Source organism: Acetivibrio sp. (genome assembly GCF_035371925.1).
Taxonomy (GTDB): Bacteria; Bacillota; Clostridia; order Acetivibrionales; family Acetivibrionaceae; genus Hungateiclostridium.
This window is the reverse complement of sequence record NZ_DAORXT010000006.1, coordinates 1-57,671: the sequence shown is the minus strand read 5'-3', so window position 1 is coordinate 57,671 and position 57,671 is coordinate 1. Positions and strand designations below refer to the sequence as shown.

Genomic DNA, 57,671 nt, shown 5'->3' with positions numbered 1-57,671 from the left:
TTCAAATTTGCTTTACACAAAAATATACTAATGATAAATGGTGATAAGATATGAATTTTGTATTAACCTTATGTCTTGGAATTCTGATAGGACTGCTTATCGGAATAGTAGCAGGAATTATCGGAGCTATAGCAGGCTTAAGGGTATTGCATCTTGTGAAGACGAAAAAAAATCAGAATAAAAAGAGTGCGAAAAACAATATTGCTTACAGAGATATCAATCTCCTTCATTCCAAATTTAAAGATGTAGTGTAACCTTTTATGACAACAGAATAATATAACATGATAATAAAATAAGAGGGTGTCAAACCCTCTTGTTTTATTATCCTTCCAATTCAGCCAACCATGAGTCTGCAACAGCATCGCTGGGCATACGCCAATCTCCTCTGGGTGAAAGGCTGATTGAACCGACTTTCGGTCCGTCAGGCAAGCATGACCTTTTAAACTGTTGGCTGAAAAACCGCTTTACAAATACCTTCAACCATTTCTTTATAACATCCTCCGGGTATTTGCCCGCAAAAGCTTTCTTCGCAAGAATCAATATTTTGCCCGGTGCTGCGCCGTACCTCAACATGTGATACATAAAGAAATCATGAAGTTCATAAGGCCCTATAATATCTTCTGTCTTTTGATTTATCTCACCCTTTGCATCGGGTGGAAGAAGCTCGGGAGATATAGGCGTGTCAAGTATTCTGTACAATACTTCCTTTGCTTTGCTTTCCAGCATATTGTCTGCAACCCATCTTACGAGAAAACTCACCAATGTCTTGGGAATGCTGGCGTTTACCGCATACATGGACATATGATCCCCGTTATAGGTGCACCAGCCCAATGCCAACTCCGAAAGGTCACCGGTTCCGATTACAAGTCCGCCTTCCTTATTGGCAATATCCATTAATATCTGGGTACGTTCCCTTGCCTGGACATTCTCATAAGTCACGTCATGTATGGCAGGGTCGTGACCGATATCCTTAAAATGCTGAAGACATGCGTCCTTTATATTAATCTCCCTTATTTCCACGTCCATCGACTTCATGAAATCCATGGCATTGGTATAAGTCACATTAGTAGTTCCAAATCCCGGCATGGTAATTGCCAAAATATTCTTCCTCGGGATATTAAGCAAGTCAAAGGCTTTCGCAGTTACCAAAAGCGCCAAAGTGGAATCAAGGCCTCCCGATATACCTATAACGGCGCGCTTAAGCCCTGTATGCCTCATTCTCTTTGCCAAAGCCGATGTTTGAATTGCAAAAATCTCGCTGCATCTTTGGTCTCGGCTGCTTGCATCAGAAGGTACAAAAGGATGCGGCGTTACATATCTCGTTATGGCTTCTGCTTCAGATTCCTCAATTTCAAATTTCACCTTTCGAAACTTCTTGCCGTTATCCTTCCATAGCTCCATAAAGCTGGTATTTTTCCTTCTGTCGTTCATCAGCTTCATTATATCAATCTCGGAGAAAATAAGTTGTTCGTCAATTAAAAACCTTTCCGATTCGCAAAGAAGACTTCCGTTTTCGAAAATCATTGCATGACCTCCGAAAACCACATCGGTTGTCGATTCATCCACACCGGAAGAGGTGTAAGCATAGCCTGCCATGCACCTTGCCGATTGCTGTCTTACCAATTCCTTCCTATAATCGCACTTACCTACGATTTCATTGCTGGCGGACAGATTAAAAATAATCAGTGCCCCGGCCATTGCCTGAAAAGAGCTTGGGGGGACAGGCACCCATAAGTCTTCACAAATCTCAATTCCAAAGCACATTTCCCCTTTTTCATCCTCAAAAAGCAAATCATCTCCAAAGGGTACTTCCTGTCCGCAAAGCCTGATTGAATCCCTTAAAGCGTTCTTGCCAGAAGCAAACCATCTCTGCTCGTAAAACTCACTATAGTTTGGAACATATGTCTTTGGAACAACTCCAAGTATCCTTCCTTTTTGGATTACGACAGCACAGTTAAAAAGCTGATTGTCAATACTTAATGGTATGCCAATCAAGGATACACAGGAGGAGTTTTTTGTCTCCTCCAGAATCCTTCTCAACTGCACCTTGGCATCCTCAAGCAAAGCCTCTTGGTGGAACAAGTCAGCACATGTATACCCTGTTATAGACAGCTCAGGAAAAACCAATATTTGTATGCCTTCCTTGTCTCCTTTTCTAACAAGGCCGATTATTTCATCGGAATTGTACCTGCAGCCGCCCACTTTCAATTTGGGTACAGCCGCTCCTACTCTATAAAAACCGTTTTTCATAAAATCACCTTGAAAATTTAGATTTTTCGTTTACCTTTATTTTTTCAATCCCTTTAGTCTTTCCGCTACTTTCTCATACATCTGCTGATACTTTTCCCTCTTGCTCTTCTCTTCTTCAACCACTTTTGGCGGAGCTTTTGAGATAAACCCTTCATTTGCAAGCTTACTGTTTACCCTGTCCAATTCTTTTTGGAGATTTGACAGTTCTTTTTCAAGTCTTTCAATTTCTTTATCAATGTCAATGAGGTCTTCCAGCGGAAGGAATATTTCTACCCCTGCCAATATCGAAGCTACGGCATTGGAAGGAATTCCGGACTTATCGGATTGTATCACAACCTCCGAACTTGATGCAAGCCTTTCAAAGAATACTGCCCCTTCCTTCAATGTTTCCTGTTCGGTGCTATTTGGCGCAACAAATATCGTTTTTGCCTTCCTTGAAGGAGGAACATTCATCTCTGCCCTGATATTTCTGATATTCTTTATAGCATCCATGATAAGGCTCATCTTCTTTTCTTCCTCAGAGAAATTATAATCTTCCCTGTAAACCGGCCATTTTGAAATCATGATGCTTTCATCCTCTACAACCAAATGACGGTAGATTTCCTCTGTAATAAACGGCATATACGGATGCAAGAGCTTCATGGAAGTACCCAAAACATAGTTTAAAACATACTGGGCTTCCAGTCTTGTTTCATCATCCTTGTCATAAAGTCTTGGTTTTACAAGCTCAATATACCAGTCACAGAACTCTTCCCAGATGAATTCATAAACTTTCTGCAAAGCGATACCCAGCTCATACTTATCCATGTTTTCGGTAACTTCTTTGGTGAGGCTGTTTACCCTGCTGAGTATCCATTTGTCGGAAGTAGTAAACTTATTGGCATCAACCTTTGAAAAATCAAGGTTGTCATCAAAGTTCATCAGTACAAATCTTGATGCATTCCATATCTTGTTTGCAAAGTTCCTGCTGGATTCAACCTTTTCATCCGAGAATCTCAAATCATTTCCCGGAGAAGTTCCTATCGTAAGAGCAAACCTCAATGCATCGGTACCGTACTTATCAATTATCTCCAGAGGATCAATGCCGTTGCCCAGGGATTTGCTCATCTTTCTTCCCTGTGCATCCCTTACAATACCATGTATAAACACATGTCTGAAGGGCTCTTTACCCATATGCTCCAATCCTGAGAATATCATTCTTGCAACCCAGAAGAATATAATATCGTATCCCGTAACAAGAACATCGGTTGGGTAGAAATACTTCAAATCCTCTGTCTCATCCGGCCATCCGAGGGTTGAGAAAGGCCACAGTGCCGAGCTGAACCATGTATCAAGGGTGTCAGGATCCTGCTCAATCCTTGAGCTTCCGCACTTCGGACAAACATCGGGCATTTCGCTTTCCACCATCATATAACCGCATTCCTGACAGTAGTACGCCGGTATTCTGTGCCCCCACCAAAGCTGTCTTGAAATACACCAATCCTGAATGTTTTCCATCCAGTTGAAATATATTTTTGAGAATCTTTCTGGTACAAATTTGATTGTTCCGTTTTTAACCACTTCTATAGCAGGTTCTGCCAAAGGCTTCATCTTAACAAACCACTGTTTTGAGATTAAAGGCTCAATTACTGTGGAACATCTATAGCAGGTACCTACATTATGAGTATGGTCTTCAATCTTAAATAACAGGCCCAGTTCTTCCAAATCCTTTACAATCTGCTTTCTGGCCTCATATCTGTCCATACCTTTATACTGTCCTGCCAGATCATTCATTGTTGCGTCATCATTCATAACCCTTATTTGAGGAAGGTTGTGCCTAAGCCCTACTTCAAAGTCATTGGGGTCATGAGCAGGGGTTATTTTAACAACTCCCGTTCCGAAATCCTTTTCAACATACTCGTCGGCTATAACCGGTATTTCCCTGTTCATAAGAGGTAGAATAACCGTTTTACCTATAAGATGTTTATACCTTTCGTCATCGGGATGTACGGCAACAGCGGTATCACCCAGCATGGTTTCAGGCCTTGTGGTGGCAACAATAACATACTCATTGCTGTCCTTTACAGAATATTTTATATGCCAGAAATGCCCCGCTTTTTCTTCATATTCAACCTCTGCATCGGATATGGATGTGTTGCACTTCGGGCACCAGTTTATAATTCTTTCACCTCTGTATATGAGGCCTTTGTTGTAAAGCCTTACAAAAACCTCTATTACAGCCCTTGAAAGACCTTCATCCATAGTGAATCTTTCCCTGTCCCAGTCACACGAGCTTCCAAGCTTTTTAAGCTGTTCAACAATCCTTCCTCCATAATGCTTTTTCCAGTCCCAAGCTCTCTCCAAGAACTTTTCTCTTCCAATGTCCTCTTTTGTAATGCCCTCTTTTGCCATAGCCTCAACTATTTTTGCCTCTGTGGCTATGCTGGCATGGTCAGTACCCGGAAGCCAAAGGGTACAAAATCCTTGCATTCTCTTCCATCTTATAAGGATGTCTTGAAGAGTTTCATCTAAAGCATGCCCCATATGAAGCTGCCCTGTAATGTTTGGCGGCGGAATAACAATGGTAAAAGGCTTTTTTTCTTTGTCTATTTCCGCATGAAAATAGCCTTTCTCCATCCACTCCGCATATAACCTGTCTTCAACCTGTTTCGGGTCATATGTTTTGGCAATATTCTTCTTTTCACACATACAAAAACCTCCACTCGCTTATTTAAGGATTAACTTACAAATTTATCTGTAAATAATTAGTAACAATATCAAGCCTGGAAATGCTATCAGCATTCCTGTCATTTTCACACTAAGCACTGCTTTGTCAAATTTGTATTTTTCAGCTTCTTCTTCAGTTATCTCATCTTCAAAATCACATTTTGCTTTTTCATTAAGTTTAAATTTTTCAACAATGGCTTTTGCGGCAAACACAGTTGCAAAACCGGCTACAAGAGATAACAGCATCAATACTTTTAAAAAAATCATTTACCACTCTCTCCTTGGCAAAATTCTCAATACTATACTAAAAAAGCCTTCCATCCAACAATTGGACGGAAGACTCTCTCTCCGCGTTACCACCAAAATTCCCATAATTTACGGGCATCTCAGCCTTCATAAGGACAGAAAAGTCCCTATAAAGCTTCGAAATAACGGCTCTGTACCGCTGAAATCTACTAAGACAAGCTTCAACTATTAAAGCTTTATCCTTTCAACTCCAGAACTCCCAGGCTACCTTCGTCAGCTCGATACTTAAGGGAAACTTTCAGCCGCCGATTTCCCCTCTCTATTAAGCCGTTGCTGCTTACTCCTCCTGATCATCGCTTGTATCTTATTATTGTCTTAAGAAAATAATAATTAAAACCTTCCCCCATGTCAAGGTATTTTAGCAGAAACTTTCATAATTAAAGTTACACAAGAAAGTTATTTCCAGCTATCCGGAATCTCGTCGTAGTTCGATAGTTTAGTACATCCTCTAAAACAGGAAGATGATGTTTTAACATTTGAGTTCATCCACAAAGCCGGTGCAGGGCCCATTAAGTTCTTACAGTTTAAAAAGCAATTACTAAAGTTAGTAACATTAACATTATTCTCAAACAACCTTTCGGGAATTTCCGTTATGCCCTCGCAATGCGCAAAACATCTGCTGAAGCTAGTTGTAAAAGTATTATTTTTAAACAGTGCTTCGGGAATTTCCGTCAGGCTTTCACAACCCGCAAAACAGCCACTGAAGTCAGTTGCATTAATATTATTTTCAAACAGACCTTCGGGGATTTCTACTATTCTTTTACAATTTGAAAAACAGTTACTAAATCCTGCCGCATTAATATTATTCTTAAACAGTCCCTCGGGGATTCTCGTCAAGTTACCACATCCCGAAAAACAACCATTAAACCATTTTGCATTAATATTATTTTTAAACAGCCCCCCTGGAATTTCTGTTACGCCGCCACAATTCAAAAAACAACCTGTAAACGATAATGCTTTAATATTATTCTCAAACAGCCTTTCAGGAATTTCTCTTATGCTTCTGCAGTCCTCAAAACAGTAGGCAAAATTTGTGGCATTAATATTATTTTTAAACAGCCCTTCGGGGATTTCCGTTAAACTCTCACAACCACTAAAGGTACTAGCAAAAAATTTTGCATTAATATTATTTTCAAAAAGTTCCTCAGGAATTTCCGTTAAATTATCACACCCAAAAAAGCAATCACTAAAGTCTTCTGCATTAATATTATTATTAAATAGGCCTTTGGGAATCTCTTTTAATTTGGAGCAAAAACTAAAGCAACCATAAAATTCTTCTGCATTTGTATTATTTTTAAAGAGCCCTTCCGGAATCCTCGTTAAGCTGATGCAACCCTGGAAACAGAGAGCAAAACTTGATGCCTTGATATTTTTAAACAGTCCTTCAGGTATTTCTGTCAAGCTGCTGCAATTCGAAAAGATGCCAATAAAACCATATGCATTCTCATTATTCTCAAAGAGGCGTTCGGGAATTTTTGTTAAGCTGCTGCAATCACTAAAAGTAAAATAGAAGTCGATAGCATTAACATTATTTTCAAACAATCCTTCAGGAATTTCCGTTAGGCTCTCGCAACCACTAAAAGCGTAAGAAAAGTCGATAGCATTAACATTATTTTGGAATAATCCTTCAGGAAGCTTAGTTAAGCTGATGCACTCACTAAAAGTATGAACAAACTCGGTAATTTTATCATTATTTTCAAACAGCCCTTCGGGGATTTCTTTCAAGCTCTTGCATCCGCTAAAACACGAATTAAATATCTCAGTACTATATAGGTTATTATCAAACAGTCCTTCAGGAATTCTTGTTAGGTTGGTACATCCCTGAAAAAAACTTTCAAAGTAGTAGTATTTTTCAGGTAGAGGGGTAATTATTTCAAACAGGTTTGTATCATTTCTAAAATTAAATGGCAAAGTATTATAATCAACTACTTTTATTGTATATATACCTGCCGCGTCGTACTTATGTTCTCTTGTGGAATTATTAGTTATTCGGCTCGTTGTACCGTCTCCCCAATCAACTACTATATTTTCAATACCGATTAAACCATTAAACTCAACTGGAAATCTGTATACTTCGCCATTCTTGGTTGTTTTAATCTTAAATATGAACTTGGCATCATAGATTTTTTCCACCGGAACACTTGGGTAATCTGACGAAACTTTACCGAAATTACTCACTACTATCATAACATCTTCCATATTTATTATGCCGTCTTTGTTTATATCCGAACCAGCCTCATAGCCCGTGCCTTCCGATGTAGTGTTAAAGCAATCTATGAACTGGAGAATGTCCATAATATTGATTACATTGTCTTGAACTCCCTCAATCATCATATCTCCAGCCCACATTTTTATCGGTTCGCTCTCCGAACCCAACTGTGTATCATATGTTACTTTGACATTTTCAATAATCCTGCACAAATAACTGGCCTTGCTTATTTTCACAGTATATCCCGAATAATTTACAGGAACATCTTTAATTTCAAAATAACCCTGTGAATCCGATAAAGCTCTCTTGTCATATCCAACCAATTCCACCACAAAACCCGATTTTAAATCAGAATTCTTATATGCAAAGTCCGGCTCAACATAGCCTGAAATTTTGTAAAAGGCATTTTCATCATCGCTTGCTGCAAATACTTGTCCTCCCAAAATACCAAATAGAGTATCTCCCCAATTCGGAATAGCTCCATTTGCAAGTACAACTAAAAAGCACAAAATACCGCAAAACAGTCTTTTATAGCTTCTTTTCATAAAAACCCCCACTTAGAAAATAATTTGACTCTTTTCATTTCATCTTTTTGCATAATCAGCCGTACTGCTCATTGATTTCCACTATAGGTTATTTAATAAAAATAAACTTACAGCATTAATTATATTTTTGATTCAAAATTTTGTAAAGTCCTATTAAATCTGGAGCCGAATATCGTTTGGGTATTTGATTTTACAAATTAAAAATGGTATGAACAGCAAAAATACTGCCCATACCATTTTTATTGCATTTTTCACGCGCAATTATTATCTCCAGCCACCCGGAATTTCATCGTAGTTGGATAGTTTAGTACATCCATAAAAGCATGAATTGCTGTATTTTACATTTGAACGCATCCATAAATCCGGTGCCAAACCCGTTAAGTTTTTACACCCCCAAAAACAGCTTGCAAAGTCAGTAACACTAAGATTATTATCAAACAGTCCCTCAGGGATTTCAACCAAGTTTTCACAATCTCTAAAACATGAATTAAAATCCGTAACATTAACATTATTATCAAACAGGCCTTTTGGGATTTCCGTTAAGCTACTGCAATTTGCAAAACACCATCTAAAATTAGTGACATAAATATTATTATCAAACAGTCCTTCCGGTATATTTGTCAAGTTACTGCAATCCGAAAAGAATTCATAAAAGTTGTTAGTCCCAATATCGGGTAAAGGTGTAAGCACTTCAATCAGGTTTTTATCTTTTTTGAAGCGAAGCGGCATAAAATCAAAGGAAATTACTTTTATTGTGAATATACCCGCCGATTGATATTTATGCTCTCTTGAGGAATAATCAGTTATTGTGCTTGTTGAGCCATCGCCCCAGTACACTACTATATTATAAGTCTCTGAAAAAGATATGATAGGAAATCCATATACTTCATTATCCTTTGTAGTTCTAATCTTGAACATAAAAGATTCTTCATTGACTTCTGTAGGAGTTGGTGTGACTGCCGGAGTAGGAGTTGGTGTTATCGCCGGTTCCGAGCTTTCAACCGGAAATTGATTTATCATCTTGAGTAAATACCTTTTTAAAAGCATAAAATCGGTCGAACTTACTGCACCGTTACCATCCAAGTCAGCAACCGCAATATCATCAATAGTTAAGCTTTTTAGCAGTGCTCTCTTCATTATCATTAGATCGGTTGATTCAATTGAACCATTTGCATTCAAGTCACCATATAATGATTCAGCGCCTGCAGAGATCATTCCAAAAGCAATAGTAATAATAACAGATAAAAAAATTAGCAGTAATAATCCGTATTTTCTCATTTAAATATCCTCCTGTTATATTTTGCTTTAAACACCTAAAGAATACAAGCAGAACCATTAACCACTTCCTTTGTCAGTTATTTTGTGCCCAAATAGATTACATACATTATATTTTACATTTAAAATTATGTAAAACCTTGTTTAAATGAATTTGAAAAAAACCATAATTATTTGGTACAATACAAATAAAAGAAATTGTTAGGATGAGACATAATGAGAAAAAGAATCAAAATTCCAATAATGACTTTACTGCTAATTGCAGTTTATGCCGGCTGCAACGGCAATACCAACACTCTGCCGCCGGCCAGCAGCCCACGAATAACATCAACCGCATCTCCTTCTCCAACTCCTCTACCATCAGCGGAGGCTTTTGAGAACCAACAGTCAAAAATAGTGGATGATTTGATAAATTCCATGATTTTAGAAGAAAAGGTTGGACAAATTTTCATTGTTGCCTTTAGAAAAAGCAAATTATCGCAGCCCTTAAAGGTAATGAACAATTCTACAAAAAATCAGATTCAGAAATTTAATCCCGGCGGTGTAATACTGTTTAGCGAAAATATAGACACTATACCTCAGACCCAAAAACTTATTCGGGATATGCAGGAAGTAAGCAAGATTCCCATGTTCATTGCCGTTGATGAAGAAGGCGGGCGAATAGCAAGGATTGGAAACAACGCAAAAATGCATTCCACCCAAATACCCTCCGCCTACACAATAGGTCTTGCCAACGATCCGGAGCTTGCGTATCAGGCAGGTAAAATACTCGGTACGGAGTTGTCCTCCCTTGGCTTTAACATGAATTTCGCACCGGTGGCCGATGTAAATACCAATCCGGACAATCCTGTCATCGGAGACAGGTCTTTCGGTTCCGACCCTTACAAGGTTGCCGTAATGGTACAGGAAATGTCCAGGGGTATGCAAGAGCAGAATGTATGTACAGTGTTAAAGCACTTTCCCGGTCACGGCGACACCTCATACGATTCGCATCTTGGGCAAGTGGTAATCACCCATGACATCGAAAGACTACGCCAAATAGAATTGATCCCCTTTGAGAAGGGCATACTGTCCGGAGCCGACGGAGTCATGACGGCCCATATTAAACTTCCCAACATTACCGGTAATGGCCTGCCTGCAACTTTGTCCGAAGAAATCCTTACGGGAGTTTTAAGAAATGAACTCAAGCACGAAAAGCTTATCATAACCGATGCTATGGAAATGAAGGCAATCAGCAGCTACTGGTCTTCTGCAGAAGCTGCAGTCATGGCCTTTAAAGCGGGAGCAGACATTATACTCATGCCCGAATCCCTGGAAGAAGCCTATAACGGCATCCTTGAAGCGGTAAAAAACGGTGAAATAACTGAAGAAAGGCTCAATGAATCTCTGAAAAGAATCTTTACGGTAAAGCTTGAAAGAAACATACTTGGAAATAATGAAAGCTCCGTCGACCCGGAGAATATATTGGGCAAACAGGAGCATCTTGACATAGTGGAAAAAATCAAGCAAAAAGCAGAAGAATAGCTCACTTCTTAATTCATATAACCGAAAAGCCTTAATGTCCTTTCGTTTTCCTCCCCAAGCTTTGCGGCATTCTTCTCCTTGAATTTGAGCATTGTATTTGCAATAACATTATCCATCCATCCCATTTTCACAAGCTTATTGCAGCAGTCAAAAACCGACGGATCGTAAAACGAATTCTGCATGCTCCATTGAATATACCTCCACATCAAGCGGGGAGATATTTTTTTATTGTATTTGCCGGCAGAATCGTAAATATCTGCTATTATACCGCCGTTCCCTTTGTCCAGCGCCGAACTGAAAATCATATCAACATATTCGTCAGAGCAGCTTGCATCGGGAACTGTTGTAAACTTCCTTGCAATGTTGATATCATAATAAAGCTTTTCTCCCTCTTGAGACAATCGGTTAATCAGCGCCCATCTGAAAGTATCCTCCAGCCCGTCCCAGTAAATGCATGTTTTGAACATTTGGATAATGTAGAAGCTCTTTTCTTTGGTATGCAAACAGTACATGCATAGAATAAGCTTTAAAACAATATTGTTTGACTCACTGTCCACCAACTTCTTAACAGAACGCATTGAACGTTTCAAGAAAAATTCGGAGAGGAAGTCTTTTTCTTCGGTTCTAAACAAATCGGTTTTGCTGTAAAAGGAAGTTACTCCCCGTACCAGCTTAACCCTGTAAATATATTTGTCAATAATTTTCTGACGATTCTGGCTGAACAAATAAATAGCTTTGAGAAACTTTCTTCCAAACACATAAGCCTCTATCAACCCTATAATCGAAAGGGTGTAATTGCCGTCAACTTCAAGAGACTTCTTAAAATACTTTTCTGCAAGCTTGTAATTACCGGCCTCCATATGCAAATTACCAATGCAATAATACCCGTAGGCCTTTTTAGGATGCTTTTTAACATACTTTTCATATTTCGATATTCTAATGTCGATTTTATTATCCAACCTTTTTTTCATACTTTATCCATCCTATTCGGCATTCAACATTTTATCCAATCCCTAAACAGTCATCCTCTATCATCTGTTTGCATTCATTCCATTATTCTAATATGAATTGTACCAATCATTCAAATTTTCTAAACAGTCTTTTTACCTCGTCAAGCTGCTTGCTCATCTGTGCCGCGGCAGTTTCGTTGTATGCAGTAACCTGCTCGGGAAGCATAACTATTGTCTTTGCAAAAATCTTTTCATTTTCCTTTAATTCATCTATAATTTCCATAACTTCCTTCATAACATCATCCACGTAATTGACAACCTTATCTGTCACAGCCTGGCTGTTTTCATCAAGAGACTTTGAAAATGCTTCCGCTGTCTTCTGTCCTAAAAGATTAATCTCATTATCAAGTCTTGATGTCAGATTATTGAATTTTTCCTGATACTCCTTTAACTCATCTGTCCTTACAACAAGGTCATTCTTTATGGCCTCACCAAGCTTCCTGATGGATGAAACAGAAGCCTTTACTTCCTCTGCAATATTGCCGATGTCCTCGACTATTTTTCTGTTGTAACCTGCCACTACCTCTGCCGTACTCTCAATGTTCTTTGAAAATCTCTCTACAGAATTATAGTTGTCAGCAACAATCTTCGACGTATCCTTAATTATGTTAGATGTATCCTTAAGCGCCTCTGCAACCTTCGCAAAGCTTTCATCCATTTTCTCAATATTGGCCTTTAAGTTTTCATTAAAACCTGTAAAATCCTTCATACTTTCGGCAAAGTTTTTGAGTGCCTGGTCAAATTTATCCACAGTATTGTCCAAGGTTTTTGAAGTTATCTCCACTTCCATTGCTACAGTGGTAAGCTTTTGACCAAAAGCTTCGGTTGTTTGCTGAAGAGATTTCTCTATTTTCTCACCAAACTCATCAAAGGTTTCTTTAAGTATCTTATTCATCATGGTGTATTCTGTCTCCTTATCCTTTTCAATTTCACAAGACACTGTATTGTCAAGGTATTCTTCAATACTCACCATCAATGTTTTGCGTGCTTCCCCTGCATTTATCACAATATTTATCAAAGCAAACAAAACAGCACAAGCCGTACCGAAAAAGCTTGTAGTAAAGGCAAATCCCATTCCTTGCATCAAAGGCATCAGGTCACTAAGAAAATTGCCGGAAAAAGCAGAATCCGCCAAAGCCCCCGGTTGTGTAATGGCATTAAATCCTTCCGAAAACTCATTAACTGCGAATCTCAGGCCCCAAAATGTACCCAAAAGTCCTAAAGTGACAAGTATTAGAACTGTATATTTGACAAATTTTTCGCACACCAGCAAAGGCTTTAATTGCCTGTTGAAAGAGTTTTCAATTATTGCCCGGGTATTAACATCATTATACTTGCCGATTGATACCTTCTTATATGTTTCAACTACTTCATTCAAAAAACTGGTTTTAAACTTCGCATTTTTCGTATTGCAATTTTTCTCCAAATCATTATATATCTCAAAATACTTTCTGCGAGTAAACAAATTAATGGCCAGGGAGAACAGAAAGATTACTGCAATAATAAACAGAATTGCCAATCCTACCGGGTCCAAGCCAATTACCAAATCACTAAAAAAACGCATACTACCACTCCCAATTTTATTTTTTTAACTGCAAACTTAGCTTCTGACTAATAAACTTCATTTTTGCGTCTTTTTCTCATGTCATCAAGCTCCTTTAGCTTGTTCTTCGGCAAGTCTTTTTCGCCTCCTAAAAGCCGCGACAAAATCAATGTTTTTGCTATATCCTCCGCCGCTTCAAGCTTGAAATATGCATCGAAAACATCTCTTCCGACTGACACTATTCCATGATTTGCAAGAAGGATAACATCGTACTCATTAATATATTCTTTGACACCACTAAATATTTCATCTGTCGATGGGGTACCGTATGCTGCAACAGGTATCTTACCAAAAAAAATTACCATTTCAGCACAAGCTTTTGATTCAATAGGTTTGTTGGCAACTGCATATGCAGTAGTATAAGGAGGATGAGCGTGTACCACGGAGTATACATCCTTCCTTCTCCTGTATGCCTCAAGATGAAGCTTTATTTCTGAAGAAGGCATGTACATCCCTTCCAATACATTTCCGTTCATGTCGGTTTTTACAATCATGTCTTCATTTAAAAAACCTTTGCATATACCGCTGGGTGTAATATAAACATTGTCGCCGTCCCGAACGGACAAGTTACCTGCAAAAGCGTTTACCATTCCTTTCTCATACATTAGCTTTGACACTTTTACTATTTGATCTCTTATGGCATTTGACATATTTTTTCCCCCTGAAAAATTGTATCAAATTGAATTTTATCATTCCTGCCATAAAATATACAACCCGTTTTTCTGCATTTCATATATTTATTTATCGGTTTTTTTAAGCCAAATTATTATAGGCCAAGTAGTATAATCATATAATTTAGCAGTCAGCAAAATACTTGGTGGTTCACTTGAAGAAAAAAGCTCTGCTTTTATCGGCACTGTTAATACTTATATTTGTATTTCATGGTGTATGGACCAATATATTGATTCTGGACGACCATCATCCTTCTGAAAATTTGCTTTATACGAGCATCGACGATATACCAATGGAAGCTGAAGATACTAGTGTGGTCACCAAAGGCTACTACATATATATAAATCTTGATGAGCTCAAACTGTATTTATATAAAGACGGAGCGCTTATAAAAACCTACATGGTGTCGGGCGGAAAACCCGAAACCCCTTCCCCCGAAGGCACTTGGAAAATAATAAGCAAATCCGATTGGGGAGGCAGCTTCGGAGGTTCTTGGATGGGGCTTAACGTCCCCTGCCCTACGTAGTATTTCGGAACATCATCTCATTTCTTCCGGTTTTTTAAATTTATAATACACTGCAACCCTTTTGTTTTCAAAAATCTCAATCTTCTCAATCAATTTTGAAAGAATGGCTCTATTCGGCTCTTTAAAACCAATAAAATCTTTTACCTGTTTTATCAATGCTTCTTTTTCACTTTCCGTTTCGGTATCGGAAACTATTTTTGCATTCAATTGAGAAAGCCGCTCCAAAAGCTTTTCTCTTTCTTTTCCGTATTCTCTTGAAAGCTCCACAAAGTCCTCTTCCGTCAAAACCCCTTTTAACTTGTCTTCATATAGAGACTTTATAGCTCTTTTTATCTCCTTAAGTCTTTTTTCATTACGGTCAATTTCGCTCAGAATATCATTCTTCTTTGTCTTAACGGCCTTGCTGCTTGCCGCCTTTACAAGCTTTTCACAATCGATTGAAAATGCCACTATTTTTCGAAGCTCGTTTAGGATATGAAACTCAAGTTCCGATTCTAAAAAGGAATGTCTGGTGCATCTTTTTAACCTTTTATATTTTGAGCATATTACGTAGACATTTCCCTTTTTGGTTGCCGTGAAAGTCATTCTTTCTCCACAGTCACCGCAGAATATAAATCCTGAAAGCAAGTGCTCCGTTTGCGAAGATAAGCTGTTAACGGCCACCTTCTTTCTCATCATTTCTTGCACAAGCCTGAAAGTGTCAATATCAACAATGGGTTCATGAGTGTTTTCAACAACCACCCATTCCTGACGCGGTACAGTCCTCAACTTTTTTAGCTTGTAGTTAATTTTGCGGTACTTGCTTTGAGCCAAATTGCCGGCGTAAGTAGGATTCAAAAGAATCTTGCTGACGGTTTCGGGAGTCCACAAGCAATGTTTTGATTTTGGATTTTTGTAATTGCTGTTTTTGTATTTATACAATCCGGGCGGCAAAATACCTTCGTCATTTAAAATATTTGCTATTTTAGTATATCCGTACCCTTTTACATAGAGCTCAAATATCTGTCTTATTATTGGCGCCGTCTCCGGATCTATTACCAGTTTGTTTTTATCCTGCAAGCTCTTCATATATCCATACGGTGCAAAAGCTCCTACAAACTTCCCGTTTGCCCTTTTGCTATCCAATGTGGTCCTGACTTTTTTGCTGATATCTTTTGCATACATATCATTCATCACACTTTTAAAAGGTGACATATCGTTGTTGGAGTTGTTGTCTGCGAAGGTGTCAATACCGTCATTTACAGCAATATAGCGTACTCCACGGTCAGGAAAATACTGTTCGAGATAATAGCCGGTTTTTATATAATCACGTCCGAGCCTGCTCAAATCCTTTGTAATTACAAGATTAATTTTTTTGTCTTCAATATCCCTAAGAAGCCTGTTAAATCCAGGCCTGTCAAAGTTGGTACCGGTATAACCGTCATCAACATAAGTATCAACCAGAGTCCACCCTTTTTCAAGCACATAATCAGTAAGGTAATTTTTTTGATTGACTATACTTTCCGATAGGCTGTAGTTGTCATCTTCTCTTGAGAGCCTTAAATAGAGACCAACTTTAAAAGCCCTGTCTTCGCCTTTTTTATAGTTGTCTATTCTAGCCAACATGCCTTTGCCCCCATCCGAGCTCTTTTTATGAATATCTATAAATTTGATGGCATTATTCGAATAAGAAAAACCGTCATCAATAAACCTTAAGTCGGTAACAAAAACCCGATTAATTCCTGCATGAGTTCATTAATTGATTTTCCGTTTTCATCATAATAGGATATCATTTCAATATTTTTATCATTTTTATCTGATTTTTGGGTCCGCAGCTCTTCTTTCATATTTCACCCCATGCTTTAAAAACTATATAAATACTTATGCAGAAAAAATCATGTCCAATTACCGCCGGACAAGTCAGAATTCAAAATTTGCCCCCACAAATGCATGTATAGTCCAATTAATTACTTTATTTTCAACAGCATAAATTTTAAATATAGTAAACTTTTAGATTCATTTGCATATTACCTTGTTATGCATTTTATATTGATAATATGTAAAGTATATTTAGCATATTTATTGACAAAAATGATAAATAGAAATATAATATTAAAAAAATGAGGTGAGAGAATGGCTATTACATCCGTTGAAAATGTTATAAAGCTGCTATATTCATATAATCCCTGGTGGCGGGTCGGAGCAATGCCCCATGATATGGTAAAGCCCATAAAGCGCTTTGCATATTTTGAGTCCATGCGCTGGCTGGAGCATAATTCCGTACGCAGATTTGTGCTGCTTTCCGGTGCAAGACGTGTCGGAAAGACAACCATCATGTATCAGATGATCCAAAGCTTGCTTGACAAAGGTGTTCCGCCAAAGAGTATTTTGTATGTGTCTTTTGACCACCCGATATTAAAGTTCTACACTGTTGAGGAACTGATGGAAATCTACACTACCAATGTTTATCCTGAAGAAAAATGCTGGTTGTTTTTTGACGAAATCCAGTACGCAGATGATTGGGAGCTGTATCTAAAGGTATTTTACGATACCAAACCGCATGTTTACATCACAGCCACAGGGTCAGCCAGTCCGGTTATTGAAAAAGCCGCCGGCGACAGCGGAGTAGGACGTTGGAATATTATTCGCGTACCCACATTGTCGTTTTATGAATATTGCAAATTAGCCGGTATAAAGGATGTTGCGAACATAAACGTTGACGTAACCCCCACATCCCTTGCCTCAATGAGTGAAGGTACACAAAGAGAAATCATGCACCTTTTGGAGCCTTTTCAAAAACACTTTACACGTTACCTTGCCGTTGGCGGTTTTCCCGAACTTGTGCTGTCCGATGATGACTTTGGAGCACAGAGGATACTGCGGGAGGATGTGGTCGACAAGGTGCTGAAAAGAGATATTCCAAGCCTTTTTAGCATAAGGAACTCCGCAATATTGGAGAAAGTGTTTTTGTACCTGTGTTTCAATTCTTCAAATATTATAAATACTTCCGCTATCAGCAGAGAGCTTGACGGTACTCCAAGAGCAACTATAGACAGTTATATTGAGTTTCTTGAAAGGGCCAACCTTATTTACAGAAGCATGCCGGTTGGATTGGCCGGCAAGATGATATTAAAGGCTGCTCCAAAAATTTATATCTCGGACGCAGCAATCAGAAATGCAGTGCTGATGCTGGATATCAACGATTTGGTCTCAAATCCCGAAGAAATGGGACTTGTGGCTGAGACGGCAGTATACAAGCATTTGGCATCGTTCTACTACCCCTTGCATGCAAGTGTAGGCTATTATCGCAAATCCGGCCAAGTACCCAAGGAAATTGATGTTGTAGTGGATTATCCGCCCGGAAGGATTCTTGTTGAAATCAAGTACCGGGAAAATCCAATAATAAAGCATGACGATGCCATTGTGGAATTGGCAAACAGCGAAAAGGATAAAATTCTTGCAGCCATTGTGGTGACAAAAACGTCAGACTCATACGGTATATTGCCGTATAAGACGAAAATACCCATTTATAAAATTCCTGCTTATGCTTTTCTGTATCTCTTAGGCCATGCCGAGGAAAAAGGGTACAGAGAATAATTAGGTTTTTACATCTTAGTTCGTGTTCCCCGCCCTTACGCAGGGTGGGGGCAATACGGAATACACGGAACCAAACATCCATGGTATATCGGCAAACAAAATGCATCCCACGGCTGTATCCGAATGTATAATGAAAGCGCGAGAGAGTTGTACAATATAGTTCCTTACGGTACAACAGTCACAATTGTGCAAAAAAACAGGCCTTTCAAGGAGTTAAAAAGCGGAGATGTAGGTTCCGATGTTTTAAAGGTTCAGAAGGCCTTAAAAAAGCTGGGGTATTTTCATGACTGGCCCAGCGGTAAATTTCAAGACAATCTCAAAAAAAGCGTAATAAAATTTCAGAAGGATAACAATATTAAGGTTACCGGTACGGTAAACAAGTCATTATACAACCTCATAATGAAGAAATATAAGGAAAAGGTAGAAAAAGAGCAAAGCCAATCATCGGAATAATTCAATCATAAAAGGGGTTGTATCATAGATTAAGCCTTTATCGTATATATTGACTTTTGTAATTGGGTTTGATATAAAAAAATAGTCAATTGCGTAAAAACATCGTAAAGGGGGTAAACCTTAGTGCCGCGTTTCAAAACAGATATTGTTCTCAATAAACCCGAGGATTTTGTAAATTTCATCATAAAGGATTTTATGAATAAAGAAGGTTTTAAATATACCGTTTATAAAGGCGAAAACGTATGGCAGCACGGAAACGGCTGGCTTACCAGCCCGCAATTTATCAAAACAACTTATATCAATGGGACTCTGACAATTGAAGCATGGCTGAAATTTGCATGGCTTCCGGGCGTTTATTCCGGTGAAATGGACTTAGACGGCTTTGTGGGAGCTTTAATTAAAAATATGCTAAGAGATAAAGTAAACAACTTGATTAATCTACTAAAGCAGCCATTGCCCAATGAAACAACCAAAAACTTTAATGAATTCGAAATTGGCGGATCAGGCAATTATCAAAACATCCCAAGAAATGGGCCTATACTTGTAAAAACCCATGATACCTCCGGCAATGCCAAATTTAGTCTAATATTCGGACTAATATCGCTTATAGGCTTCTTATTTCCAGTGTTTGGAATTATATTTGGGACGCTGTCCATTGCTTACGCAGGCAGAGGAATAAATTCTTCGAAAAACGGCATGGCCATTGCAGGTATGGTAATTTCCATTTTTATGATTATCATCTCAATCCTTCTGTTAATTCTTAATATTATCATTAAAATAAACAGAATCATTAGTTAAGTGTCAACATTTTATCCCTGCTTAATATCTGACTTAAGCAAAGGTAAAACAGGACGGATACTCCAATATTAGCGTATCCGTCCTTTATATTATCCTCTATGCATAATTTAAAATCGTTAATTGGCAAACAAGTATTTGGCAGGTACAACCTCTTTCTTCTGCCTTTTACTGGACCATAAAAGTTTGATGGATGCAGGCCCCCCATGATTATAATACTCAATTTTAATATCATAATGCCTGCCGGCTTTTAATTCGATTTTTCCGCAGCTTTCAGCTTCGCCGCTTTGTTTTTTCCAGTTATCAATTATTAGCACATTGTTTATCCATACTCTCACCCCATCATCTGAAAGAGTATAGAATGTATATTCTTCGCTATATCTGGCATCTATTTTCCCCGTCCATCTTACCGAAAACCTTCCGTCTTTCAATTCACCAACCGGGTATTCCCTTCCCCAGTCAAAGTTTATATTCTCGTCTATTCTGCCAATTTTTTTATCTTTCAATTCCATATCCCCAAAATACTCTGCATTTAAACCATTTACAGCCTTTTGAGGCAATGTCTCATCAGAAGGATACAGTTGACTTGAAGGTATTATCTCCTTTTCCTGACTATTGCTTGACCACATAAGCTTTGCCGAAGCAGTTCGCACATGCTGATAATACTCCATTTTAATATCATATTTCTTTCCCGCCTCAAGATAAATTTGTCCGCTGTGTTCAGTAGCCGACAGGCTTTTCCATTGGTCAATAAGCATAACACCATTTACCCACAATCTTACACCATCATCGGTATTGGTATAAAATGTGTATGTTTCGGAATACCTAGGTTCAACCTTTCCGGTCCATCTGACAGAATAAGAGTCCTTTCCGATAGATTCATCCGGTGTGCCTTCACCCCAGTCAAAGTCTATACAGGGGTCAATTCGCGCAAACTGAAAGAGGGTCAAATCCATATTATTATAATACTCTCCCCTAAGCCCTCTGCCGGTGCCGTCCTTTACTGCCGGCACTGAACCGGTATATTCATTTCTCAGCGTCGGTGTAGGAGTTGGAGTTGTTGTCGGTTTTGTTGTCGGTGTCGTTGTTGTTGCCGGTTTTGTTGTCGGTGTCGTTGTTGTTGCCGGTTTTGTTGTCGGTGCTAGTGTCGATGTTGTTGGCGTTAATTTTTGTGTTGAGTTCTCAGGCTCCGGCGATATTATCGGCATACTTGCCGGCTCAGCAACTGATTCTAATGTTGCTTTCGGCGATACCGGCACATTTATTGCCGGGGCAGCCTGGCTTTCACCTGTTGGTACAGCTTCATCCGGCGCTTTTACATATTCGGCTTCCGTCAATTCAGAAAAATCCATATTGTACTGTTTTAATATCTCATCAATCCTCAATGATTTTATTTCCTCTATCGATAAATCCACTCCCATATTCTCCAACTTCCGGTAAGCCAGATACCTTCCCATGGATATATCATTTTTCTCTGACATTTCCCGGTATTCAAACGGTACCTTTACTGCTCTTGTACGTATAGCAGCTCCATAATCTTTCTCAATATCCTCCTTTATACTTCCTAAAAGCTCTTCAAGCTCTTTTTGTGCATCTTTGGAATTGTAATTATCGTTTAGGGCAGCACAAACCAGCACATAATTGGTTTTATTTTCATCTATAATACCCTTAGCTTCCGACAGCTCAATAACCTGTACAAGTGCTTTTGTAAAATGCATTCCTTGAAGCTTTGTATCCCGAATTAATTCCCGCGCATCGTCATTTAGCGGATTTAATGCTTTTACCTTGCCGCTCCGGTCAATTGAAAAGTTTAAGCTTGGATTTATGTCAACATCAATATATGCATATATGTCATTTACTCTGTTAACCCACATTAATGACAAAACTGCCACAAACACGGCTGCTATACCTGCCATGACAGCCAAGGCCCGCTTAATACCTTTATTTACGTTTTTCACCGGTTCATCACCGGGTACAAGAATTTTTTGTCCAAGATACATTCCCTTTTTCTTTTGGACTTTTTTGAAAACGCAATTGTCCGTCATTACAATGGCTTCGTTTCCTTCTATCTTAATGATTACTCCTATGTTATCCATTATATTTTCCCTCCCTTTCGAAGCCCTGCACATACTCCTTGAGATCATATAGATTGCTTCGTAAAATCAGGCTGACAGCAATTATAAATTTCCTGTTTCTCTGAATCGTCTTGTGGTTCACCTTTATTCGCCTCAACAATTCTTTCATGGGTATGTATTTCTTTTCAACCAACTTTTTGAATATTTCATCATCAGCAGCAATTATTTGGGCGATTTTTATAGATAAAAGCCTCGAATCTCTATGTTTTGGGGAGGACAATACCAAGTCTTCCAATGAGATTCCGAATTCCTTCAGGTTTTTCTCAAAGCTGACCAGTTCCTGCCTAACCTCAATTTTTTCAAATTGCCCGTTGGAATCACATGACAATAATCTATCTTCTACTCGAGTTGATTGCTCAATATACGAAAAAGGCAAAACATTGCTGTGCTTTTTGTTTCTTCTTATAAAATCAAACAACCGGCTCTTGATTACGACAAATGAATATGTATAAAAATTGCCGTTTTTTTCGGCATCATATCTGTCAATAGCTTCATTAAAAGCCGAAAGCCCAATGCTAAACTCCTCACTGTTTCTGTCATCCACTACTATCCCAAGTATATTTGAAATCGTTCTTATAATGTATGGGACATTGTCTTTAATAAACTCTTCCTTAAGACTTACGTCCCCGTTTTGAATCTTTTTAATTACAAGTGCTATAGAATTGGCGTCAGTATCATTCTTCTTTTTGTTTATAAACAACCCGTGCAAGCTTTTTCACTCCTTTAATACTTGTACGCACCAAGCTATTTTTTTAAGGGGCTGACAAGCTAAATAACTCGAAGGAAAATTTATTGATATTTTATATCAACCTCATCTGCTGCAATGTATAATATCGAGAAATGTAACACGGCAAGAAATATGTTAAGGTCAAAGCTTTACATGGATGTGCAATTATAGTGAATCAACCAATTTCACTACTTTATCAAGATTATTGAAATCGCTAAACACTTTTTCTTTCCAATCACAGATGCTTTTCTTATAAGTAATATTATTCAACACGTCATTGATACTATACTTCAAATTTGTGCTGTTTAGTTCTCCTCTTGGAATCATTTTGCCAATATGCAGTTTTTCACACATTCTTGCATTATATTCCCGTTCGGTATGCGTAGGAATTATAACTGAAGAAACACCATAGTAAAATTGGGCAAGATTTCATATCCGGCCCCAGCCAAAGCCAGAGCAATCGGCAGACTTCTGGACATTGGCCCAAGGCCGGAACCGAATTGCAAAAATATGCGCTTCATGCAAGCTCGCCCCCGGTTAATTGACAATCTTACTTTTCCATTAAACTTATTATGTTTTTAATAATTATATTTCTTGTACCATCGGGATTTTTTACAATTTCAAACTTTTCCCTGTCATTATACTGTTCATAGTCAATAACTACTTCTATATCACTTTCAGTTTTGAGCCTGATTTTGCTAAGCTTTCTCTCCACCCATTCTTTATCGACTTCAAATTTTTCACCGGTAAGCCCTTTTTCCTTCATAGTGCTTATATACTCATCCCTTAAGTCAACCTTGTTGGAAAACACCTTGTTGGAAAAAGAGTCCAAGTCTATTTCATCTTCATTGCGTATAGCATCATTCACAAATTCCCGTACAACCTCCAAAGATGTCTCTCCTTCTTTTGCCTTGCTGCGTATCCAGTTCTCCGTCTCCTTTTTAAAAATCCGGGTGCAGGTTTTACTGTCCAAAATCAAATCGGCTCCTAAAAATGTCTGAAGAAAAAACTGTGCTACCGGCTCTTCCTGGTTCTTTTTACTTATTTGATTATCCAGTATAATCAAATCATAATCCCCTGTATCCTGTGCCGCTCTTATAAAAGCACATTTCTGGATTCTTTGATTTACCCCCGGGAGGCTTATATCCTGCTTTTTAATAGATATTTTGAATTTGTCTTCAACCAGCTCCACTTCATGTATAAAAGAAACCGTGTAATCCATTTTTAAAATTGCCACATTCTCTTCATCCTCTTCTTCGTACAAGCAAATAACCAAATCCGTGGATGAAATACTGCTGTTGGTCTTCATGGCCTTAAAGAGCTGCCTTGCAATTTCCTTTGAGCCCTCGATAAAATAGTCATTGTCTGTAAACATCTTTTGGCATACTTCTTTTATGATATTCATGCCGTTTTTAAAAACTGCCTTTCTCGATTCATCATCGCCCAAAGCTTTGGTTATATGTTTTTCAAGGAAATAGCGGACATCTTCGTCAATGTCAAGCTCAAATTCATTCAACATGGGTTCACTTGACTCTTTATCCAAGACATGTATTATTGCTCTTTTTACGTTTATTGGCAATATGTATTCCCCACCTTCATAGATTTATATTCTAAATAATATCGATTTTATCACAACAATAAATATTCAAGCAAGTATTGTACATTTTGATGTTTTTATTGTAAACTTGTATTTGGCGGCCATAAAAAAATTTAACAATAATTTAATATTTAAACATTGTCTTTCCTGATATAATAGATAATGAGCTCAACACATTTTTTCATACTCAATTCTTATATAATAAAAAAGCATTTACTTAGGTGCCCTAAAGTAAATGCTTTTTGCGTTATTATCTCAAAACAATCATTCGGCGTTTGAACTATCTGCCGTTGAGTCTTCTGTATCTAATGCGCTTTCCGCCGGAACTTCTATATTAAATACGATGCTTCCGCCCTTGACACCAACTACAATATTGCTGCCTTCCGCAAACGAACCCCTAAGATACATATCGGCAAGCTCGTCTTCAATATACTTCTGAATAGTCCTTCTAAGAGGTCTTGCACCGTATTTGGGATCATATCCCTTTTCAAGAATAAACTCTCGAACCTCATCTTCAAATTTGATGCTCATTTTCTTGCTTTCCACTTCTTTTACGACATCATCGAGCATCAAATCAACTATCTGCCTAAGTTCATCCTTTGTAAGCTCATTAAATACTATAATTTCATCTATTCTGTTTAAAAACTCCGGTCTGAAGGTTTCCTTCAAAACTTCTTTTATTTTATTCTCCATAGCAATATAGTTGTCGTTTGCAAAACCTATGCTGCTCGCTTTAAGACTGGTTCCTGCGTTGGATGTCATTATCAACACCGTATTTTCAAAGCTTACTGTTCTTCCATGGCTGTCCGTTGCCCTACCGTCCTCAAGAATTTGAAGCAGCATATTGAACACATCCGGGTGAGCTTTCTCTATCTCATCCAAAAGTATTACAGAATAGGGCTTTCTCCTTACTTTTTCGGTAAGCTGGCCACCTTCATCATAACCCACATATCCCGGAGGCGCACCGATAAGCTTTGATACCGTATGCTTTTCCATATATTCTGACATATCCAGCCTGATAAGTGCTTCTTCACTTTCAAACAGCTCTACAGCCAGCGCCCTTACCAGCTCCGTTTTACCAACACCGGTAGGACCCACAAAGATAAAGGATGCCGGTTTTTTTCTCTTCTTAAAGTCGGCTCTGTTCCTTCTGATTGCCTTTGCAACACTTTTTACAGCTTCCTTTTGTCCAATGACTCTCTTATGAAGCCTTTCTTCCAGATTGAGAAGCTTTTTTGCTTCAATCTCAGTAAGCTTTTGAACCGGAATCTTTGTCCAGGACTCTATAACATAGGCTACATCATCAACGGTTAATTCCATATCCTTGTTCTTGTGCTCAATTTCTTTTATCTGTTGAAGAAGTTTGCACTCCCTAACCTTAAGGTCAGCCGCTTTCTGGTAGTCCTCAATGGAATCTGCCGAAACTGCATTTTCCTTTTCTTCCTGTACTTTCTTAAGCTCCTCCTTCAGAGCTTCAAACTCCACAAGACCGACATTTTTTATATTGGCTCTTGAACCCGCCTCATCCAAAACATCTATTGCTTTATCGGGAAGGAACCTGTCGGTAATATATCTTTCGGAAAGAATTACCGCAGACCGGATTACCTCATCGGATATCTTAACCCTGTGATAGCTTTCATAGTAATCCTTTATACCTTGCAATATCTCTATGGTTTCCTCAATAGAAGGCTCTTCCACCAACACCGGCTGGAATCTTCTTTCCAATGCGGAATCCTTTTCAATATGCTTTCTGTATTCATCAAGGGTGGTAGCACCTATAACCTGTATCTCACCCTTTGCCAGAGCAGGCTTTAAAATGTTGGCGGCATTCATGGCTCCTTCGGCCTCTCCGGCTCCCATAATATTATGGATTTCATCTATAACCAGTATTATATTTCCTAAAGACTTACATTCCTCTATAATACCCTTCATTCGGTTTTCAAACTGGCCTCTGAATTGGGTACCAGCTACTATACTGGTAAGATCAAGAACATAGACTTCTGCGTTAAAGAGCTTTGCCGGAACATCCCTGTTAATGATTCTTACAGCAAGACCTTCTGCAATCGCAGTCTTACCCACACCCGGTTCACCAATCAGAACGGGATTGTTTTTATTTCTTCTATTTAATATTTGAATTACCCTCTCAATTTCCCGGTCTCTTCCAATAACGCGGTCTATCTTTCCCTCTTTAGCTTTGACAATCAAATTTGTACCATAAGTGTCAAGATACTTTTTCTTCTTCGGTGCCTTTTTATCCTGGGTCTTTGTTTTTGTATTGCTTTTATTGTCCTTGTCTTCCATTTCGGCTTTGCTGTCGGATTCCGCTTCATCCTTTGAACCCTTAAGGCCCATATTGTCCATTGTCCTGTGCAATGATTTGTTTATCAGGTTTAAAAAAGGATTGGCACCTGTGGCTCCATCGGTATCACTTATATTGGAAAAATCCATCTCTTCAAAAAAGCTTCCCACCTGTTTGTTTAAATCATCTATTTCCTCATCGGATATACCGGTTTGCTCTAATATTTGATTAATAGGCTGAATTCCATGTTTTTTTGCGCATGAAAAACACAAGCCCTCTTGGGTTTGCTTGCCGTTTACTATCTTGGTAATAAAAACAACTGCCAAATTTTCTTTGCAAATCGAGCACATCATCATAGTCAAATCATCCCTTTCACTTTTCTCGAAACACACATCAAAACTGCTGCCTTTCAGCCAATTAAATTGACGGTAAAATATATTGCTTTTAATCTAATAATTATAATATTCAAAATCAAATTTCGGATTGTCTGTGTTATTGCATAAAATTATTATGTTTCAAGTATAACACATATTTATGCATTTGGTCTAACAATATTCCATTGCCCATAAAACCCATCTTGGTTAATAATTAAATTTAACCTGCTGTAAATGGGAATACCTGCGTTTTAAGTTGTATATCGTCATCTTAATCAAACATAAACACAAAAATGTTAAGCAATTTAAGACAGCAAATTAAGATAGTAAAATTTTCTTCAAAAATTGTCCCGTATAAGACTCTTCTACCTTTACTATCTCTTCTGGTGTGCCCTTGGCTACAACCAATCCTCCGCCGCTGCCTCCTTCCGGTCCCAAATCAATAATATAATCGGCAGTTTTTATTACGTCAAGGTTATGTTCAATAACAACTACGGAATTTCCCGCGTCCACCAGCCTGTGAAGTATACCGATAAGCCTGTGCACGTCAGCTATATGAAGCCCTGTAGTGGGCTCGTCCAGTATATACATTGTTTTTCCCGTACTTCTTCTGGAAAGCTCAGTGGCAAGCTTTACTCTTTGTGCTTCTCCTCCGGATAAAGTGGTAGATGACTGTCCCAATTTGATATAACCTAGGCCCACATCATACAATGTTTCTATTTTCTTGTGTATCCTCGGTATATTCTTGAAGAACTCAAGGGCCTCTTCAACAGTCATATCCAAAACCTCGGCTATATTTTTTCCTTTATATTTTACTTCAAGGGTTTCCCTGTTGTAACGCTTACCCTTGCAAACCTCACAGGGAACATAAATATCCGGCAAAAAGTGCATTTCAATCTTGTTTATACCGTCACCGGAACAAGCTTCACAACGTCCGCCCTTTATATTAAAGCTAAAACGCCCGGACTTGTATCCCCGGGTTTTGGCTTCGGTGGTTCCGGCAAATATTTCCCTAATAAAGTCGAACACTCCCGTGTATGTTGCAGGGTTGGACCTCGGTGTGCGGCCAATGGGCGATTGGTCGATATCTATAACCTTGTCAAGATATTCAATTCCTTTTATCGCGTCATGCTCTCCCGGTTTTTGATTTGCTCTGTTGAGCTCATTGGCCAAACGCTTGTACAGGATTTCATTTATCAACGAACTCTTACCGGACCCCGAAACTCCTGTAATGCACGTAAACACTCCCAACGGTATGTTTACATTTATATTTTTAAGATTATTCTCTCTGGCCCCTATAATTTCCAGCCATTTTCCGTTGGGCTTTCTTCTCTCTTGGGGAACTTCAATTTTTTTCCTTCCACTAAGGTACTGTCCGGTAATGGAATTGGGATTTTCTTTAATCTCTTCCACAGTACCTTCGGCAACTATTTCACCCCCGTGACTTCCGGCACCCGGTCCCAAATCAATAATATAATCCGATGCATACATTGTATCCTCATCATGCTCCACAACCAGCAAGGTGTTTCCCAAATCCCTCATCTTCTTGAGGCTGTTAAGAAGCTTGTCGTTATCCCTCTGGTGAAGACCGATGCTGGGCTCGTCCAGGATATATATCACTCCCATGAGTCCGGAGCCGATTTGCGTGGCAAGCCTGATTCTCTGAGCTTCTCCTCCCGACAGCGTTCCTGCCGCTCTTGAAAGCGTGAGGTAATCAAGTCCCACATCAACAAGAAATCCCAATCTTGCATTTATTTCCTTCAGTATTTGGCGGGCAATAAGCTTCTGTCTTTCCGTAAGGTTTAGGTTTGCGAAAAATTCTTTTGATTCTCCGATGGACATGGAGCAAACCTCATAAATATTTTTACCTCCTACGGTAACGGCGAGACTTTCTTTCTTAAGCCTTGCCCCCTTGCACACAGGGCAGATAGTATTGCTCATAAATCCCTCATAGTACTGCCTCATAACCTCCGAACCTGTTTCTTTGTATCTTCTTTCCATGCTGTTTATAATTCCCTGGAAGCTTGATATAAATGAGCCTTTTTCATTTTCTCTTTCATAATCTATTTTAATTTTTTCCCCATTAGTTCCATACAGTATAATGTCAAGGATATGGGGCGGAAGCTTCTCCACAGGGGTATCCACACTGAAATTATAGTGTCTTGCAAGAGCATCTATATACATTCTGGCATAGCTTTCATCATTTGCTATATTCCATCCTGTCGCCCTGATTGCCCCCTCGGCCAAAGACAGTCTTTTATCCGGTATCACGAGGTCAGGGTCTATCCTCATAAAAGAGCCCAATCCGGTACATTCGGGGCATGCACCGTAAGGATTGTTGAAGGAAAACATTCGGGGTGTTATTTCCTCCATACTCACGTTACATTCGGTGCATGCAAAATTTTGACTTAGGAGCATCTCTTTTTCGCCTATAACGTCAACCACAAGTATCCCGTTGCTCAGGCGCAGCACAGTCTCAATGGAATCCGTAAGCCTCTTTTGAATGCCGGGTCTTACAATCAGCCTGTCCACCACAATTTCAATATTATGCTTCTTGTTCTTGTCAAGGCTTATGGGATCATTTACATCCATTACCTGGCCATCCACTCTTACCCTGACATAGCCGTCTTTCTTTATATCTTCTATAAGCTTGTGATACTCACCTTTTCTTCCTCTTACCACCGGAGCAAGAAGCTGTATTCGGGTACCTTCTTCAAGCGCCATAATTTGATCCACCATTTGGTCCACCGTTTGCTGGGAAATCTCCCTTCCGCAAGAGTAGCAATGGGGAGTTCCGATTCTTGCAAAAAGAAGTCTTAAATAGTCATATATCTCAGTAACCGTACCGACAGTGGAGCGGGGATTGCGGCTTGTGGTTTTCTGATCTATCGCTATGGCCGGTGAAAGACCGTCAATATAATCAATATCCGGCTTCTCCATTTGTCCTAAAAACTGTCTTGCATATGAGGACAATGATTCAACATAGCGTCTCTGTCCTTCTGCGTATATTGTATCAAAAGCAAGGGATGATTTGCCCGAACCGCTAAGTCCGGTAATAACAACAAACTTGTCCCTGGGAATCTTGACATCTATATTTTTCAAATTGTGCTCTCTGGCACCTTTTACAATAATATAATCCTTTTTCATATAAACACCTGCTTAATTTAAAATTTAGTTTGGGCCATGTCATAAACCTATAAACAGCTATTATTATACCAAATTAGCTGAAGTTTTCAAACATTTGTTCGAACTTTTTTAAATAATATTTATCCATATTTATATGAACTCAAACAGGTATATTATTTTGATAGCAATTATACAAGAGATTACTTCTATAAACAAATGTAGAATAATTTCCATATTTTTTATCTTTTGTACTATGAAAGGATGCTTTTTTATATTATAATATAAATATTAGTATTCGAATTTGCATTATTATCCTAACATTCGCTGGCATACAACAGGCATACCGTTGGTGCCTTTTACACGATTTATATGCATATGCCAAACATCTTCATTAATAGAATATATAGGCGACAATAGGACTACATGGACTATGTGCTTGCAGAGAAGTGCTCTCAAGATGGGGGGATTATTATGGGAAATGCAGTAGGAAATATTTTTAATTGCCCGGATCTCAACAGGGTTCAGAGCTTTAGCAAGGAGTATCTGTCAGAGTATTTTCAAGACGAAGAGATTAAAAATCTCAATTATCCTGAAGTTCTCGAAGAAATCCTTATGAATGCAACTAGCTTAAAGCTAAACTATCCGGAAATACTCGATGAAATATTAAGAAAAGTAGATTCGGCCGTTCTATCCTCCAAATCGGCTTCTCTCCTTGACCGGGTCAAAGACTGCAGTCAATCGCTCCTCAGTAAAAAGGATCTGGATTTGAAAGTGGTGGCAGCAGGTTCTATAATGACTTTTTTCCTTACCTGTGCCGGCACCAACATTGCCAATTCAATCGCAGAAAAAGCAGCCACCAATGTTAAGAGCCTTGCAAGCTCTACTTGGATATCCCCAGGCAGCACAAAACTGTCAAGTCTCGGCAGTGAAACCGTATCTTGCAAAGCCGAGGCAATTTCAATGCCTGTTTCATCTATCAGTGCGGCAAATATTCCCCTGGCAGAAATCAAAAGGGACATAACGGACAAAAATCCTTCAAAAACCCAAAGTACACTTGTTTCCAGGTCCAAAGTTACCAAATCCGTTTCTGCGACCGAAGTAAAGACTGCCGCAAGCAATGTTACACGCACAAAAGTCGAAGTTGCGGACATTATGCCCCAGTGCAAAAGGATAATTAACATGACAGCCACAGCATACGATCTCTCATACAAAAGCTGCGGAAAAACCCGCGAACACCCTTTATACGGAATCACAGCCTCCGGAGCAAGGGCTACGGTCGGCAGAACTATTGCCGTAGATCCGTCCGTCATTCCGTTGGGGACCAGAGTATACATATCTTTTCCCGTGGCATACAGCCATCTTGACGGAATATACATAGCCGAAGATACCGGAAGCCTTATCAAGGGCAATAAAATAGATGTTTTCTTTGGCGAAGACAAACCCGGTGAGACGATAATATACAACAAAGCAATGAAATTTGGGTTGCAAGAAGTAGTTGTATACGTATTAGACTGATTTACAAACATCGAATCTATTACTAAAGCTCAGAAAACCTGTTTTAAGTTTCTGAGCTTTTTAAATTTAGACTAATTATTATTCTCTCTTAAAATTAAATTCTTTATAATTTTATTTTTCTTGCAATTCTATTTTCTTCTTAAGCTCTGCAATTTTATCCCTAAGCTCTGCAGCCCGTTCAAATTGAAGCTCTGCAGCCGCGGCCTTCATTTCATCACTCAATCTATCTATTACTCTCAAAATCTCACTCTTGTCCATTGAATCTTCATCACCGCGGACAAAGTATTTTGCATCCTCTTCCGCTACCTTTGTAATTTCAATTACATCCCTTATGCCCTTCTGAACGCTCTTCGGCGTAATACCATGCTTTTGGTTGTACTCAAATTGAATTTTTCTTCTTCTGTTGGTCTCGTCGATGGCCTTTTTCATTGAATCAGTAACGGTATCGGCATACATTATAACCTTTCCCTCAACGTTTCTGGCCGCTCTTCCTATGGTCTGAATCAGTGATGTCTCCGAGCGAAGGAATCCTTCTTTGTCGGCATCTAAAATAGCCACAAGGGATACTTCCGGAATATCAAGCCCTTCCCTCAGCAAATTAATGCCAACTAAAACATCAAAAACTCCAAGTCTTAGATTTCGTATTATTTCCATTCTTTCAATGGTATCAATGTCGGAGTGCAAATATTCAACTTTAAAATCAAGCTCCTTCAAGTAATCCGTCAAATCCTCGGCCATCTTTTTTGTAAGTGTGGTAACCATGACACGCTGATTCTTTTGAACTCTTTCACTTATCTCCCCAATCAGGTCGTCAATCTGTCCTTTTACAGGTTTTACAACCACTTCGGGATCAAGCAGCCCTGTAGGTCTTATTATCTGCTCCACTATCTGCTCAGAGTTTTGCTTTTCATACTTTGCCGGTGTAGCACTGACAAATATAACTTGGTTGATTTTTTTCTCAAACTCTTCAAATTTGAGCGGTCTGTTGTCAAAAGCCGAAGGAAGCCTGAATCCGTATTCCACAAGGGATTCTTTTCTTGACCGGTCCCCATTGTACATGGCTCCAATCTGGGGAACGGTTACATGGGATTCATCAATTATCAATAAAAAGTCATCCGGGAAATAATCAATGAGAGTAAACGGTGGACTGCCCGGAGCTCTACCGCTAATATGCCTCGAATAATTCTCTATGCCTTGACAAAACCCTACCTCTTGCATCATCTCAAGATCATATCTTGTCCGCTGTTCAAGCCTCTGTGCCTCAAGAAGCTTTCCTTCTCTCTTCAGCTCCTTAAGCCGCTCCTCAAGCTCCTGCTCAATTGAAACTATTGCCTTTTCCATTTTGGCCCTTGTTGTAGCATAGTGGGATGCCGGAAAAATGGCAACATGAGAACATACTCCCGTTATTTCACCGGTCAGGGAATCGATTTCGGTAATTCTGTCAATTTCTTCTCCGAAAAACTCTACCCGTATCACTTTATCTGAAGACGAAGCCGGGAATATCTCCAGTGTATCACCTCTAACTCTAAATTTTCCCCTCTTAAAATCAATTTCATTTCTTTCGTATTGAATATCCACCAGTTTTCTAATTATTTCATCTCTGTCCTTTATCATCCCGGGACGCAACGAAAGCATAAGATCCGTGTAATCCTCCGGATCTCCCAAGCCATAAATACAAGAAACGCTTGCAACAATTATAACATCTCTTCGCTCAAACAGTGCGGCAGTAGCCGAGTGCCTCAGCTTATCAATCTCATCGTTTATCGATGAATCCTTCTCAATGTAGGTATCGGTGGAAGGGATATAAGCCTCCGGCTGATAATAATCATAATAGCTTACAAAGTACTCCACACAGTTGTCCGGGAAAAACTCCTTAAACTCACTGCAAAGCTGTGCCGCAAGAGTCTTGTTATGGGCAATCACCAAGGTTGGCTTCTGCACCCTTTCAATAACATTGGCCATGGTAAACGTTTTACCGGAACCGGTAACCCCTAAAAGAGTTTGCCCTCTGCATCCCCTATTAATTCCTTCCACAAGTCTATCTATAGCCTCCGGCTGGTCCCCGCAGGGCTTATAATCAGACACAAGTTTAAACTTATGCATATAAATACGCACCTCAATTCCGTCGGTAAGGTTGTTTCACTTTATTATACCACAGTTGCACATACATTCAAACATATGTTTGGGCGAAAATGCAAAAAGACCACACACATATGCTTTTGTGGTCTTGTTATTTTAAAGTACAATCATTATTCTATAATACCAAGCAACCCTAAAAGCTGTGGTATTAAAGCCTTTGGGTTGTAATCCATCGGCGGAGTGTCGGGAAAAAACAGTACAAGCCTGACAATCCATAAAAGAATAAACACCGTCAAAACACAACCCCATAGAAGTCTGCTTTTATACAGCCGCATAAAAAACTCATTTTTTTTGAAAATGATAATTATCGCCACCATGACAGGAAGCAGAAACAAAGGATGATAATAAAAAGCCGATGCCAAATCAAATTTAAACAGACTCAAATATGCCCTTGTCATTCCACATCCCGGACAGGGTAGCCCGGAAAAATTTTTAAAAAGACATAGTCCCACTTTTTATAACACCTCAGTTCAAAGAAAATTTATCCGTTGTCGAAAAATTTCCTTACCTACGCGGTGTTTCAAAGAAACGATGCATAACTCACCGCATAAAATGCAAATATATACCCCCCACTTATAAAAGCGGGGGGACATTTATCGCCTTGTTAAATTACATTATATTATATTCTGTTCCCAGATTTTATTAACAGCTGACTGCATGAGAGCCATATTTACAATAGCCAAACCGAAAATCGCAAGCAGCAGATACAATACTGAATTGTCTTCAACTCTCAGGCCAACCTGTTCCTGAGCTTCAGCTATCAATTTTCCATATTTATAGAACCAATAAATTGAATAAATACCGCAAGTTAAGATACATAACAAAAGCTCCACACCCGGACTTACCGATGACTTTCCAGTAGCTCTCTGCAGTTCATCCGACATCTTATAAATCCAGTACCAAGCATAAATACCGCAGGTTACTATTGAAAGAATAATAACTAATGCCGGTGACCTCACTTCATTCTTATACATTCGAACCACTCCTTTTACAAATAATTGTATTTGTTGAAAACAAGTCCGGCAAAACGCCAAACTTTTCTATAATAATACAGCTTTTGAAATTATTCAGCTAAAGCTGTATTACGTTTTATATATTACCAAAATAACTTCTCAAACGCAATACTCAGCCAAACATTTTTGTATACTGTCCTTTTACAGTTCAAGCTTTATCTGGTTATCCTCAACATCTTCATCTTTAAGATAACAGCCTATGGCAGGAATATTCTTTGTTCTGTAATAATCAGGGTCTTTGAAAGATACTTCGTCAATTTTCTTAATACGAGTCATTATACTTCCTTTTTTCGACTTTAGTACCTGAACCCCCTGGGAGTCTCTTGTCGTTTTCGGATTTATAGCGGAAGTATTGAAGATAAGAACTTTGTCTAAGCTGCTAAAGGCCACAAGTTCTTCATCCTCCAATATATGTCCGACATAAACCAGCCTTGACAAGCCGTTGTATGCATTGGCAAGCTTCTTTCTGTTTGTTTTGGTGGCATAGCTTTCAAGCTCTATTTTTGCCACTTTACCGTTTTCAAAAGCAAATATCATATAGCCCTTGTAGTCATCCGTGGCAACCATGTGAATAATCTCCTCGCCCTCTTCGAGGCTTAAAACATTTGAAAGGAACTCTCCCAGGCTGCTTGCTTTACAGTCTTCAATTTCATATATCTTCATTTTGTACACAGTTTGCTTGTTTGAAAACAATAACAGATCTGCTTTGTTGTGAGTTTCCAGTTCCTGTATTATAAAATCATCCTCTTTTAGCTTGTGTTCGGGACTGCTTCTTAATGAAGTCAGAGGAATCTTCTTTAAATAGTTTTGCTTGGTGAGGAACAGCTTTAAGTTGTAATCTTCTATCAAATGCTCATGGGTTATCTCCTCGACATGCTCCTCCATTATAATCTCAGTGCATCTCGGCTTGCCATACTTCTTTGCAACTTCCTCCAGCTGCTTTATGATAACCTTCTTTATTTTTTTCTCGCTGCCATACAATTCATTAAGCTGGGCAATTTCCTTCTTAAGGCTTTCAATCTCGCTGACACGTTTTAAAATATATTCCTTGTTGAGGTTTCGAAGCTTTATTTCCGCAACAAACTCAGCCTGAACCTGGTCTATTTCAAAGCCCTTCATCAGGTTTGGAACTACCATTGCTTCTTCTTCAGTATTTCTTATGATTTTAATAGCCTTGTCAATATCCAATAAAATCTTTTCCAACCCAAGAAGAATATGCAGCTTCTGAGATTTTTTATCAATATCAAAAAGAGTCTGCCTTTTTATGCAATCCATTCTGAACGCAACCCATTCTCTGAGAATCCCCCTGATTCCCATAACCATGGGATGGCCGTCAATCAGTATGTTAAAGTTGCAACTGAAGCTGTCCTCCAGCGGCGTAAACCTGTAGAGTTTATTCATAAGCGTGTTGGGATCTGTGTTCTTTTTTACATCCAGTGCTATTTTCAGCCCGTTTAGATCTGTTTCGTCCCTTACATCCGATATGTCTCGAATTTTATTGCTCTTTACAAGTTCAATAATTGAATCTATGATGGCTTCAACCGTTGTGGTATAAGGTATTTCATATATTTCTATGCAGTTGTTTGCTTTGTCATACCTGTATTTTGCCCGAAGCTTGAAGCTGCCCCTGCCTTTTTCGTAAATCTCCCGCATTTCCCGCTCATTGTATATAAGCTGTCCTCCCGAAGGAAAATCGGGGGCTTTCAAGACTTCAGCAAGATCTGCATTTTCATCCTTTATAAACTCAATGGCAGCATTGCATACCTCTACAAGGTTAAAGCTGCATATACTGCTTGCCATTCCCACTGCAATGCCATGGTTTGCATTTACCAAGACGTTGGGATAAGTAGTCGGAAGAAGCCTTGGTTCCTTCATTGATCCGTCATAGTTGTCAACAAAGTCCACTGTATCCTTGTCAATATCCTTAAATAGCTCCTCGCATATTTTGTCAAGCTTTACCTCAGTATAACGCGGTGCGGCAAATTTCATATCCCTTGAATAGTGTTTCCCAAAGTTACCCTTGGAATCCACATAAGGCAGCAGCAGAGCATTGTTGCCGCGGGTCAGTCTCACAAGGGTCTCATAAATTGCCATATCCCCGTGGGGATTAAGCTTCATGGTCTGACCCACCACATTTGCCGATTTGGTCTTTTCACCGGTCAACAATCCCATTTTATACATTGTGTAAAGAAGCTTTCTATGGGACGGCTTAAGCCCGTCTATCTCCGGTATTGCTCTTGAAACGATTACGCTCATTGCATAGGGCATATAGTTTTTTTCAAGAGTATCAACTATTTTTTGCTCAATCAAATTGTTTGACGGCATATTAATACTTCACCTTTCCGCTATCACATTTTATATATACTGAACCATTTGCGATTTTAGTACATAAAACCGAATTAGCTTACATCAATCATGTCAAGATACTTATATCCGTTTTCCTCAATATACGATTTTCTTCCCGGAAGGTTGTCTCCAAGGAAAAGATCAAAAAACTCCTCTGTTTTCTTAATATCGTCTGGAACAACCTGAATAAGCCTCCTTGTTTCCGGATTCATAGTTGTCTGCCACATCATCTCGGGGTCATTTTCACCAAGTCCTTTCGAACGCAGTATGGTGTATTTTCCCTTGAGCTTTGAAACAATCTCATTTTTCTCCTTGTCCGTGTAAGCAAAATAAGTTTTATCCTTTGCCCTTATTTCAAACAGCGGTGACTCCGCAATAAACACCTTTCCCACCTGTATCAGGGTCGGCACCAGCCTGTAAAGCATTGCCAGTATAAGGGTCCTTATCTGATAACCGTCCACATCGGCATCGGTACATATAATGATCTTGTTCCATCGAAGGTTGTTAAGATCAAAGGTACTGAGCTCCTTATTGTGTTTTGACTTAATCTCGACACCGCACCCCAATACTTTCAGAAGGTCAACAATAATCTCGTTTTTGAAAATGCTGTCATAGTCTGCCTTAAGGCAGTTTAAAATCTTACCTCTGACTGGTATTATGGCCTGAAACTCAGCATCCCGTCCGAGTTTACAGGAGCCTAAAGCCGAGTCTCCTTCCACTATATAAATTTCCCTTTTATTGACGTCCTTGCTTCTGCAGTCTACAAACTTTTTTACTCTGTTTGAAATATCAACGTTTCCGCTAAGCTTCTTTTTTATATTGATTCTGGTTTTTTCGGCAGTCTCCCTGCTTCTTTTGTTCACCAGCACTTGCTCTAAAATCTTGGAACATTCCACTTTGTTTTCTATAAAGTAAACCTCAAGCTGTTTTTTTAGAAAATCGGTCATTGCCTCTTGAATAAATTTATTGGTAATGGATTTCTTCGTCTGGTTTTCATAGCTTGTAATTGTGGAAAAAGAGTTTGTTACAAGTATAAGGCTGTCCTGTATATCCTGAAAAGTAATCTTGGACTCATCCTTGTTGTATTTGCCCTGAGCCTTAAGGCACTTGTCTATCTCATAGACAAATGCATTCTTTACCGCTTTGTCAGGAGCACCGCCATGCTCCAAAAAACTGGAATTGTGATAATACTCAAGGAGGTTTATCTCGTTGTTGAAGCAAAAAGCTATTTGCATTTTTACTTTGTACTCGGGCTTGTCCTCCCGATCCCTTCCCCTTGTGGATGTCTCATAATACTGGATATCGGTAAATCCTTTCTCTGCCGAAACCTCTTTTACATAATCCACAATTCCGTTTTCGTAGCAGTATTCAAAAACCTGCTCCGACTCTTCATCATACAATATAAATTTTAGACCGGCATTGACAACTGCCTGTTTTTTGAGCACTTCGGTATAGTAATCGAGAGGTATGTTTATATCCGTGAAAACTTCCAGATCCGGCCTCCATTTAATAATGGTTCCGGTACTTTCATAATCCCATTTCTGCTTTTTAAGCCCTCCGATATTTTCACCTTTTTCAAAGTGCAAATCATATCTCATACCATCCCTAAAAACCGTGACATCCATATACTCGGAGCTGTACTGGGTTGCACAGCTTCCCAGTCCGTTTAATCCAAGGCTGAATTCATAGTTTTCGCCGGAATTGTTTTTGTATTTTCCGCCTGCATAGAGCTCACAAAATACCAGCTCCCAGTTATAACGCTTTTCACTTTCATTATAATCCAGCGGTATTCCACGTCCATAGTCCTTTATCATGACAGAATTGTCTTTGAATCTGGTAACCTCAATCACTTTGCCGAAACCTTCCCTGGCCTCGTCTATTGAGTTGGACAGTATTTCAAAAACCGAATGCTGACAGCCTTCAATACCGTCGGAGCCAAAAATAACTGCCGGACGCAGTCTGACCCTGTCAGCGCCCTTAAGAGATTTTATACTGTTGTTTCCATACTTTTCAGCCTTATTCTGCTTTTCCTTTGACATATACTCTGTGTCACCCCGTTATTAAACTTGTAATCACCGATGTGCCTTATGATTCAGCATACAACAAAACTGATGTTCGTGTCAAGATTCATCGGCTTAAAGATATTCTAAAGAAGCTAAATATCGGCTTAAGAATATAATTCCAATTTTTTTGTTGATTTTTGTTAAATTATGATGTATAATTATATTGCTGACACTTTAATTGCATTTTCTAATTCTTGGAAACTCAAATTCTTAAGTCATATTTATTCAAATTCCAATATAATATTTTGTAATAGCTTGAAATATCCTCAAAGTAATTATCAAGCCAAAAGGAGTGATATAATTGTATAGTCAGAGCAATCTAAGTCTTGATTGGGATGCTGCAAGGGTGGATTCAATATATGAATTGGAAATGCTTCATTTGAAGGATATGTCAAATTACATTTACAATTTTCTGCTCCCCAACTTGCAAAAGAGCTATAAGCATGCCAAACAATACCTTCCGGGAAATGCACGAAAAAATATATATTCCATGCAAAAGTATCTTGCAGATATGATTAGCGATTATGATTTTGTTAAACTGTCCATTAGCGAGGACATCGGTTCGGACTATTTGACAAAGTATGAAGCACTGTTTTTATTGACTGAAAGCCTTAATATGATTTACTTTTTCAGTGCAGTTGCCAAATCAAAAATAAAAACCGACAACTCTGAGCATAAATTAATATTACGCAATTTAATGAAACTTACATCTGAAGTACATAAAGAAATAAGTTTTTTGATGGAATAAATTCCCAACTCCCCCATCTTTATTCTCAATATATGTAACAATATGGTATCCAATGAATATAATATAACACGGCATCACTTTTGAGCATTTCAAAAGGAGGTAGCAAAGTGGCTGAAGAAAATAACTTTGAACCATTGGATACTGCTGAAGTTTTCGATGACAAGGAAAGCTTGAGAGACGCAGCCAAAACTGCTTCGCCTTGCGCAATAAGCAAGCCAAATTGCTTTACTTCTTTCAACGAAGCTGCAGTAATATTGTTTTTTATCCTTGTATTCCTCTTGCTGTTTTATGAATAAATATAAAATAAACAGGTTAAGCATACCGAATTCTGTCGGGCAATCAGCCGCTTCAATTGGGATTCGGTTTTCTTTTTTTCAACTTCTTAAACAACCGGAAAACCGCCGATGCAAGCAATATTCCAAAGGCAATTGCTCCGGCACCGGACATTGTCTCTATTCCCTTGCTTGCAGCTTCGTATAATTCATTTTCCGCAATATGCTGTATTGTGTTGTACGCAGCTATTCCCGGTACCAGCGGAATTATCCCCGGCACTGAAAATATTGTGGCAGGTGCCTTTAGCAGTCTTGCCACGCTTTCGCTGTAAATCCCCACAACCACAGCTCCCAAAAAAGACGCAAGTACAAGGCTTTTCGTAACCTCATTAAATGTGCGGTATGTAATCCATCCCAGCATACCGCAAAATCCAACCCATATAAGGTTTCTCTTTTCAACATTATATATTATCCCCGGGCAGATACTGCCTATAAACGCCAGAACAATCTCCATCAAGTCACACCATCCCTTCCAATCAAATCCAACGCAAACCTACGGACAAAGCGATTGCCACTCCCACGCCCACTGCAGCTGCAACAAAAAATGCTTCTGTAATTCTGAACATACTCGATACAATATCTCCATAAAGAGCATCCTTCATTGCATTGGTTATGGCAAGACCCGGAAGCAGAATTATAATCGATGCAATAATAATTCTGTACAAATCCATAAACGGAAACAATTTTATAGTCAAAATGCTTAAAAAACCTGCCGTCAACCCGGATATAAAATACTCAAAAAATTCAAACACCCCTGTCCTGGTGATTTTTTCTTTTATAGCATATATAACAATTCCTATCAGGAAAGATACGCATGCTTCCCCGGCCGTTCCCCTATAAAGCAGAGCATATGCAAAAGGATTGATTCCCGCCACAAAAAATTTTAGCGCATAACTATAGCCTTTCAAGCCTATAATGTTGTTCAGCTTCATCATAGCTTCCCGATATGAAAGAGGGCTACCCTGAAGACTTCTTGAAAAAGAATTTATTTTTTCCACCTGTTCCAAATTTACAGTCCTCTTTCTTATTCTCCTTACAATTGATACGGGATTGCCGTCATTGTCTATTACAGTTATGAATATTCCTGTGGGAAGCACAAAGCATTCAGCCTCAACATTATAGCATTTGCATATTCTTGTCACAGTATCTTCAACCCTGTATATCTCCGCTCCTCCGGTAAGCAATATCTCCCCCGCTTTTAACGCCACTTCAATAACCTGGTTTGTCTTCATCCCATTCACCCGTTTGCTTCTCTTCCTGCATTTTTTCCAATGTCCAAAATACTTCAACAGCAATATTATTATATTATTTACTTTAATGCAAGGTAAACATGGTATTATTTACATAATATTTGTATCATAAAAACCTAACAATCTTATAAAAATATTACATGAGGTGATGATTTTATGAAAAGAAAAAGTGTATTGGTATTCCTTTTTGTGTTAATATTTACAAGCAATGTATTTGCCCAGGCACAGGTTTACACCGTTAAGTCCGGAGACACCATGTGGAAAATTGCGGAGAAATATCAAATAGGCATAAGCGAAATAATTGCAGCAAATCCCCAAATTAAAAATCCTGCCCTCATTTATCCAGGACAGAAAATCAATATTCCTAATATAGACGATATAAAGGCGCAGGAAAATGAAGTCATAAGACTTGTCAATGCTGAAAGGGCCAAAAAGGGGCTTCCGGCATTAAAAGCCAATTGGCAGCTTTCAAGGGTCGCAAGATACAAATCCCAAGACATGGTGGACAAAAACTATTTTTCTCACACTTCTCCTACTTACGGTTCTCCCTTTAGGATGATGGAAAACTTCGGAATAAAATTCACTGCTGCAGGAGAGAACATTGCCATGGGTCAGAAAACTGCCGCGGAGGTTATGAACGCGTGGATGAATTCCCCCGGCCATAGAAACAATATATTAAGCTCTTCTTTCTCTGAAATTGGAGTTGGTCTTGCAAAAGGACCAAACGGAAGGCTTTATTGGACTCAAATGTTTATAAAGAAATAATTATTTAGAGGATTTTACATCAATCGTTTAAATGTACTGCCAAATAAAAGCTCGGGACGTCGAGTCCCTTCGCTTTTGCCTCTTTCATTTCATTCCAAGAGGCCAAAATAAAAAGAGCTGTGAAAAGGCAATAATGTCTTTTTACAGCTCTTTTTAAAACGGTATACGGCTTTAATCTAAGCCGGTATTTCCACGTTTTGATTTTTTACAAGCGCCATTTTACACCAGATGCGGGATTTCCAGCGAAGAAGCATGGCAATTCCTCTAAACCATTCGTCACTGGCAAAAGCAATCCATACACCAACCAGTCCCAAGCCGTAAGCTACACCTAAAAAGTATGACAATACCACTCCTATTCCCCACATGGATATAATACCCATTATAACGGGAAACCTGACATCGCCCGCAGCTCTCAGCGAGTTTATTATGACAATGTTGAAGACCCTGCCCGGCTCCAAAATAATTGCAATCAGCATTAGCTTGCTTCCCATTTCAATTATAGTCCGGTCGTCTGTAAAGATTCCCAGCAACGGCTTTGAAAGGAATGCAAATATCCCGGCTATGGCGACAGCAACCACAATGGCATATCTCAGGCTTCTAATGCACGTCTTGTATGCTTTTTCATTATCCCCTGCACCGACAAGATGCCCAACAACAATCTGTGTTCCCTGTCCAACAGCCACCGAAAAAACCATTACAAACTGCATAAGATTTAGAGTGTATACCCTGGTTGTAAGAGCAGCCGTCCCCAGTACCGTTATAATACGGGTAATGGTAAGCTGGGATGCTTCATAAGCAATTCCCTCCCCTGCCGAAGGAAGACCAATCTTTAATATATCCCTTAAAATTTCCCATGGCATCGGCACAAGGTCCCGGAAAGAAAATCTTGCATTGAGACCCTTTAACATTACAACCAGCATTGCAACAACACCGATAGCCTGACTTACTACAGTTGCAATGGCAACACCGGTCACCCCCATCTTCGGTACACCGAATAATCCGTAAAGGAAAATACTGTTTCCGATAATATTGAGAATATTCATGCCGATTGAAATGTACATAGTTATTCTGGTATTGCCATAACTTCTGATTATTGCGGACAAAGTAGCTATCATCGCCTGGGTGAAGGATAATCCCCCCACAATTGCTAAAAACGTCATTGCATATCCCATAAGTTCCGGCGGAATATTAAGAAACATCAGCATCTGCCTTCTGAATAAGAACACCATTAATCCAATAAGCAATCCAAATATCAAACTAACTGCAACCGAAGCAACAGCTACCACCGATGCTTCTTTTTTCTTTTTCGCCCCCAGATACTGGGATATAAGTACTGTAGTTCCGGCCGAAACAACGTTGTAAAGCATAATAAGTATATAAGTTATTTGATTTACAACCCCCACTGCAGCCACGGCATCGTCAGAATAAGCACTCAACATAAATGTGTCCACATTGCCCAGCATTGTTCTTAGCAGCGTCTCAATAAATATCGGCCAAGTAAGCGCAAAAACGCTTATTTTTTGACTTGATGCCGCTTCATTTTGCATTTTCTATTCTCCATTATAAAATTACTCTACATACACCAATTCTACGGCCGAATACACTTTATGTCAACTGTGTAGATGGTTTAATTAGCAATGCTTTTACTTTTAATACTTCCCAAAATCTTCATTGTCAAGCTCTATTTTCAAATCTGCTTGGGAAGCTCTTTTTCCTTTCTTATCGTTTCCTTTTTGCTCCAGAACATCTTCCATATACCTTATAACTTCGGGATCTATTTCTCCATTTTCCGGCTTATTTTGGCTCGCTTTAAGCCTGAACTTTCTTACCATTTCTCTTAATACTTCAGCCTGACTTGACAATTCCTCACTTGCAGCAGCACCTTGCTGGGCTGTGGCGGAATTCGTTTGTATAACTTGAGAAACCTGGGAAACCCCTTGATTTATTTGTGCAATTCCGGTAGCCTGCTCATTGGAAGCTACAGATATGTCCTGTACCAGCGAAGCTGCTTTTGAAACCTCGTCGACTATAGTGTTTAATGCATTCGCCGTATCCGTTGCTATTTTCATTCCGGATTCAACTGTATGGATGGAACCTTCTATAAGCTGTGTAGTCTCCTTTGCCGCATTTGCGCTCCTTGCCGCAAGATTCCTCACCTCTTCTGCAACAACCGCAAATCCCTTTCCGTACTGTCCTGCCCTTGCAGCCTCAACAGCAGCATTAAGCGCAAGTATGTTGGTCTGGAATGCAATGTCGTCAATAACCTTTATTATTCTTGAAATATTTTTTGACGCATCATTTATATCCTGCATTGCTTTGAGCATATCAGACATTTTTTTATTTCCTTCTACAGCATTGTTCTTTGCAGTAATAGCCAGCTTGTCTGCATTGCTTGCATTAACTGCATTTTGCTTTGTCTGTTTTGCAATTTCCTCAATGGAACAAGTCAGCTCTTCAATAGTACTTGCCTGCTCTGCAGCTCCCTGGGACAGAACCTGGCTTGAATCCGACACCTGCCTTGCACCTGCCGCCACCTGTCCTGCCGCAACGGAAATTTCATGCATCATTACATTTAAGGATTTTATAATGGTGTTTAGGGCCTCATGTATGTGTTTAAAATCTCCCAAATAGTTTTGAGACAAGCTTACATCCAAATTTCCTTTGGACATTTGAGTAAGTACACCGGATATTTCTTCAATGTACAAACGCAATGTATCAATGGTATTATTCAAGGCATTCTTAAGCTCTGCATAATCTCCTTCATAATCCCCTTTTACCCTCACATTCAAATGCCCTGCCGCTACTTCCTTCAGAACCTCCTGAATTTCCAAAATAGGCTCGCTTACAGCATCAAGGGTATTATTAATTCCTATAATTATATCCCGGTAGCCCCCCTCAAATTTATCTGCTTTTCCTCTTGTCTCCAGATGTCCTTCGGAAGCAGCTTTTGTGAGAACTTTCGTTTCATCCACAAGATGTTTTAAGTTTTCGATAATAGATTTCATGCTTTTAGATAAAATATCCTTATCCGATTTAACGCTAATGTCTGCATCAAGATACCCTTTTGAGATTTTCTCAGCAGCTTCTGCTTTTTCTTTTATGCTATCAGCCATTATGTTGAAATTGTCGGCGAGTTTTCCGATTTCGTCTTTAGAAGCGACATCCACTTCAATGTCTACATCTCCTAAAGCTATTTTTTCAGCTGCCCTGCTCAACTGTCCAATAGACTTTGATATATCTCTCAAGAAAACAAACGAAATTATCAGAGCTAAAAGCAAAGCCAAAATGTCAATTGACATTATTTGCATAACCATGTTGTTTTTAGTGACTCCAATTGAAGATATTTGATTTTCCGCCCCAAGGTCAATCAAGTCTCCTATTGTCTCTATATCCCTTTTGGCAATTTCAAACTTCTCATTCCAATCCTTACCTTCTATAGCCCATTCATTAAAATTACTTTCAAATGATGCCACAACTTCCAAAATAGTTTTTCCACTCTGATTGTCTCTTAATTTTGACCAAAACTCACTATTTTTTTCTATTATGCCCTTTATCTCTGTCATTTGCAAACTTACTTGCTCTACACTTTCTCTAAAGTCCTGAACCAGCTTGTTATATTCTTCACTGTTCTCTTTAAAATTCTGGATTTCCCACGTTGCCACATACGCCTGGTACATATCTCTATCAGCATTTAAAACCATCGACATCATTCTAAAATGCTCATCAAAAATACTGCTCTTGACCCTGTTATAAATGCTATTGATTGTGATAGTAGATAATATTGTTATTATTATAAGCGCTACTACGGTAATAGAAACAGTTGTAAGTAGTTTAGTCTTCATAGCCATTTTTTTGAGCATAGACTTTGTCAACTCCTTAAATTAAATTAGTGTTATATAACTTATATAACATATCGGAGTTATAAGCCTATTTTTTTACGATTCAATTTTAAAATAATTCGCTCCGGCAAGTATGGAGAAAACTACCATAGCGGAATAGTGATATCTTCCATGTACCTCAACTATGGTATGTATCGCGCCAATTCCAATAAATAACAGCAGGAGTACCAAAAGAATATTGTCGTCTTCTCTTTTAAATTGTCCCAAAAGCCCTTTAAATGCCAATATGACAATCATGTAGTAATAAAAGTTGCAAATATATCTGAGCAATCCTTCGCGTCCCTTTATATCCAGTAACGATGAAGCTTCTTCATTACTTCCGGCAATCATGTAAGTTACAACTTCATCGTCTCTTTCCCACATTATCATATTTTTCTTTATCACAAGCTTCAAATTGCCGATTCCTTGGCTCTTAACCCTTTGAATTGTCATATCCAGCAACCGTTCGTGTACTTCCTGGGCATCAAAGGGCTCCTGTTTCATTAAATCCAGAAGGTCATTGGCATCGTTCTGATTCCATGTTCCGCTGGAACTAATATTGGTCCCAACATAGGTATTAAAGCCGATAGGATTCTTTGCCGTCCTGTAGCCAACCTTATGAGAAACATACACACCCGCTAAGTTAACCAAAGAGAAATATGCTATTAAGAAAGCGGCAAAAGGTGCAAGCCCTGCAAAGCTTTGCTTCAAGCCTTCTCTTCTCTTGATTATCCTCACAACCTCAGCTATTCCCATAACAATAATAAGCAGAGTGCCCATGGGTCGAACCGCATTGGCTGCGGCACACAAAAAACCAAGTACAAGGTACAAAACACAAGAATACAGAAAATTTGAGTTTTTCGCTGAAAACTTAAAATAGGCAAATATCAAGAGTACCATTAACAATGTGTATAACGGTTCGGTGCAAACAATTGAAGAATAGAAAACATGGGAAGGCCATAAAGCCCATATAACGGCTGCAGAAAATCCTATTTCCCAGTTTGAAACCATTTTCCCAAGGTAATATATTAGAACCCCTGTCCCTACTTCAAACAGAATATTCAAAATCAAAGCAAAATACTTGTCGGGAGAAAAAACCCCGTACACCATCGCCAGTACAAAGGGATAGCCGAAAGTGTGGGGAAAAAGAGCTACATATTTGCCTCCGGCTGCCTCCCCTCTCGAAAACGCCTCAGCCAAATTATTATACAGTTCAAAATCACTTTTAGGAGTAATATCCACAATATTTATCCATACAAACCTTGTAACAAGGGTCACAAGAACAATAAGCAATACCCTTATATACTCTTTTCTTAATATATGTAAATTTAAAGCTTTCTTCATTAGCCTCAATACTCCATATCCGAAAGCTCCCGCCAGAACCACAAACAGCACATCCAATGCTTTATTCGTCAAGGGATTCTGAGATAATCGAACTACACCGGAATTTAACATGAATACTATAATCAACATGATATATAAACTTGCTCCGATAATAACCAGCTTGTTTAATGACCATTTAAAAACGTTCTTCAAAGTTCTCTCTCCTTAAAGCCAAATTATATATTTTCATCATGCTTTAAATCCAAGATAAATATACAATAGAAAAAGACATACAGTAAATCTTCCAACTAGAAGGTTACTATATGTCTCTTGGAATATCAAGTGGAAAACAAGATTTATTTTTGTTGAAGAAAAGGCTGCAACGAAGACAGACTGCTCTCGTAAATTTCCAATAATTCATTCGAAAGCTGTTCAACATCCTCAAGATAAGCTGTAATCTTATGAAGCGAAACAGATTGTTGTTGAGCCGATTCAGCCATATTGCTTAGTTCAGCAAGGCTCTTTGAGTTTATATTCTGTATGTTTTCAATTACCCTTACAATATTGTCTCCGTTTTTTGCCACGCCTTGTGTAAGGTCCGTAACTCCCTGTATCTTGTCATTCACTTCTTCACTGGCTACAGATATCATTTCGAAGGTATTGGCAGAGTTATTGATTACTTCCATACTCTTTGAAACCAGTTCTGCCGTTGTATCTATGTCTTGAACCGCAAGATCGGTATCTGCAAGAATGCCCTTTATCATCTGGGAAATTTCCTGGGCCGATCTGTGGGACTGTTCAGCCAATTTTTTAACCTCGCTTGCCACCACTGCAAAACCTTTTCCGTACTCCCCTGCTTTGGCGGACTCTATCGAAGCATTAAGGGAAAGAAGGCTTGTATCATTGGCAATTCCGGTAATTACTTCAACCACCTTTTCAATTTTACTGGTTCTTTCTTTTAAACTGTAAATGGTATTTTTTGTTTTGAGGGTATTTTCACTAATAATCCTAATCTCATCCATGGTTTTTTTCATTGATGTTTTACTGTCATCGGTCATTATTTTCAGCTGCTGCGAAATGCTTGATACAAAAACATATTCGCTGGCTATCTTGTCCAAATCCTTCGATATGCTTACAGCAGCTTTTGTAGCCTCATTAATGAAATCCAAAGTTTCCTTCGAACCCATGTCAACATCGCCGGCACTTGACGCAATCAGCTTACTTGTATTAAGCGCATCCTTTGACATCCCAAATACTTCTTTTACCGTTCGAACCAGCTCATTAGACGCTTCTGAAATATCCTTGGATGCTGACATCAGATTGGCGATGACCTCTTCCTTTTCTTGTAATTCCCGAAATTTACATAATATAAGTTTGCTCAACATTATCATAAATACAGCCACAATGGCTCCAATTATTATATGGATACCAAAAAAAGCAATTCTGAACACTGGTACGTCCAGCGGCAGCCATCCCAATATGGCAGCCAAATCACATAAAATCATTATTGCGCTTAAAAGTGCCAGTCTTCTTGTCAGTGCCAGAGTGTATCTAGCCCTGTTTTTCAATACGCCTTTCACTTTGTCCATTTACTGCACGCTCCTTAATGTATTAAAACTGTTTACTAAATTGATGAAAACCAATTGGGATTGTATATTAAACTGTCGAACTACTAAAATAAAGTATTGGAAATTATTCTTGAAACTAAAAAGAACTAAGCAAATCAAACCGAAAAACTTGATTATGTAAAATTGTAATGAAAAAAATATGCTAATATTAAAAGCATAATATATTTTAATTGTATTTAAACAAAAAAATTATGTCAAGTTGCAAAACTTTGCTTTTTTAATTATAAATCTCATGCCTCTCACAATCTCTATTTACTTCTTTCGAATATTGCAAATTATGAAATTCAGTTAAAATTTTAACATACCCTATTGCATTGCATGGCAAAATATAATAAAATTGAAATATAATAATTTCATATTAATATTTTAAGCCCGTGACGGGGAAAGTAACAAGTACTCTGCATTAGAGAGTTGGTGTTTGGTGCAAATCAACCAGAGGCTCGTTGATTCCACCCCTGAGGCGTTGATGATGAATCAAACCGTTGCACCGGTTATTGTGCACAAGAGTGAGTCGAATTTTAGATTCGGCTAATTTGGGTGGCACCGCGGATAAATACCTCTCGTCCCTGATCATTATCAGGGTTGAGAGTTTTTTTATTTATATATTTTTTAACTATTAAATGAAATAAAACCAAAATGAAGTGAGGAGAGAATAAAATGAAACCAACTAAAAAGCCTTTAAATCCGTGTTTTTCATCCGGCCCATGCGCAAAGCATCCCGGATATTCAATCGAATCTCTTAAAGACGCACCCCTTGGAAGGTCCCACAGGAGCAAGCTTGGAAAAGCCAAGCTTTACGAATCCATTGCCAAAACAAAAGAAATTCTTAAGCTTCCTGAAGATTACAGGGTCGGTATAGTACCCGGCTCGGATACCGGAGCTTTTGAAATGCTTATGTGGAATGTCCTCGGAGAAAGAGGTGTTGATGTAATTTGCTTTGAATCCTTCGGAAAGGGTTGGGCAAATGACATTACAAAAGAGCTCAAGCTGGAGAATGTAAATATAATTTCAGCCGATTACGGCGAATTCCCCGATGTCAGCAAGGTTAATTTTGATAATGATGTGGTATTTACATGGAATGGAACAACAAGCGGGGTCAAAGTGCCAAATGGTGACTGGATTCCTGACGACAGAAAGGGTTTAACCCTCTGTGACGCCACTTCCGCAGTTTTTGCAATGGATATTCCATGGAGCAAAGTTGATGCTGCCACTTTCTCATGGCAAAAGGTACTGGGCGGTGAAGCAGCTCACGGAATGCTGATATTGTCGCCAAGAGCAGTGGAAAGAATAGAATCCTATTCCCCATCATGGCCACTTCCTAAAGTGTTTAGAATGAAAAAGAAAGGCAAGCTGGATGAAAGTATTTTTGAAGGCTCTACAATAAACACTCCATCCATGCTTTGTAATGAAGACTATCTTGAAGCTCTCAGATGGGTAGAGTCCATAGGCGGACTTGAAGCACTTATTGCAAAGAGCGAGGAAAACTTAAAAGTAATCGAAAACTTTGTTGAGCAGCATTCATGGATAAGCTTCCTTGCAAAAGACAAGGCCATTCGCTCCAATACAAGTGTATGCTTGAGCGTGGATCTTCCGGAAGATAAAATCAAAATGCTTGTTAACTTGCTTGCCGAAGAAAAAGTGGCTTATGACATTTCTTCCTACAAAGAAGCTCCTGTAGGGCTTAGAATATGGTGCGGCGCAACAGTTGAAAAATCCGATCTGGAAGTACTGTGCCAATGGCTTGAATGGGCATATAATGAAGTTGTAAATAAATAAAACTAAAAAACTCCGCCCGCCTGCAGCAGGTATTGGCCTGTCTCAGGCGGGCGTTACTTATATCTATGGCATATTTGGTTCATCAAATCTTTTTATGCTTCTTTAAAATTATCAACCCGTCCAATGTTAAAATGGAGTCCCATTTAGGCAAGTTTGAATAAGGGTTAACAATGCTCCCGTTCTCCTTAATGCCGTCAATAAATTCTTTTGCACATTTATCGGCAATATCATTTGAAAGAAAAGGAATTGCATGATACCAATACCTTCCGAATAGAGGATAATGATTTGCGTTTTTCTGTAAAAAAGCTTCAAACTCTTTCATAAACTCGTCAATGACAATTTGTCTTTTGGGAAAATTCTTGTTATACACCGAATAAACAAAAAGCGGATAACTATAGACCTCAATTTCCTCAGGTATGCTGATTTCCATAGCATAATCAAGTATTTTGCTTTCAGCATATCCACTACTAACGCCCAGTTTCTCCAATAAGCCTGCAATAGCTAAAACCCTTTGAAAAAAGAAAGGGCTCCATATTTGAAAATGCAGAGCCTTAAAAGAGTTATGCAAAAAGATTGATTCTGCAATCTACTACATTTCTTTTATAAACTTACCATTATGTAATGGCCAATTCCGGGAACTTAAAATCGCCCAAATCGCAGCGCAATCCTCTAACAAACAACGGGTCCGTTTCATATTCTTTCATTATGTAATTTACATCAGACCAATAGGGCATAAAACCAAATTCAATCTTTTTTACATTGGTAAACGGCAGATATTTAACCAAGTCAGTAAAGCTAATATCTTTCATTGAGAAAACTCCAATGAGTTTTAGGGTCTGACCTTTTTGCTCTGCGATAACCATAGTATCAATCTCCGGAAGTTCGTAAATGCAATCCTTAAGGTATCCCCAGTATATATGAAAAATATTTATGCTGGCAGAATTTAAGCAATCAAGTTTTTGCGAAAAATTCACGCGTTTATAAACATAGTCCCAAACCTTAGGATCATCATAGCTAAGTTTATTCGGCATAATATCATTATCTATCACACACTCACAAATCGGCAGTTTTTCGTACACACGTTTAAAGCCAAACTTCGGATAAAAATCTAGTACGGTGTCATTTGCCGATAAATACATTGGAACATTATTGTATTTTTCAATAATATGCTCCATTAATATGCGGAACAGCCCTCTGCCTCTGTATTCTTTCTTTGTTGCAACTGCTCCAACAGATAGAGCAGGATATTGCTTTTGATTAAATAATATTTGTGTCTTAAAAACACAGATATTTGAGACTATTTCACCATTTTCGACAATGGAATAACTTTCATAATTTTCATCCCAGAGATTTAAATCATACCAAAATTGAAAATCAAGGAAAATATCTTTCAGCAGATTATTAAGCATAAATTGATACTCTTTGTCGTTTCTATTGTTAAAAGAAATTTGCATAATTTCACCTCATCTTAGTAATTTGATTTTATCAAATATTTTTGCTATTTAAAGAAAAACTATTTATTAATCATTGGCTTCCCTTCCTTTCAGTTATAAATAAAAGCTCAGGACATCGAGTCCCTTCTCTTTTGCCTCTTTCATTTCATTCCAAGAGGCCAAATAAAAAAGGCTGCAAATGAACAATCGTCCATCCACAACCTTTATAAAAATTATTTTTATTTACTAAATACTATTAGCCATAACCGTAAGCGGTATGAAGGTGCACCACGTGCGTATTAATTATAAAAACACCGTGCAGTTAAGGCTTACAAAAATTCAATTTGTAAAATCGAAAAGGTTGCAATGATACCGTTATTCTTAACAATGACCTGAAAAAAAGAATACTATACCTAACCTATAAAAATATAGGTTTAGTAAACTCTTTTATCAGATTCAATATGAAATTGATTAGTTAAGAACAACTGGCATACTTCAATACCCCTTTCGAGCTATATATTAACATTTTTAATACAATATTATCCATTTGTCAATCGCATGATTCATCAGCATTTCTTATATGTAATTCCATCCATCATACATAAGCAAGAAGGGTCCACAAAGTTTGTAGTTGTTGTCATTCTTGCAGGAAAGCCATTCTTGAAATATTTATAAAAACATCTCTCGCTTTTCTGAAATCCTCAATGTTCTTCAGATACAAATTAATCTGAACCATATCATCCAAGGATGCACCAACAGATTGCAAAGTGTTTTTTAAGCTATTGAAGCATGCTTCCATCTGGTATTCAATATCATCCTTTTCAAATCCACCAGCATGATGGGCAAGAAATATGTAATCCCCTGCAACCACACATGAAGAGCAAGTGTCATCCCCACAATGAGTAGGCATTCTTTTAATCATTTTCATCTCTCCTATCTCTTAAGAATGCTAATGTGCAAATTATACCAAACATATGTTCAATTGTCGACATAACATAAAATATTACGTTTGATATCTTTATAATGCAGGTGCACATACAGGCTGTGGTTGCGGCTTTAGCTACGGAATATATGAGATGCTTGATGAGGATGATATTCAAGAAAACCTTAAAGGAAAAAACTCAGTTAGCAAATTTGAGCCTTTTAACTGATGATAAAAACTCAATATAAAAAGCTGCCGTTAAATTTGGCAGCCTTTAAATTACCTTATATGAAGGCTAAATTTTGACCTGCTTTAGATAAACATTCCTTTACATCCGGAGCGTCATTTTCATTAGACAATACAATAAGATAATCACCTGAAACAAGTTTAGTGTCTCCATTTGGGATCAGTTCGACTTCTCCCCTTTTAACTCCAACAATTAAGCAATTGGCAGGCCATTCCACTTCTTTTATCTTTTTACCCTCCAGCAATGAACCCATAACAATTGGAGTTTCAATGATTATTTTATTGTCTTCCTCACCGATAAATGCATTATTCGCGTTATTTGAAAGCCTTTCCAACAACACTTCATATATAGGTTTTGAGTTTAAAACATCCGCAACAATATATGCCGTTAAGCATACTAATCCAATCGAAAGCAGATGTGAAAAAGAACCTGTCATTTCAGTAATTAATATACAACCTGTAATTGGTGCCTTTACAGTGGCTGAAAAATATCCGGCCATTGCAAAGATAATAAGGCTCGGAATATAGGTTTGGCTAAATCCGAACAGAGAATTGACAATATTACCATAAATAACACCAATGAGAGCACCTATAACCAAAAGAGGCATAAATATTCCTCCCGGTGCAGATGAGCCATAGCTTATCATGGTAAATAGAAATTTAACTATCAAAATAACAAATAATGTAATTAAGGGAAAAGATACTGTAGAGAGAGATACTATGATTTCACTTCCCCCGCCCAATACTTCAGGCATTATCAATCCCACTATTGCTGCTACTAAAAACGCTATTACAGGTTTAACTTCCGATGGAAGCCATTTTTGCTTTGCATAAATATCCTGTGTTATAAATATAGTTTTGTTAAATACTATTCCAAGTAAACCGACTACCACTCCTAAAACTAATAGAAACAAATAATTGTTTAGTGGAATTGTACTAACTTGCTTAAAATCGAATACAGGCTTTAAACCAAAAAATTCTTTTGAAACAAAATCTGCAGTTAAAGATGCTGCCAGTGCTGAAGTCATAACTACAGGTGAAAAACTTTTATGCATCTCCTCCAATGCGAAAATAACTCCTGCAAATGGTGCATTAAAAGCAGAAGCAAGTCCGGCACTTGCTCCACATGTAATTAGGTACTTCTCTTCGAGTTTAATTCTTTTAAATAGCCGGCTAAAACCCTGCCCGGCAGCAGCTCCAATTTGAATGGACGGACCTTCTCTTCCTAAAGATAACCCGGCACATATGGATAATAGACCGCCGGCAAATTTACCTAATATAACTTTCCACCAGTTCATTTTAAGCTTTTGTAATAATACTCCTTCAACTTGCGGAATTCCGCTTCCCGAAATCATAGGTTCTTTATTTACAAGTATACCCACAATCCAACCACTGATAATCAGGCCAACTATCCATAGAGGAATCATCCAGTAATGCTTCGATTGCAACATATACATATGTTTTGAAAACCCAAGTGCCTTTTCCAATAGAAATCTGTAAAGTACAACTACTATTCCGGCAATGGCACCTACTATGATTCCTTCAATAATTATCTTTAGCCTAAAATCATACCATTTCGATAAAGTATTAGCCGTACTGTTTTTCTTCAACCTCTTCAACCTGCCCCTCTTAAATTACTCACTATAGAAAATGTTACAATTCTAATCATTAAATATTTTTGCAACTGTTACTTAATAAGCGTGTAGTTCCAGTAGATTATGGGAAATAGCAACAGCTATATAACTGTAGGTGGCTATAATAGCTCCTTTCCCATTATCAATCTCTATTATAATACACCTGCTTTCAAAAATATATGGTATACAAAAAAATAGCAACAATTGCTTGACTGTTGAACATTGACATATCCATAATTTATAGACTTGGTTTTTTCTTCAGAAGAAAATGGGTCTCTGTCTGCCCATATTTTTCAAAACCAAGTTTATCATAAAATTTTTGGGCTGGCAAATATTTGATTGCCTATCTCTTATACCATTCAGTTACGCATCAATTTCATACATATCTGTTGTTCTCCCTCATATTTTCGGCATGGTGCACAGTAGTTATAATATTTTTTGATAACTGAAAATCTTAAGTGTATGAAAAAGCTAAGTAAGGATGTAATAACTATGCCTGATAATTTGTGGTATTGCCCTGCAATTAATGAGCAAATTGATCAAGGGTTATGCTGGGAATATTGCTTTGCAGAAATTGGTGCTCCTACTGATACATCTTATTGGCTTAATAGTTGGATAAAAAATACTAATAAGTATAAGAATGTCGAGGATTTCCATAAAGTATGCGAAAAATGTATTCATTGCCAATGGTCGACTATGGAGGTAAACTATCAAAAAGAAAGCAAGAAAAGCGAAGGCTGAATATAAGCCTGTCTTACTTTCCATAGGCTACTCCACCTGTCACCGGTGGCAAACCAATTACGAAAACCAACAATAAGCCTTATAATCAAGTATCTTCAAAATTTACTCATTATCAAACTATACTTTCATTAAAAATAGTTTGATGTGGAATTTTTATCAAATCAATAAAACCAATATCCGTATGTCTTTCCATAAACGAGCTTGCAATTTTACTTCCAATATGCTGCAATAATTGTTTCTTCCCATGCATCTTGTACTTTATCCACATTGTCAATATATTTCTGCTCATTTTATAAGGGCATAAAAATTTCTATTTCGTTTAATTCCTCCTAAGTTGGATTTCTATTCCTAATTTTATCATATTATTTACTTCATGCTCAATAGAATGCTTTATTATAGTCATTCTATAGCCTTTGTGTTTTGTCAATAGGAAGTGCAACAAAATGACAAGAAAAATGCAACACCCCATCTAACCAGTATTATACAAAATATGGAATGTAAAATTGAGGTTTTCCCTGTATTTCCGGTCTGCCTGTTTAAACTTTAAACCTCAGAGCATCAGCTAAAAAGTGATACAACTTAATAAGTCCCAATTCGTTTTCTTCTCACTGTTTCCTCATAAGTGAATTCACCAGTCGGTCACTAGGGCCGTCAAAAACGATTAGATGACTATGGTGGATTATACGGTCTATAATAGCACTGGTTAACTTTTCATCGTAAAAAATACCGTTCCATTTGCTGAATTCCAAATTTGTAGTTATAATCATACTTTTACGCTCGTAACAGTCCGAAATGACATGGAATAAAAGTTGTGAGCCCTCACGTTCAAAGAGAATAAATCCCCATTCATCACAAATCAAGAGTTCTACTTTCTCTAACTGCTTTAAGAACCGTTTTAGGCTTCCTTCTGCCTTTGCATCCAATAGTTGATTGACAAGGGACGCTGTCCTGAAAAATCGTACATGTCTGCCCTGATTGCAGGCTTCTACACCAATGGCAGTAGCAAGATGCGTTTTACCTAGTCCAACAGGACCGTAGAGAATTAGATTTTCTTTTTTATCAATGAACGAGGCATTTCTCAATGCTTCTATATCAATACTGTTCGGGATTGTCATTTTTTCAAAACGATAGTCTCCAAAGGTCTTTATCAAATCAAAACGTGCCTGCTTAAGCATGTGATTCCTACGATTCCGTTCACGAGCTTCTACTTCCATAGCCAATAGCTTCTCAAGAAATTCTTCATGTGTTTTGGCCTCAATATTTTTGTAGTTTTGAACAATCCGTGAACCAAGTTTCAGGCTTCTGCAATGTTTGGCTATTAGTTCATACATATTGGACACCCCCAGTCAGCAGGTTATCATATATGCTATTATCCACAGTGTAAGGCACAACATCAGGAGTCTTAGTGTTGAGTAAAACATCTTGAACTTGTATGTGTGTACAGACCATAGTGTAATATTTTGCCCATATGCTGTCTAAATCTTTTATTCCCCTCTCGATACAGAATCTAAAGGCTTCAATGGCTATATCAAGTTCGCTTTGTTCCAACATCTTCACTAATAGTCGCAAAGCACCTTTTTTCTGTTCATAGTCACATACTGTAAGATAATCCTGAAGAGTTTGCGGCAACTCCCGGAAGAAACCGGTATACTTTAAAGCAGTTGGTCTACGGCTCATTAGCTCAAGATATGGCCCCCACTTCATTGACTCTTTCTCTTCTCCATACAAACGTTTATGTACCTGAACTGTATTGTACTGTTCATCCATAATTGCAACCGAGAAGGCATCTGCTTTTATCATTAATTTCTCTCTGGGCATATTGAGGCCCGGAAGAGTATTTTCTGTTGTCAAAGTTCAGTTTGCCATATTTATCCGACTTTAACTTTTCGATGCGGTATATTTCATATTCAGCTTTCGGAATATCCCGCATCGCTTTTTTGTCCTCTTCAAATAAAATATTGATGAATACATTCTTTTTGTAGTGTTCCCTCTGCATATCTTCATCACATTGGATAAGCAATTGACGGTTAAATTCTACAAATTGTTTTATCATTGTCAAACCAGATACATGTCGGTACTTTTCCCATGTGTTCAAAAATGTTTTCCATTCCTCGTAATAGGCATTCTATATTAGCACCTTTGAAAAGCTGTATATACCCTCCCTAATATTTCTTCATTTTTCTCTCGTTTTCTCACTCAATCATAGAATTT

Annotated in this window: 44 protein-coding genes, 1 pseudogene and 2 other annotated features; of the genes and pseudogenes, 12 read left to right on the top strand and 33 right to left on the bottom strand. The window is 38.4% G+C overall.

Annotation, left to right across the window (positions count from 1 at the left end; genetic code table 11):
• Window positions 1–50 precede the first annotated feature (50 nt).
• The gene (locus PLH43_RS01875; RefSeq protein WP_324359498.1) at window positions 51–254 is read left to right on the top strand and encodes a hypothetical protein; all 204 of its coding nucleotides are present in this window, start codon (window positions 51–53) and stop codon (window positions 252–254) included.
• Between the two features lie 67 nt (window positions 255–321).
• Here the strand turns inward: PLH43_RS01875 and PLH43_RS01870 are convergent, their stop codons facing one another.
• The 5 genes from PLH43_RS01870 to PLH43_RS01850 form a co-directional block, all read right to left on the bottom strand.
• Window positions 322–2,250 carry an NAD(+) synthase gene (locus PLH43_RS01870; RefSeq protein WP_324359496.1) on the bottom strand — a complete coding sequence of 643 codons (1,929 nt, stop codon included), beginning with the start codon at window positions 2,248–2,250 and terminating at the stop codon, window positions 322–324.
• A 36-nt stretch (window positions 2,251–2,286) separates the two neighbouring features.
• Window positions 2,287–4,938 (bottom strand): valine--tRNA ligase, encoded by a 2,652-nt coding sequence (locus PLH43_RS01865; protein ID WP_324359494.1) that lies wholly within the window; start codon window positions 4,936–4,938, stop codon window positions 2,287–2,289.
• A 42-nt stretch (window positions 4,939–4,980) separates the two neighbouring features.
• A complete protein-coding gene (locus PLH43_RS01860) occupies window positions 4,981–5,223 on the bottom strand; it encodes a hypothetical protein (protein ID WP_324359492.1) in 243 nt (80 codons plus the stop codon).
• Window positions 5,224–5,281: 58 nt separating this feature from the next.
• Window positions 5,282–5,565: a binding site (T-box leader), on the bottom strand.
• 93 nt (window positions 5,566–5,658) lie between these two features.
• Complete coding sequence (locus PLH43_RS01855) at window positions 5,659–8,016, bottom strand: dockerin type I domain-containing protein (RefSeq protein WP_324359490.1); 2,358 nt, start codon at window positions 8,014–8,016, stop codon at window positions 5,659–5,661.
• 264 nt (window positions 8,017–8,280) lie between these two features.
• Entirely contained in the window at window positions 8,281–9,294 is a 1,014-nt protein-coding gene (locus tag PLH43_RS01850; RefSeq protein ID WP_324359488.1) for a dockerin type I domain-containing protein, read from the bottom strand.
• 213 nt (window positions 9,295–9,507) lie between these two features.
• Here PLH43_RS01850 and PLH43_RS01845 point away from each other — a divergent pair, with 213 nt between their 5' ends.
• Window positions 9,508–10,815, top strand: a complete 1,308-nt coding sequence (locus tag PLH43_RS01845) for a glycoside hydrolase family 3 protein (protein ID WP_324359486.1) — start codon at window positions 9,508–9,510, stop codon at window positions 10,813–10,815.
• A gap of 8 nt (window positions 10,816–10,823) precedes the next feature.
• Here the strand turns inward: PLH43_RS01845 and PLH43_RS01840 are convergent, their stop codons facing one another.
• The 3 genes from PLH43_RS01840 to PLH43_RS01830 all read right to left on the bottom strand — a co-directional run bounded on the left by PLH43_RS01840 (window position 10,824) and on the right by PLH43_RS01830 (window position 14,078).
• Window positions 10,824–11,786 (bottom strand): tetratricopeptide repeat protein, encoded by a 963-nt coding sequence (locus PLH43_RS01840; RefSeq protein ID WP_324359484.1) that lies wholly within the window; start codon window positions 11,784–11,786, stop codon window positions 10,824–10,826.
• Between the two features lie 106 nt (window positions 11,787–11,892).
• The gene (locus tag PLH43_RS01835) at window positions 11,893–13,389 is read right to left on the bottom strand and encodes a hypothetical protein (protein WP_324359483.1); all 1,497 of its coding nucleotides are present in this window, start codon (window positions 13,387–13,389) and stop codon (window positions 11,893–11,895) included.
• A gap of 47 nt (window positions 13,390–13,436) precedes the next feature.
• Complete coding sequence (locus tag PLH43_RS01830; RefSeq protein ID WP_324359481.1) at window positions 13,437–14,078, bottom strand: class II aldolase/adducin family protein; 642 nt, start codon at window positions 14,076–14,078, stop codon at window positions 13,437–13,439.
• A gap of 176 nt (window positions 14,079–14,254) precedes the next feature.
• On the opposite strand from PLH43_RS01830, the gene PLH43_RS01825 reads away from it, so the two are divergent.
• Window positions 14,255–14,626, top strand: a complete 372-nt coding sequence (locus PLH43_RS01825; protein ID WP_324359479.1) for a L,D-transpeptidase — start codon at window positions 14,255–14,257, stop codon at window positions 14,624–14,626.
• 12 nt (window positions 14,627–14,638) lie between these two features.
• Here the strand turns inward: PLH43_RS01825 and PLH43_RS01820 are convergent, their stop codons facing one another.
• Together PLH43_RS01820 and PLH43_RS01815 are read right to left on the bottom strand one after the other, a co-directional pair.
• Window positions 14,639–16,231: a recombinase family protein gene (locus tag PLH43_RS01820; RefSeq protein ID WP_324359477.1), complete on the bottom strand. Its 1,593-nt coding sequence runs from the start codon at window positions 16,229–16,231 to the stop codon at window positions 14,639–14,641.
• 86 nt (window positions 16,232–16,317) lie between these two features.
• The gene (locus PLH43_RS01815; protein WP_324359475.1) at window positions 16,318–16,452 is read right to left on the bottom strand and encodes a hypothetical protein; all 135 of its coding nucleotides are present in this window, start codon (window positions 16,450–16,452) and stop codon (window positions 16,318–16,320) included.
• Between the two features lie 286 nt (window positions 16,453–16,738).
• Here PLH43_RS01815 and PLH43_RS01810 point away from each other — a divergent pair, with 286 nt between their 5' ends.
• The 3 genes from PLH43_RS01810 to PLH43_RS01800 all read left to right on the top strand — a co-directional run bounded on the left by PLH43_RS01810 (window position 16,739) and on the right by PLH43_RS01800 (window position 19,453).
• The gene (locus PLH43_RS01810; protein ID WP_324359473.1) at window positions 16,739–18,202 is read left to right on the top strand and encodes an ATP-binding protein; all 1,464 of its coding nucleotides are present in this window, start codon (window positions 16,739–16,741) and stop codon (window positions 18,200–18,202) included.
• Between the two features lie 12 nt (window positions 18,203–18,214).
• The gene (locus tag PLH43_RS01805; protein ID WP_324359502.1) at window positions 18,215–18,655 is read left to right on the top strand and encodes a L,D-transpeptidase family protein; all 441 of its coding nucleotides are present in this window, start codon (window positions 18,215–18,217) and stop codon (window positions 18,653–18,655) included.
• A 123-nt stretch (window positions 18,656–18,778) separates the two neighbouring features.
• Window positions 18,779–19,453, top strand: a complete 675-nt coding sequence (locus PLH43_RS01800; protein ID WP_324359471.1) for a hypothetical protein — start codon at window positions 18,779–18,781, stop codon at window positions 19,451–19,453.
• Window positions 19,454–19,569: 116 nt separating this feature from the next.
• On the opposite strand, the gene PLH43_RS01795 is transcribed toward PLH43_RS01800, so the two are convergent.
• From PLH43_RS01795 to uvrA, 6 genes are all read right to left on the bottom strand, one after another.
• Window positions 19,570–21,546 carry a PA14 domain-containing protein gene (locus tag PLH43_RS01795; RefSeq protein WP_324359469.1) on the bottom strand — a complete coding sequence of 659 codons (1,977 nt, stop codon included), beginning with the start codon at window positions 21,544–21,546 and terminating at the stop codon, window positions 19,570–19,572.
• Window positions 21,539–22,294 (bottom strand): RNA polymerase sigma-I factor, encoded by a 756-nt coding sequence (gene sigI / locus PLH43_RS01790; protein ID WP_324359467.1) that lies wholly within the window; start codon window positions 22,292–22,294, stop codon window positions 21,539–21,541. The genes PLH43_RS01795 and sigI overlap by 8 nt, the downstream gene beginning before the upstream one ends.
• Window positions 22,295–22,701: 407 nt before the next feature.
• Window positions 22,702–22,833, bottom strand: a complete 132-nt coding sequence (locus PLH43_RS01785; protein WP_324359465.1) for a hypothetical protein — start codon at window positions 22,831–22,833, stop codon at window positions 22,702–22,704.
• A 29-nt stretch (window positions 22,834–22,862) separates the two neighbouring features.
• A complete protein-coding gene (locus PLH43_RS01780) occupies window positions 22,863–23,891 on the bottom strand; it encodes a nucleoid-associated protein (RefSeq protein ID WP_324359463.1) in 1,029 nt (342 codons plus the stop codon).
• A gap of 282 nt (window positions 23,892–24,173) precedes the next feature.
• Window positions 24,174–26,564 (bottom strand): AAA family ATPase, encoded by a 2,391-nt coding sequence (locus PLH43_RS01775; RefSeq protein ID WP_324359500.1) that lies wholly within the window; start codon window positions 26,562–26,564, stop codon window positions 24,174–24,176.
• A gap of 336 nt (window positions 26,565–26,900) precedes the next feature.
• Complete coding sequence (gene uvrA / locus PLH43_RS01770; RefSeq protein WP_324359461.1) at window positions 26,901–29,729, bottom strand: excinuclease ABC subunit UvrA; 2,829 nt, start codon at window positions 29,727–29,729, stop codon at window positions 26,901–26,903.
• Between the two features lie 450 nt (window positions 29,730–30,179).
• On the opposite strand from uvrA, the gene PLH43_RS01765 reads away from it, so the two are divergent.
• On the top strand, window positions 30,180–31,223 hold the full coding sequence (locus PLH43_RS01765) for a 3D domain-containing protein (protein WP_324359459.1): 1,044 nt from the start codon (window positions 30,180–30,182) through the stop codon (window positions 31,221–31,223).
• Window positions 31,224–31,334: 111 nt separating this feature from the next.
• On the opposite strand, the gene uvrB is transcribed toward PLH43_RS01765, so the two are convergent.
• The 5 genes from uvrB to PLH43_RS01740 all read right to left on the bottom strand — a co-directional run bounded on the left by uvrB (window position 31,335) and on the right by PLH43_RS01740 (window position 38,760).
• Window positions 31,335–33,326, bottom strand: coding sequence for an excinuclease ABC subunit UvrB (gene uvrB, locus PLH43_RS01760; RefSeq protein WP_324359457.1), 1,992 nt, complete (start codon window positions 33,324–33,326; stop codon window positions 31,335–31,337).
• 146 nt (window positions 33,327–33,472) lie between these two features.
• Entirely contained in the window at window positions 33,473–33,814 is a 342-nt protein-coding gene (locus PLH43_RS01755) for a DUF2752 domain-containing protein (protein ID WP_324359455.1), read from the bottom strand.
• Between the two features lie 162 nt (window positions 33,815–33,976).
• Window positions 33,977–34,336, bottom strand: a complete 360-nt coding sequence (locus tag PLH43_RS01750) for a DUF4234 domain-containing protein (RefSeq protein WP_324359453.1) — start codon at window positions 34,334–34,336, stop codon at window positions 33,977–33,979.
• 180 nt (window positions 34,337–34,516) lie between these two features.
• Window positions 34,517–36,700: a DNA topoisomerase (ATP-hydrolyzing) subunit A gene (locus PLH43_RS01745; protein ID WP_324359451.1), complete on the bottom strand. Its 2,184-nt coding sequence runs from the start codon at window positions 36,698–36,700 to the stop codon at window positions 34,517–34,519.
• 74 nt (window positions 36,701–36,774) lie between these two features.
• Window positions 36,775–38,760 carry a toprim domain-containing protein gene (locus PLH43_RS01740; RefSeq protein WP_324359449.1) on the bottom strand — a complete coding sequence of 662 codons (1,986 nt, stop codon included), beginning with the start codon at window positions 38,758–38,760 and terminating at the stop codon, window positions 36,775–36,777.
• 325 nt (window positions 38,761–39,085) lie between these two features.
• Here PLH43_RS01740 and PLH43_RS01735 point away from each other — a divergent pair, with 325 nt between their 5' ends.
• Together PLH43_RS01735 and PLH43_RS01730 are read left to right on the top strand one after the other, a co-directional pair.
• Entirely contained in the window at window positions 39,086–39,532 is a 447-nt protein-coding gene (locus tag PLH43_RS01735) for a hypothetical protein (RefSeq protein ID WP_324359447.1), read from the top strand.
• 107 nt (window positions 39,533–39,639) lie between these two features.
• Window positions 39,640–39,828: a hypothetical protein gene (locus PLH43_RS01730; protein WP_324359445.1), complete on the top strand. Its 189-nt coding sequence runs from the start codon at window positions 39,640–39,642 to the stop codon at window positions 39,826–39,828.
• A 52-nt stretch (window positions 39,829–39,880) separates the two neighbouring features.
• On the opposite strand, the gene PLH43_RS01725 is transcribed toward PLH43_RS01730, so the two are convergent.
• Window positions 39,881–40,321 carry a threonine/serine exporter family protein gene (locus tag PLH43_RS01725; protein ID WP_324359443.1) on the bottom strand — a complete coding sequence of 147 codons (441 nt, stop codon included), beginning with the start codon at window positions 40,319–40,321 and terminating at the stop codon, window positions 39,881–39,883.
• Between the two features lie 19 nt (window positions 40,322–40,340).
• A complete protein-coding gene (locus tag PLH43_RS01720; protein WP_324359441.1) occupies window positions 40,341–41,096 on the bottom strand; it encodes a threonine/serine exporter family protein in 756 nt (251 codons plus the stop codon).
• 174 nt (window positions 41,097–41,270) lie between these two features.
• On the opposite strand from PLH43_RS01720, the gene safA reads away from it, so the two are divergent.
• Window positions 41,271–41,879, top strand: coding sequence for a SafA/ExsA family spore coat assembly protein (gene safA / locus PLH43_RS01715; RefSeq protein WP_324359439.1), 609 nt, complete (start codon window positions 41,271–41,273; stop codon window positions 41,877–41,879).
• Between the two features lie 176 nt (window positions 41,880–42,055).
• Here safA and PLH43_RS01710 read toward each other — a convergent pair whose 3' ends face one another.
• The 4 genes from PLH43_RS01710 to PLH43_RS01695 all read right to left on the bottom strand — a co-directional run bounded on the left by PLH43_RS01710 (window position 42,056) and on the right by PLH43_RS01695 (window position 48,669).
• A complete protein-coding gene (locus PLH43_RS01710) occupies window positions 42,056–43,426 on the bottom strand; it encodes an MATE family efflux transporter (RefSeq protein ID WP_324359437.1) in 1,371 nt (456 codons plus the stop codon).
• A gap of 102 nt (window positions 43,427–43,528) precedes the next feature.
• Window positions 43,529–45,739: a methyl-accepting chemotaxis protein gene (locus tag PLH43_RS01705; RefSeq protein ID WP_324359435.1), complete on the bottom strand. Its 2,211-nt coding sequence runs from the start codon at window positions 45,737–45,739 to the stop codon at window positions 43,529–43,531.
• 75 nt (window positions 45,740–45,814) lie between these two features.
• Window positions 45,815–47,293 carry a hypothetical protein gene (locus PLH43_RS01700; RefSeq protein WP_324359433.1) on the bottom strand — a complete coding sequence of 493 codons (1,479 nt, stop codon included), beginning with the start codon at window positions 47,291–47,293 and terminating at the stop codon, window positions 45,815–45,817.
• A gap of 143 nt (window positions 47,294–47,436) precedes the next feature.
• Window positions 47,437–48,669 (bottom strand): methyl-accepting chemotaxis protein, encoded by a 1,233-nt coding sequence (locus PLH43_RS01695; RefSeq protein ID WP_324359431.1) that lies wholly within the window; start codon window positions 48,667–48,669, stop codon window positions 47,437–47,439.
• Window positions 48,670–49,073: 404 nt separating this feature from the next.
• Window positions 49,074–49,279, top strand: a binding site (T-box leader).
• Between the two features lie 86 nt (window positions 49,280–49,365).
• Here PLH43_RS01695 and PLH43_RS01690 point away from each other — a divergent pair.
• Entirely contained in the window at window positions 49,366–50,484 is a 1,119-nt protein-coding gene (locus PLH43_RS01690; RefSeq protein ID WP_324359429.1) for a phosphoserine transaminase, read from the top strand.
• Window positions 50,485–50,566: 82 nt separating this feature from the next.
• On the opposite strand, the gene PLH43_RS01685 is transcribed toward PLH43_RS01690, so the two are convergent.
• The 4 genes from PLH43_RS01685 to PLH43_RS01670 all read right to left on the bottom strand — a co-directional run bounded on the left by PLH43_RS01685 (window position 50,567) and on the right by PLH43_RS01670 (window position 54,704).
• Window positions 50,567–50,971, bottom strand: coding sequence for a hypothetical protein (locus PLH43_RS01685; protein ID WP_324359427.1), 405 nt, complete (start codon window positions 50,969–50,971; stop codon window positions 50,567–50,569).
• A gap of 127 nt (window positions 50,972–51,098) precedes the next feature.
• Window positions 51,099–51,938 (bottom strand): GNAT family N-acetyltransferase, encoded by an 840-nt coding sequence (locus tag PLH43_RS01680; protein WP_324359425.1) that lies wholly within the window; start codon window positions 51,936–51,938, stop codon window positions 51,099–51,101.
• Between the two features lie 616 nt (window positions 51,939–52,554).
• Window positions 52,555–52,839, bottom strand: a complete 285-nt coding sequence (locus PLH43_RS01675; RefSeq protein WP_324359423.1) for a RidA family protein — start codon at window positions 52,837–52,839, stop codon at window positions 52,555–52,557.
• Window positions 52,840–53,123: 284 nt separating this feature from the next.
• Window positions 53,124–54,704, bottom strand: coding sequence for a ClC family H(+)/Cl(-) exchange transporter (locus PLH43_RS01670; RefSeq protein WP_324359421.1), 1,581 nt, complete (start codon window positions 54,702–54,704; stop codon window positions 53,124–53,126).
• A 507-nt stretch (window positions 54,705–55,211) separates the two neighbouring features.
• On the opposite strand from PLH43_RS01670, the gene PLH43_RS01665 reads away from it, so the two are divergent.
• Window positions 55,212–55,460: a hypothetical protein gene (locus tag PLH43_RS01665; RefSeq protein ID WP_324359419.1), complete on the top strand. Its 249-nt coding sequence runs from the start codon at window positions 55,212–55,214 to the stop codon at window positions 55,458–55,460.
• Window positions 55,461–56,065: 605 nt separating this feature from the next.
• On the opposite strand, the gene istB is transcribed toward PLH43_RS01665, so the two are convergent.
• The gene (istB, locus tag PLH43_RS01660; RefSeq protein WP_324359417.1) at window positions 56,066–56,791 is read right to left on the bottom strand and encodes an IS21-like element ISCth15 family helper ATPase IstB; all 726 of its coding nucleotides are present in this window, start codon (window positions 56,789–56,791) and stop codon (window positions 56,066–56,068) included.
• Window positions 56,784–57,622, bottom strand: a pseudogene (locus PLH43_RS01655) (IS21 family transposase); the annotation flags it as partial. The gene istB and the pseudogene PLH43_RS01655, both read right to left, overlap by 8 nt.
• Window positions 57,623–57,671: the final 49 nt, after the last annotated feature.

Bases quoted from the DNA above. Each gene is read 5' to 3' on its own strand.
- PLH43_RS01875 (WP_324359498.1), top strand. From the start codon at position 51: ATGAATTTTGTATTAACCTTATGTCTTGGAATTCTGATAGGACTGCTT.
- PLH43_RS01870 (WP_324359496.1), bottom strand. From the start codon at position 2,250: ATGAAAAACGGTTTTTATAGAGTAGGAGCGGCTGTACCCAAATTGAAA.
- PLH43_RS01865 (WP_324359494.1), bottom strand. From the start codon at position 4,938: ATGTGTGAAAAGAAGAATATTGCCAAAACATATGACCCGAAACAGGTT.
- PLH43_RS01860 (WP_324359492.1), bottom strand. From the start codon at position 5,223: ATGATTTTTTTAAAAGTATTGATGCTGTTATCTCTTGTAGCCGGTTTT.
- PLH43_RS01855 (WP_324359490.1), bottom strand. From the start codon at position 8,016: ATGAAAAGAAGCTATAAAAGACTGTTTTGCGGTATTTTGTGCTTTTTA.
- PLH43_RS01850 (WP_324359488.1), bottom strand. From the start codon at position 9,294: ATGAGAAAATACGGATTATTACTGCTAATTTTTTTATCTGTTATTATT.
- PLH43_RS01845 (WP_324359486.1), top strand. From the start codon at position 9,508: ATGAGAAAAAGAATCAAAATTCCAATAATGACTTTACTGCTAATTGCA.
- PLH43_RS01840 (WP_324359484.1), bottom strand. From the start codon at position 11,786: ATGAAAAAAAGGTTGGATAATAAAATCGACATTAGAATATCGAAATAT.
- PLH43_RS01835 (WP_324359483.1), bottom strand. From the start codon at position 13,389: ATGCGTTTTTTTAGTGATTTGGTAATTGGCTTGGACCCGGTAGGATTG.
- PLH43_RS01830 (WP_324359481.1), bottom strand. From the start codon at position 14,078: ATGTCAAATGCCATAAGAGATCAAATAGTAAAAGTGTCAAAGCTAATG.
- PLH43_RS01820 (WP_324359477.1), bottom strand. From the start codon at position 16,231: ATGTTGGCTAGAATAGACAACTATAAAAAAGGCGAAGACAGGGCTTTT.
- PLH43_RS01815 (WP_324359475.1), bottom strand. From the start codon at position 16,452: ATGAAAGAAGAGCTGCGGACCCAAAAATCAGATAAAAATGATAAAAAT.
- PLH43_RS01810 (WP_324359473.1), top strand. From the start codon at position 16,739: ATGGCTATTACATCCGTTGAAAATGTTATAAAGCTGCTATATTCATAT.
- PLH43_RS01795 (WP_324359469.1), bottom strand. From the start codon at position 21,546: ATGGATAACATAGGAGTAATCATTAAGATAGAAGGAAACGAAGCCATT.
- PLH43_RS01785 (WP_324359465.1), bottom strand. From the start codon at position 22,833: ATGAAGCGCATATTTTTGCAATTCGGTTCCGGCCTTGGGCCAATGTCC.
- PLH43_RS01775 (WP_324359500.1), bottom strand. From the start codon at position 26,564: ATGATGATGTGCTCGATTTGCAAAGAAAATTTGGCAGTTGTTTTTATT.
- uvrA (WP_324359461.1), bottom strand. From the start codon at position 29,729: ATGAAAAAGGATTATATTATTGTAAAAGGTGCCAGAGAGCACAATTTG.
- PLH43_RS01765 (WP_324359459.1), top strand. From the start codon at position 30,180: ATGGGAAATGCAGTAGGAAATATTTTTAATTGCCCGGATCTCAACAGG.
- uvrB (WP_324359457.1), bottom strand. From the start codon at position 33,326: ATGCATAAGTTTAAACTTGTGTCTGATTATAAGCCCTGCGGGGACCAG.
- PLH43_RS01750 (WP_324359453.1), bottom strand. From the start codon at position 34,336: ATGTATAAGAATGAAGTGAGGTCACCGGCATTAGTTATTATTCTTTCA.
- PLH43_RS01745 (WP_324359451.1), bottom strand. From the start codon at position 36,700: ATGCCGTCAAACAATTTGATTGAGCAAAAAATAGTTGATACTCTTGAA.
- PLH43_RS01740 (WP_324359449.1), bottom strand. From the start codon at position 38,760: ATGTCAAAGGAAAAGCAGAATAAGGCTGAAAAGTATGGAAACAACAGT.
- PLH43_RS01720 (WP_324359441.1), bottom strand. From the start codon at position 41,096: ATGAAGACAAACCAGGTTATTGAAGTGGCGTTAAAAGCGGGGGAGATA.
- safA (WP_324359439.1), top strand. From the start codon at position 41,271: ATGAAAAGAAAAAGTGTATTGGTATTCCTTTTTGTGTTAATATTTACA.
- PLH43_RS01710 (WP_324359437.1), bottom strand. From the start codon at position 43,426: ATGCAAAATGAAGCGGCATCAAGTCAAAAAATAAGCGTTTTTGCGCTT.
- PLH43_RS01705 (WP_324359435.1), bottom strand. From the start codon at position 45,739: ATGCTCAAAAAAATGGCTATGAAGACTAAACTACTTACAACTGTTTCT.
- PLH43_RS01695 (WP_324359431.1), bottom strand. From the start codon at position 48,669: ATGGACAAAGTGAAAGGCGTATTGAAAAACAGGGCTAGATACACTCTG.
- PLH43_RS01690 (WP_324359429.1), top strand. From the start codon at position 49,366: ATGAAACCAACTAAAAAGCCTTTAAATCCGTGTTTTTCATCCGGCCCA.
- PLH43_RS01680 (WP_324359425.1), bottom strand. From the start codon at position 51,938: ATGCAAATTTCTTTTAACAATAGAAACGACAAAGAGTATCAATTTATG.
- PLH43_RS01675 (WP_324359423.1), bottom strand. From the start codon at position 52,839: ATGATTAAAAGAATGCCTACTCATTGTGGGGATGACACTTGCTCTTCA.
- PLH43_RS01665 (WP_324359419.1), top strand. From the start codon at position 55,212: ATGCCTGATAATTTGTGGTATTGCCCTGCAATTAATGAGCAAATTGAT.
- istB (WP_324359417.1), bottom strand. From the start codon at position 56,791: ATGTATGAACTAATAGCCAAACATTGCAGAAGCCTGAAACTTGGTTCA.